This window comes from Phenylobacterium sp. (assembly GCF_016124325.1).
Lineage (GTDB): Bacteria > Pseudomonadota > Alphaproteobacteria > Caulobacterales > Caulobacteraceae > Phenylobacterium.
Window position 1 is genome coordinate 1 of sequence record NZ_WGNY01000039.1, and the last position, 52,922, is coordinate 52,922.

The window sequence follows — 52,922 nt, forward strand, 5'->3', positions numbered from 1 at the left end:
GGGAGAGGCGAGCACGTGGCGCCGTCATGCCGCCTTCTCCAGCACGGCGACATAGAAGCCGTCGGTGGCGGAGGTCCGGGGCGTCAGGCGCAGGTCGCCGGCGGGCGTGAGGAATCCGGCGAGCGCCGGTTCGGCCGTGGCCGGCCGCCTGACGAAGCCGGGTTGGCGCGCCAGGAACGCCTCGATCCGGTCCTCGTCCTCCTCGGGCAGCACCGAGCAGGTGACGTAGACGATCCGTCCGCCCGGCTTCACGAAGCCCGCACCGTCGTCCAGCACCTGGTCCTGATCGGCCTGGCGGCGCGCCAGCGCGTCGGGCGTCAGCCGCCACTTGGTGTCGGGATGGCGCCGCCACGAGCCCGTGCCCGTGCAGGGCGCGTCGATGAACACCACGTCCATGCGGCCTTCGAGGCCCTTCAGCGGATCGGGATTGAGCGGCGTGCGGACCTGCAGGTTGCGCACCCCGGCCCGGTCGGCGCGGCGAACTGTGTCGGTCAGGCGCCGCGCATCGGAATCGTAGGCGTAGATCTGGCCGGTGTTGGCCATGGCCGCGGCCAGGGCCAGGGTCTTGCCGCCGCCGCCGGCGCAGAGGTCCAGCACCTGGGCGCCCTTGATGTCGCCCGCCGAGGCGGCCGCCGCCTGGCTGCCCAGGTCCTGCACCTCGAACCAGCCCTTGGAGAACTGCGGGATCGCCTCGACCGCGCCCGAGCGGGTCGAGGGATCGGGGGCGGCGACGCGCAGGGCCAGCGGCGACAGCGGCGGCTGCTCGGGCTGGAAGGTCGCCAGCGCCTTGGCCGCCCGCCCGGGATCGGTCTTCAGGGTGTTGACCCGCAGGTCGACGGGCGCCCGTTCGGCCAGGGCCGCGCCCTCCTCGGCCCGCGCCTCGCCGAACACCCGGGCGAGCGAGGCGTCGAGCCAGTCGGGATAGTCGCCGCGCACGGCCTCCGGCGCATCGGCGAGGTCGCGCGGGGCCGCCAGGGCCAAGCGTTCGGCGTCGGTCAGCGGACCGGGGCCGTGCGGTTCGTCGCCGGCGGCCTCGGCCAGCCGGTCGATCGGCCAGCCCCAGAGGAAGGCGAGCGCGCCCAGCGCGGCGGCGCGGGGCGTCTCGTCGCCCATCCGCCAGGCCAGCGAGCGACGGCGGCGCAGGGCGTCGTGGACCAGCCCGGCCACCCAGGCCCGGTCCTTGGCGCCCGCATAGCGCGCGCCCTCGCCCCAGCTTTTCAGCGCCAGCCGCACGGGCCGGTGGCGGGCCTCCACTTCGCCCAGCACCTCGATCGCCGCCGCCAGGCGTCCGCCGTCGCGCATCGCCCTGCCCTCGGGTCCGTCCCGCCTAGACGCCGCTCGGGTAGTTCGGCGCCTCGCGGGTGATCATGACGTCGTGGACGTGGCTCTCGCGCAGGCCCGCGCCGGTGATGCGGATGAACCGCGCCCGTTCGCGGAACAGCTCCAGCGTCGGCGCGCCCACATAGCCCATGGCCGCGCGCAGCCCGCCCACCATCTGGTGCAGGATCGGCGCGATCGGTCCCTTGTAGGGCACCTGACCCTCGATGCCCTCGGGCACCAGCTTGAGCGAGTCCGTCACCTCTTTCTGGAAGTAACGGTCGGCCGAGCCGCGGGCCATGGCGCCCATCGAGCCCATGCCGCGATAGGCCTTGTACGAGCGGCCTTGGTAGAGGAACACCTCGCCCGGCGCCTCGTCGACACCCGCGAACACCGACCCCATCATCGCCACCGAGGCGCCCATGGCGAGCGCCTTGGCGAGGTCGCCCGAGTACTTGATCCCGCCGTCGGCCACGATCGGCACATCCGAACCGGCGGCGGCCCGCACGGCGTCGGCGATGGCGGTGAGCTGGGGCACGCCCACGCCCGCCACCACCCGGGTGGTGCAGATGGAGCCGGGCCCGATGCCCACCTTCACCGCGTCGGCGCCGGCGTCGATCAGGGCGCGCGCGCCGTCGTAGGTGGCCACGTTGCCGGCGACGATCTGGACGCGGTTGGTCTCGCGCTTCACCCGGGCCACGGCCTTGGCCACGTCGGCGTTGTGGCCGTGGGCGGTGTCGATCACCACCACGTCGACGCCGGCGTCCACCAGCGCCATCGACCGCTCGTAGCCTGCGTCGCCCACCGTGGAGGCGGCGGCCACCAGAAGGCGGCCCTGGGCGTCCTTGGCGGCGTTGGGGTGGGCCTGGGACTTCTCCATGTCCTTGACGGTGATCAGGCCGACGGCGCGGTTGTCGTCGTCGACGACGATCAGCCGTTCGATCTTGTGGCGGCGCAACAGTTCGCGCGCCTCGGGCTGGCCGACGCCCTCCTTGACGGTGACGAGGCCTTCCTTGGTCATCACCGCCTTGGCCGGGATGTCGTCGCGGCTCTCGAAACGCATGTCGCGGTTGGTGAGGATGCCGCAGAGCGTGCCCGCCTGGTCCACCACCGGGAAGCCGCTGATCTTGCGCTGCGCCTTGATCTGGCGGACCTCGCCCAGCGTGGTGTCGGGGCCGATGGTCAGCGGGTTGATGACCATGCCGCTTTCATAACGCTTCACCTCGCGCACCTGGTCGGCCTGCTCCTCCACCGTGAAGTTGCGGTGCAGGACGCCGATGCCGCCCGACTGGGCCATGGCGATGGCCAGTCGGCTCTCGGTGACCGTATCCATCGCCGCCGAGACGAGCGGGATGTTGAGGCTGATTTCGCGCGTGAACCGGGTGGAGACATCCACCTGGGTCGGCATCACATCGGACGGACCCGGTTCGAGCAAAACATCGTCGAAGGTGAGCCCTTCGCGAATCTCCATGAGACTCTCCGTTTTGCGGGACGCGTATAGGGGGTCGGTGGCGTAGGCGGCAAGGGGCCTGACGGGCGCGTTCATGCGATTACCTGCTCCTGTGGGGATGGGCGGCGGACGGAAAGGCCGAACGTCATGGCGAACATGACGAGGCAGAGACCGGAGGATGTCAGCAGGGCGACGCCGGCCGAGCGCTCCAGCGCGGCGGCGTAGACGGCGGGCCCGAAGATCTGGGCGAACAGCGCGGGCCGGCCCAGGATCGCCGAGCGGTAGGCGTAATCGCGCGGGCCATAGAGGCTGAGCGGCAGCACGCCCTTGGCCACGGCGAGCATGCCGTTGCCGGCGCCCTGCCCCAGCGCCAGCGCCACGGCGGCCGGCGCGCCGAATAGCGCCAGGATCGCCGCGCCCAGCGGATGCATCAGCGTCGCCACCCGCGTGGTGGCTAGCGGCGGCAGGCCACGATGCACGGTGAACTCCAGGAATCGGACCGTGACGGCGGCGATGCCGACGAAGCCGGCGGCGGCGGCGGCCGCGCGCATGGGCAGGCCGAAGGCGGCGAGCAGGCGCGGCAGATGCGCGCTCATGCAGGTGGAGACGAACCAGGCGCAGGCGAACAGCACCGCCAGCTGGACCATCGCGCGGTCCCAGGCCACGTCGGGCTTCGACGCCGAGGCGTGCGGCCCATGGCCGGGCGTGCGCGGACAGACCCAGGCGCTGAACGGCAGCATCGCCATCTGCACGCCGGCCCAGGCGAAGCAGGCGCCGCGCCAGCCCCAGTGGTCGGCCATCCAGCCCGTCAGCGGCCAGCCGAGCGTCGAGCCCAGGCCGCCGATCAGGGCCACGCCGGTGATCGGCCGTCGCGCCGCCTCGCCATACAACGCCACCAGGATCGCGAAGGGCGTCGGCGACAGCCCGAGAGCCATGCCGAAGCCCAGGGCCGCCATCCCGATCGCAAGTCCGACCGCGTCCTGGGCGAAGCCGATGACGATCAGCGCCGCGGCGAAGGCCAGGTGGGAGGCCACGAGGACGGCCTTGCCGCCCCGGCGGTCGATCCGGCGCGCGACGGCGGGCGCGATGAAGGCCGGCACGGCCAGCTGCGCCGAAACGAGGACGAAAACGAAGCCGACGGAGACCGAAAGGTCGCGGGCGATGGCGTCGCCCAGCACACCCATCAGGTAGAAGCTGGAGGCGAAGGCCACCACCTGCCCCACGCCGAACCCGGCGGCGACGACGCCTGACGGGCGGATCGGCTTGGGCTGGGCTTCCATGACCAGCCTATGCCGCGATTGTCGCTGGGAGAAAATCGACTTATTCGAGCTTCTATGTTCGAAAAACTGACATCGACGCCGCTACCATCGCTGAACGCGCTCCGGGCGTTCGAGGCGGTGGCGCGGACCGGTCGCGTGACCCTGGCGGCCGAGGAGCTGAGCGTCACCCACTCGGCGGTCAGCCGGCAGGTGAAGGCTCTGGAGGCGGCGCTGGGCGTGCGCCTCTTCTCCGGACCGAAGAACCGCATGGAGCTGACCGACGCCGGTCGTCAGCTGCTGCCGCCGCTGACTGAAGCCTTCGACCAGATCGCTTCGGCCGTGCGCCATGTGCGCGAGGGCGGCGAGGACCTGCACGTGGCGGTGAACGCGAGCGTCTCGGTGAAGTGGCTGATCCCGCGGCTGGGCCGCTTCCAGGCGGCGCACCCTGATATCCGCCTGCACCTGTCGGAACTGGCGTCACACGCCACCTCGCATCGCGGGGCCGAGGCCGTGGTGCGGATCGTACCCCTCAGCCGCACGGCCGATCCCCACTGCACGCCCTTCATCCGCAACGCCCTGGGCGCAGTGATGTCGCCGACGCTGGCCGCGCGGGTCGGCCCGGATCCGCTGCGGGCGCCGCGCCTGGCGGCGGCCACCCACCCCGAGGCCTGGCCGATCTTCGCCGAGCATGCCGGCATCGAGCTGCCGCCCGCGGTCGAACGCCCCTTCGCCCACGTCCACTTCGCCCTCGACGCGGCCTTGGCGGGCCTGGGCGCGGCGGTGGTGTCGTGGCCGCTGTGCGCCGAGGCCGTGCTGGAGGGGCGACTGATCGCGCCGCTGGGCTTCCGCCGTTCGGAGACCGCCTTCGCCATGCTGGCCGCGCCCGGCGTCGAGAGCCGCGCGCTGGACCGCTTCCGCGACTGGCTCGTCGCCGAGGGCGCCCGGATGCCCGAGCCGCCGGACGCCTGATCTACCAGGCCATCACGGCCGTCAGGCTGAGGGCGTGGGCCTGCGCTTCGCGGGCGCCTTCGTAGCGGTAGTCCAGCCGGACCCGGCCGCGCGCGCCCACCTTGGCTTCGAACCCGGTGGCGAGTTCCAGTGCGGTGCGCCCCGGAGAACTCGACGCCACCTCGAAGGCGGCGCCCTGCAGCGCGGCGTCGAGGCGCGTGCGCGACCCGTCCAGTTCCTGCAGCACGAAGGCCGACGCATACGGCTTCAAGCTGGCCTGGCCGAGGCTGACCGGACGCTCCAATCGCAACCCGAGCCGCGCCTGCGCCGCATCGCGCTTCAGGCGGTCGAAGCTTAGCGCCACGGTCGCATCGCCCGACTCGGTGACCCGGTCGCGATCCACACGGTCCTTCGACAGGCCGGCGATCACCGTGACGGCCGCCGGCGCGAGGGCGAAGGTGCGCCCCGCTTCGACGTCCGCTGCATAGGAAGCTCCCTCGGGCTTGGCGTAGGCCGAGGCTGCGCCCAGCCGGCGCGTGGTCTTGTAGGTGTCCTTGCCGCCCTGGATCACGCCGCTGACATACCAGGGGCCCTCGCGCCAGCCGGCATAGGCCATCGCCTGGTAGCTGAACGCGCGGCCGCCGCCCGACGGCCCGGCCTTGATCTCGGCCTCGCCGTAGCTGAGCGCGCCACCCACGCGGACGTTCGCCACGCGCCGATCGGCCCCGATCATCACGCCGATGCGGTCGTCGCGGTAGCGGCCGGCCACGTCGTCGGCGCCCACCTCGCGCGTGCCGCCCGAAAGCGAGCCCCACACCTGCTGATCGACAGTGGTCTGACCCGCCCGGGCGAGAACCAGCCGCCGCTCGCCGCGGTTGCCACGCAGCACCGCCTCGGCCGTGTCGGCGTGCGCCTCGCCGGCGGCCAGCTGCAGGACCCCGCCGATCTGGGCTTCGTTCAGCCCGATGAGGCCGTCGGAAAATCCGGTCGACCCGGCGTCGCGCAGCGCGTCCACCGCTCCGCCCACGGCGACGGCGTTGGCGACGCCGCCGGCAGCGGCCGCATAGCTCTCGGGCGTCACCGCCAGGATGATCGCGTCGGGGCGATAGATCACCTCGAAGCGACTGTTGGCCGCCATCCCGGCGGTGGGCTGCACGAGGCGCTCGAAGCGCCCGGCGACGCCGCCCTCGGCCGTGACCACCTGGAAGGTTTCCCCGATGTGCGGGACATAGGTGTTGGTCGCATCGCCCGTGATGCCGCGCGTGATCGGCGAGATCGCCCCCGCGGCGTTGAACACGCCGTTCGCGCCGGTCAGCACCAGGGTGTCGAAGTGGCCCGCGCCGATGCCGGCCGTCGGCCCGTCGATGTCGATCGACAGCACGCCGCTGCTCGCCAGGGTCACGCCGCCGTCGATCACCAGACGGCCCGGCGAGTTGCCCGGCGCCAGCACGCCGGCGACCATCACGTCGCCGTGGATCAGGCCCGAGCCCGCGCCGGTCCCGGCGCTGTCGATGGTGACGTTGCCCGTGAAGACGCTGTTGAATTTCAGCGTACCTTCCTCGACGCACGCCCCGATGGCGTTGGCGCCCGGCGCGAGCAGGTTGAGCGACCCGGATCCCGCCTTGATCAGGCAGTTGTCGCCGCTGATCGTCCCGTTCACGACGACGTTGTTCGCCCCCGTGTCGATGACCGCATCGGCGCCGGCGAAATCGACGGACTGGTCGATCGCCAGGTCGTTGGCCGTCGTCAGCCGCGTACCGCCGCCGAGGACGATCCGACCGTCGGAGGCGCCCAGCGATCCTGTCGACGTCGCCACCACGGTCCCGGCGTCGATCTGGAGGGTCCTCAGCGTGCTCGAACCTTCGAGCGTAAGCGTGCCCGAGCCCGCCTTGACGATGCCGCCGTCACCGGTCAGCGCCCCGTTGAGGCGCAGGCTGTCGCCCGCGACGTCCACGGTCGCCAGGCCCGAGCCCACATTGATGCGGTTCCCCAAGACCATGCCGGCGTCGACGATCAGACCCGTGCCGTCCGCGAAGTCGAGCGTTCCGCCGCCCGACCCGAGCGACTGTACGGAGGCGATCCGCAACCCGCCGCCGCTGATCCGCACATCGCCTGTGTACGAGTTCTCGCCCGACAGGGTGAGGACGCCGGCGCCCGCTTTCTCGAGACCGCCAGCGCCGTCAATGGCGCCGCTGATGACCAGGTCGTGGTCGCGGGTGTCAAAGGTGGCGGTCCCTCCGGAGAGCGTGACGGCCCGCAGGATCGAGGTGTCGGACGTGGCGCGGATGACCCCGCCATCGTCGACGATCAGGCCTGCGCCGCTGGCGCCGAGGGCGCTGTCGGCGCCGATCGCCAGCACGCCCTGGTTCACCGTCACCCCCAGGAAGCTGTTGGCGCCCGAGAGCTCGAGCACGCCCTCCCCGGTCTTGACGAGGCGGCCGGCGCCCGAGACGACGCCCGAGAGCACCAGGTTGTGCCCGCCCGTGTCGATCGACCCGCCCTTCGCGGTGATGGTGAAGTCGAGGTTCACCGAGGCGTCTTCCGTGGATTTCAAGGCGCCGCCGTCGAAGACCGGGTTGAGCGAGCCGCCCATCAGGTCGGCTGTCGAGAACTGGCCGCCCTCCTCGATGTTGCGCGGGGGCTCGGGGTCGGCTCCGCCGCCGCCGCCGCCACCCCCGCTTGCGACGATCGCCGCGGCGATGTCGGTGCCGAAGATGTACGCGTAGCTGAGGGTGATCGACTCGCCGTTCAGCAGATCGCCGATCGTGAAGGCCATGCCGATCGTATAGTCGCCGTTTCCGAGGAACGTGCCGGCCAGATAGCCTGCGGGCGCGGCTGTGAATCCGGGCGCGCCGGTGAGGTGCGTCGTCGCGTCGGTGGAATAGAGGCCGATCACGTACTTCGAGACGGTCGCCTCGGCATAGATGAGGTCGTCGCCCGAGATCGAGCCCGAGCCCTGGAAGTTATTGGTGGCGCTGGTGTCGCCCGGCGCCGCTACCGCATCCGGATCGGTGAAGCGGACGAAGTTCAGGCCGGTGATGTCGGTCAGCGCGGTGATCGTCGTGACGATCTGGAGCTGCTGGCCGTCAGTGTTGAACCTGTAGTCGTGGGTCACGCCGAGGGTCGCACCGTAGGTCCCGGTCCACACGGCGCGCTGGTCGAATGTCTCGCCGCCGAAGGCGACGCCGCTGTAGTCGCTCAGTGCGCCCGTCACCTGGGCGCTGCCGAGACTGGCGTTGTTGTTGGTGGCGGTGAAGGCGCCGCCCGACGTCGTGCCCTGCAGCACGAAGCCTTCCATGGGCGAGCCCGGCGTCAGGTAGTCGTAGCTGGGATTGAACGTGCCCGAGCCCGCACCGTCATAGAGGATGCCGGGCTGGGTGGTGCCGCCCGTGCCCAGCGTGCCCTGCTGGTTCAGGCCGAGCTTCAGGTAGTCGCCCTGCAGCACCAGGCTCTGCGCCCGGGCCTCGGGCGCCAGGGCCATGGCGATGGCGGTGGTGGCGAACGCCCCGACGATCCAGCGCCGGACTGGCGCCTCCGGATTCGGGGTGGGACGGATGGCGGCGGCGCCGACGCGAAACATGAGGAAGGGCTCCCGGAACAGGTAGCCCTGCCGCTATTCGGCGGCGCTCAAAGGAACATTAAGTCGAACGGCGACACCCCGTTTTGAGCATGCGGCAAACACGCACAGCGTCAGCGGCCGCGGAACCCTGTCGCCACGAGGAAGACCTCGGAACTGTCCTGCCGGCTGGCCTTGGGCTTCAGGTTGCGCACGTCCTTGAAGTGCCGCTTGAGCCCGGCGATGAGCTGGTCGCTGCCGCGGCCCTGGAAGGCCTTGGCGACGAAGGCGCCGCCGGGCTTCAGCACGTCCAGGGCGAAGTCGATCGCCGCCTCGATCAGGCCCACGATGCGCAGGTGGTCGGTTTCGCGGTGACCGATGGTGTTGGGGGCCATGTCCGACAGCACCACGTCGGGCGCTCCGCCCAGCAGCTCGATCAGGCGCGGCGCGCAGGCCGGGTCGGTGAAGTCCATCTGGAGGATGTGGGCGGGCGGCAACGGCTCGACGGCCAGCAGGTCGACGCCCACGATGTCGGTCACGCCGCGCTCGATGGCCACCTGGGTCCAGCCACCCGGCGCGAGGCCCAGGTCGACGACGCGGACGCCCGGCCGGAACAGGTGAAGGCGATCGTCTATCTCACTGATCTTGAAGGCCGCGCGGCTGCGATAGCCCATCGTGCGCGCCTTGGCCGCGAAGGGATCGTTGACCTGCCGCTCCAGCCAGGCCTGCTGGCTGGGCGTGCGCTGCTTGGCGGTCTTGAGGCGCGCCGGCTTGCCGCGGCCGCCCTCCTGGCCGCCGGTCGGCGGGCGCACCATGCGTTTGCGGGGTGGTTCGGTCATGAGGCGTGGGCCCGGGCGCGGCGGCGCTTGCGGCGCCTGCGGCCCGAGCGCTCGTTCATCAGGGAGAGGAGGATGCCTTCGCGCAGGCCGCGGTCGGCCACCCGAACCCGCTGGCAGGGCCACAGTTCCTGCACCGCCTGGAGGATCGCGGCCCCGGCCAGGACCAGGTCGGCGCGGTCGGGGCCGATGCACGGCTGCGCGGCGCGCTCGGCGGCCGTGAGGCCGAGCAGGCGTTCGGCGGCGGCCTCGCATTCGGCGCGGGTCATCCAGATGCCGTCGACGCGGTTACGGTCGTAGCGCGGCAGGCGCAGGTGCAGGCCCGCGAGGCTGGTGATCGCCCCCGAGGTGCCCACGAGATGGGCCTCGTTGGCCTCGAACAGCGGCTTCATGGGGTCGGCGCGACGGAAGGCGGCGATCTCGTCCTTCACGTGGTCGACCATCCGCCGGAACCAGGCGTCGGTGACCGCTTCGCCCTCGGGGAACCGTTCGGCCAGGGTGACCACGCCGATCGGCACCGACAGCCACGCCCGCACGGGCGGCGGCGTGTCCGGTGCCCCGGCCTTGAGGTCGACCCACGACAACTCGGTGGAGCCGCCGCCGACGTCGACGACCAGCGCCGCCTGGTGGCGATAGTCCAGCAGGTTGAGGCAGCCGGTGACCGACAGCTTGGCCTCTTCCTGCGGGGTGATGACCTGCAGCCGCACGCCGGTCTCGTTGGCGACCCGGTTGACGAAGGCCTGGCCGTTGTCGGCGATGCGGCAGGCCTGGGTGGCGATGGCGCGGAACTTCACCACCCGGCGGCGGCGCACCTTCTCGGCGCTGACCTTCAGCGCGGCCAGGGCGCGGTCCATGGCGGCGTCGGAGAGCCGGCCCGTCTGCGACAGGCCCTCGCCCAGGCGCACGATCCGCGAATAGGCCTCGACGACGCGGAAGCCCGAGGCCGTGGGCGTGGCGATCAGAAGCCGGCAGTTGTTGGTGCCGAGGTCCAGCGCCGCGAAACATCGCGGATCGCCCGTCCCCCGTTCCCGGCCGCGATTCGCAGGCGCGGGCGCGCGCAGCGCCTCACTCATGGACCGTCTTCCGTCCTGACGCAGGCGCGATTCCCGACGATCGCGCCTCATTTCGCGGCGAACTTAGCAAGCTGGACAGGTTGCAGGAAGGCGACGGTTGAATGACGGCTGTACAACGCTACGTTCACCTTCCAGTCAGGAGGTTCGCTGTAGTGTACGGGGTTATGGATACGCGACTCGCCAAATTCGCGATCGGTCAGGTTGTGCGCCACCGGATTTACCCGTTCCGAGGGGTCATCTTCGACGTCGACCCGGTGTTCTCGAACACTGAGGAATACTGGCTCTCCATCCCGGAACACATCCGGCCGCACAAGAACCAGCCGTTCTACCACCTGCTCGCCGAGAACGACGACAGCGCCTACGTGGCCTATGTCTCCGAGCAGAACCTGGAGCCGGACGAGACCGGCCAGCCGGTGGGCCACCCCCAGGCGTCGCTGATCTTCGACACCTTCAACGAGGGCCAGTACCGCCTGCGCCCCGGCATCGGGCACTAGAGCGCCGCGCCGAGCGCGCACGATTTCACCGCGAAATGCGGAAAATTGGGCCAAGATCGAACGGAACTTCCGCTCGTCCGGGTCCATTCTCCCCGCATGAGCGCTGATCACGCCAACACGTCCCTTCCGCCTGGCGCCCGGCCCGACTGGACCATCGACCAGGGCTGGGACCGCTACACCGCCGCCGAGCACGAGGTCTGGATCACCCTCTACGAACGCCAGGCCGCCCTGCTGCCGGGCCGCGCCTGCGACGCGTTCCTCAAAGGCCTCGACGCACTCGACCTGCACCGCACCGGCATCCCGGACTTCGCGCGCATCAACGAGGAGCTTCGCCGGCTCACCGGCTGGACGGTGGTGGCCGTGCCCGGCCTGGTCCCGGACGAGGTTTTCTTCGAGCATCTGGCCAACCGCCGCTTCCCGGCCGGACAGTTCGTCCGCAAGCCGGACGAGCTCGACTACCTGCAGGAACCCGACATCTTCCACGACGTGTTCGGCCACGTGCCGATGCTGACCGACCCGGTCTTCGCCGACTATATGCAGGCCTATGGCGAGGGCGGGCTGCGGGCGCTGGGCCGCGGACAGCTGCACAACCTGGCCCGACTCTACTGGTACACGGTGGAGTTCGGCCTGTTGGAGACGCCCCAGGGCCTGCGGATCTACGGCGCGGGCATTGTCTCCAGCCGTTCGGAATCGATCTTCGCCCTCGACGACCCCTCCCCCAACCGCCTGGGTTTCGACCTGGAGCGGGTGATGCGCACGCCCTACCGGATCGACGACTTCCAGCAGGTCTATTTCGTCGTCCCGTCGCTGCAGGCCCTTCTGGACGCCACCCTGGCCGACTTCGACGCGCTCTATCGGCGCCTGCAGGCGGCAAGCGACATCCCCATCGACGCCGTGCTCGCTGAAGACAAGGTGTTCACGCGCGGCGACCAGACCTACGTCCTGCGAGGGGGGCGGAGCGCCGCCTAGTAGTCCTTGCGCCAGCGCACGGCGATCTTGTTGCCGGCCTGGCCTGCGAAGCGCGAGATGATCGACAGGCGCCGGCGCACCCGCCATTCGACCTGGGCCGAAGGCCCTTCCCGCCCGCCGCCGGTGAGTTCCAGATAGAGATCGTCGCTCAGGTATTTGCCGCCAGAGACGGTGACGCCCGACTGCTCGTCGCCGCCGAAGGCCAGCCGGTCGAGGCCGGCGAAGCTGCGCAGGTTGCCGAGGATGTCCAGGCCGCCGCCGCCGGCCAGGGACGACAGCGCCGACGCCAGCTGCGCCGCCTCCACGCCCGAGAGCTGCGAGGCCGAGCGCTCGAACAGCACCTTCGAGAGGATCTCGTCGTTCGGCAGGCTCGGCGACGACGCCAGGGTGATCTCGGGGCGCTCGGCGGTGCCGCGGATCTGGATCGTCACGGTCAGCGTGGGGTCCTCCCGCGTGGCGTCGAGGTGGATGCGGATGTCGCCCGGGTGGGTCGAGAGCCGGACGTAGCCGCTGTCGTCGAACTCGAAGCGCTTGCCCGCGAAGTCGTAGTCGCCCCGGATCACCCGGGCCGTGCCGGTCAGGTCGGGGTTGGCCGTGGTCCCGCCGACGTGGGCGTCCAGCGAGAACTCCACGTCGAGGCCGCGCCCGCGCAGGAAGACGCGCCGCGGCGCGTGCAGCTTGACGTCGAGCGCCCAGCCCTCGCCGGTCTTGTCCTTGGGCGGCAGGGCGGCGGGCAGGCTGGCCGGACGGTTCACCTCGACCACGTCCATCGCCACCACGCCCGACGGCGTCGGCGGATCGGCGGCCACGTCGGCGCGCTCGATCGTCAGTTCGCCGGCCAGCTTCACCTGCCCCTTGGCGTCGCGGTTGATCGTGGCCTGGCCCGAGGCCGTGGCCGTCGCGGTCTCGTTGTCGATGAGGCGGAAGCTCTTGAGGTCCAGCCGGAAGCTCGACAGGCCGTTGCGCTGCAGGCTGATCGTGCCGGCGCCCGAAAGCTGCCCGCCTGCGCCGTCCTGGCCCTGCACCTGCGAGACGGTGACGGCGTCCTCCGAGAAATTGGCCTTCAGCGTCAGGTCGCGCAGCGACAGGCCCGTCGCGCCGTCTTCGAAGCGGCCGCGCTCCACCGAGAATTGCCCGGAGGCGCGCGGATCGGCCAGCGTCCCCGCCAGCGTTCCCTGGGTTTGCACGAGGCCGGCCAGCGAACGTTCGCCGCCGACCAGGAGCTCGAACAGCGGCTGGATTTCGCCCTCCGCGAAGAAGCGGCCGCTCATGGGCCGCTGGCGAGCGATGGCGATGCGGAACGGCGCGGCCGACGCCTCCGTAGGCAGCACGAGGTTGGCGTTGGCCTTGAGGCCCCGGTCGTTGGTGGTCTGGACATCGAGCGTGAGCGCGTTGTCCGAGAGCCGCGCCTTGAGCTCGCCATCGACCCCCTGCGAGGCGGGCGAGCCGCCGGCGCGCGCGTCGGCCACCTGCAGGCTCATGGCGCCATCCAGCCGTTCGCCCTGGCCGTGAAGGTCGAGGACGCCGTCGAAGCTGCCGGCGAAGTCGCGGTTGAGGATGTTCAGGCCCAGCTTCTCGGCGCGGGCCTTCACATCGGCGGAGCCGCCCTGGAACACGCCGTCGAGCGCGATCCGGCCGCCGTCCTGGCTGACGAGGCGCAGGCGCGCGCTCCGGGACGCGCCGCCGAACCGGAAGCGGGCCGGCTCCGTGGTCTTCATGCTGCGGCGTCCGACCTTGCCGGCGCCGTCCAGGGTGAGGGCATAGCCGTCCTCGGCCTGTGCGAAGGTCCCACGCCCGTCGACGCTCCAGGCGCCTTCCGGCGACGCGCCCTGCGCCGAAACCGCATAGGGCAGCTCCGACATGGGCCCCTCGGCCGCGACGGTGGCCGAGGCGACGGAAACCGTCGCGCCGGGCAGCCGCACGTTCTGGGCGCGCAGGTCGATGTCGCCGCGCGCGCCGCCGGGAGCTTCGACGATCTTCGCGGTCCCTTCCACGTGGCCGGCGTCGAGCCACGCGCCCGGATCGACCGACAGCCGCAGGTCGGCCGCCGACGGCGATCGGCGGCGCAGCGCAACGGAGCCCTGGGCCTTCAGCCCGCCGGCGTCCACCGACAGGCCCGTCAGGTCCACGCCGCCGCGCGGGAAACGGAAGTCCGAGCGGCCCGTCGCGGGGCCGTAGGCGCTGGCCGCGGTCAGCGCGACCGTCCCGCTGGAGCCGTCGGCCTGCTGCTGGAAGGTCAGCACCAGATGTCCGTTGCGCAGCGGCAGGCGCGGGACGTCGATCTCGTCGAAGTCGGCCACGAGGTCCACCCGCGGCGCGGTCAACGTCCCGCCGATGTCTCCCGTCCCCTTGGCCTTGCCGGAGATTTCGACCGGACCCGCGCGCAGCGGGCCCGAGGCCTGCCAGTCCGTCTTGAACGCCAGGGTTCGGTCGCGCTGGAGAACCCCCGAAGCGTTCGCGCTCAGGGCCGCGCCTTCCAATGTCGCCTTGTCGACAGAAAGGCGTCCATCCTGCCAGCCGCCGGCGACGCGCAGGCGCGCCTGCGGTCCCAGCAGGCGATCCAGCTCCGCAAGACCCAGGGCGAGCCGCTCGCCTCGCGCGTCCAGGTCCACCGCCCAGGCGGCGCCCTTGCGCGGCTGGCGCGCCTGGAAGTCCGCGACGGCCGCGCCGGCCGCGCCAGGGCGCGCCGCGCCGAGATTGGAGATCCGCGCCTCTCCCTTCACACGCGAGGCGCCCAGCAGACCGCGTTCGCCGCTCAGCGCGACGTTCAGGCCCGACCCCTTCAGCTCGACGTTGCGCACGACGAGTTGGCCATCGGCGCGGCGCTGGGCGTCGAGCACCGCCGAGGGCGCCCCGCCGAGCAAGGCCGCAACGATACCCGCCCCCTGCCCGCCGGCGCCGGAAAGCCGGGCCTGGAGGTCGAACCCGTCCTTGCCCCGCGCGAGCGCGATAGGTCCGGCGATACGGCTGAGGCGGTAGTCGCCGAGCTTGATATCCTGCGCCACGCCGTCGCCCTTGAAGGCCCAGGCGCCCGAATTTCCGGTCAGCGCGCCCTGGACGCGCGCCGCCCCGAGGCCCTCGACGCCGGCCAGCCGGCCCAGCGAGGCGGCCTGCGCCTCGATCCGCAGGCCTTCCTTCGAGAGCTTGCGCTTGCCCAGGTCGCCCACCCCCTGGGCGCGTATCGAAAGGGCGTCCGACCGGGCGCTAAGGTCGAGCTGATACGCCCCCTCGCCCACCTTGTTTCCGGTCAGCCGGAGGCTGACCTCCTGGCCGAACCGATCGGCGTAGGGCGCGGTGAGCGACGAGGCCGTCAGCACGACGCGCGCCGAAGCCTGGCCGCCGGTCCGGCTCCACGCCCCCTCCGCTTCCAGGGGCGTCAGCGCGCCGGACGTCGCGCGGGCGGTGAAGCGTCCCTCGGCGTTGCGACCGTCCGCGCGGACGAACAGCTTGAAGGGCTGCTTGGCCGGCAGGCCCAGCGACCCCGCGATGGCGCCGCCCTTGGCCTCGACGGCGTCGGCCGAGATGCGCAGTGGCCGGCGGCCGCCCATCGCGAAGTCGAGGTCCACCCGGTCGCCCCGGTTGAGCTCGCTCTCGGCGTGGACCTGCGCGCTGCGCCGGCCGCGCCGGCCGAGATTGAGCTCCAGGCCCACGTCGTAGACGCCACGCTCGACGCTGAATTCAGGCTCCAGGATCAGCCGCGCCTGCCCGCGCGCGATGTGGATCGAGAGCGGCAGCCCGTGGTCCTCGCCGCCGGGCCCCAGCACCGGGCGCCGCAGCACCCGGATCGACCGCGCCTCCGCCAGATCGGCCACGAAGCGGCGGCGGATCAGATAGGGATAGTTCCACGCCAGGTGGACCTCGTGCGCCTCGAGCCAGACGCCCTTGTCGTCGCGGATCGTCAGCTTGCGGACCCGGAAGTCGCGCCAGAGATCCCCCGACAGCCCCTCCACGCCGAGATGGCCGAAGCGACCCAGCTTGAGCCCGTTGGCCTCGGCCTCGATCATCTGTCGCACCTGCGGGATAAGCACCGCATAGCGGACGCCGGCCGCCAGCCCGACCAGCAGCAGAACGACGGCCGCCGCCACATTGGCCGCGATCCACAGGATCCGCCGACGGCGGACTGTCCCCTTCGGCGGGTCGGTCGTTTCGTCCGTCCCGGTCAAAAGCTCTGCCCGATGCTGAGGTAGATCTGGATCGGAGATTCACCCCGGCGGCGCACGACCGGCGTGGCGATGTCGATGCGGATCGGGGCGAAGCCGAGATTGTAGCGCACGCCGATCCCCGCCCCGGCCGCCAGGTCGCCCAGGTCGATCACATTGCTGGAGCCGACCGCGCCCGCGTCGACGAACAGCGCCAGCCCCCAGGTCCGGGTGAGGTCGCGGCGCACCTCAAGCGAGCCCTCCATCAGCGATACGCCGCCGCGCGGGGTTCCATCGGCCAATCGCGGACCGACGCCCTGGTATGGGAAGCCGCGCACCGAGCCGCCGCCGCCGGCGTAGAAGCGCTGCGAGGCCGGGATCTGAGCCACCGTCCCGTTGATGATCCGGCCCAGGCGCAGGCGCCCGGCGACCACCGTCGCGGCCTGCTTGTCGAGGGGCTGGTAGTAGGTGCCCTGCGCCACCGCCCGCAGGTACGGCAGGTTGGTGTCGCCCACGATCAGCGTGGGTTCCAGGCGCGCGCTCAACCGCCAGCCCGTCGTGGGGTTCAAGGGATCGTTGGAGCGGTCCAGCAGGACGTCGCCAAGGGTCGCGAACGTCACGAGATTGCGCCCCCGCGTCATGAGGGTCCCAGCGCTCAGTTCGTCGGTCCGGGTCAGGTCGGTCGAGGCGCCCACCGTGACGTACGACGTCTTGCCCCATCGGCGCGTGACGTCGGCGCTGACGCCCACCCCTCTCTCGTTGTAGGCGTCGGTCTTGACCCGATAGACGTCCGCGGTGGTCTTGAGCGTCTGCTGGGCGCGCCGCCAGTGCGGCAGGGACAGGTCGACCCCGACCCGGCTGTCGCGATCCGAGAGCTGGCCGTAGAGCGCCAGCGTATCGGCCCGATGGAGGCGGTTGTAGTGCGTCCAGCGGACGTTCACCCCGGCGCCGTCGCTGGTGGAATAGCTGGCGCCGGCCTCGATCGCCCGCGGCTTGCGTTCCGAAAGGCTGACGACCACCGGCCTGTGCCCCTCGGCCGTGGTCTTGTCCTTGGGCGCGAGGGCCACCGTCACGGAATCGTAGACGCCCGTGTCCAGCAGGCGGCGCTCCAGTTCGGCCACCTTGTCTGGGTCGTAGCGATCGCCGTCGCCCCAGGGCGCGAGCTTGCGCAGCCAGGCCGGGCTCGTACGCCCCCCCTCGGTGACGTCCAGTCCGTCGAGCCGGACCAGCGCGCCGGCGGCGATCCGGTAGGTCGGGCGGACGCTGTCGTCGGCGTGGTCGACCACCACCTCGCGGGGCTCGGCCTCGACGTCGGCGTAGCCCCGCTTCTGGACGGCGGCGACGACCCGCCCCTCGGCGGCGATGACGTCGGCGGCGCGGCCGGGCTGGTCGGCCTTCAGCCCCAGGGCTTTGCCCGCCGCGGTCTGGACGTCGGCTTCGGGCGGTTCGCCCTGCCAGGCGATCTTCGGGTCTGCGATGTAGAAGCGCGGGCCGGGAATGATCTGGACGATCGCCTGCGGCGGATCGGCTTCGCTCACCTCGGGGGAGACCTGATAGGCGTAGTATCCCTCCGAGCGCAGCACGGCGATCGCGTCCTCGGCCGCCGCCCGCGCGCGCCGCCGCGCCTCGAAGCGGTTCTCGATCGGCCGGTCGCTGTCGCCGATCACGCGCTGGATCGCATCGCGGAGATCGCCGTCCATCTCGCCCTGGACGGCCGCGCGGGGGTCGCCCGCCCGCGCCGCGCCGGGCGCGACAAGGGCCGCCGAGGCGGCGACAGCACAAAGCAGTCGACCCAAGCTCGATTCCTCGCTCGCCCCTCAGTCGGGGGTGTAACCCGCGCCGCCGCCCAATGTCACGGGCCGCTCCCCCACACCGGCGCCCAATTGCTGGGCAGCTACCCGTCGTGGGGCGCCCTGACGCCGAATTTCGAGGTTCGGCTTCCGGACGGGCCGTAAGCGTCCTACAGCTTCAGGCTTCGATCACAGGTGGAAGGGCGTGGATTCGATCGTGAGCGCCAGACGGGACGAGCCCAATGCGGCGGTGACGGCGGCGCCCGAGCGGCCCTACGATGAGATGCTCGCCCCGGGCGGCAAGGTGCACAAGCACTACGCAGCGCTGGACGCGCGCCTCGCGACGCTCACCCCCGACGAACTTGCCGAACGCCAGCGGACGCAGGAGCGCTTCTTCCTGCTGCAGGGCATCACCTTCACCGTCTACGGCGCGGAAAGTTCGACCGAGCGGATCATCCCCACCGACATCCTGCCGCGGATCATTCCCGGAGCCGAATGGGCGCGCATCGAGGCCGGCCTGACCCAGCGCCTGCAGGCGCTCAACATGTTCCTGGCCGACATCTACTCCGAACAGCAGATCCTGATGGACGGGGTCGTCCCCCGCGAGCTGGTGCTGCGCGCGCCCTCCTACCGGCGCGAGATGCAGAACCTCTACGTGCCGCACAAGGCCTACGCCAACGTCTGCGGCTCGGACCTGATCCGCCAGCCCGACGGCGGGTTCGCCGTGCTGGAGGACAATCTGCGCGTCCCCTCCGGCGTGTCCTACATGCTGGCCAACCGCGAGGCCTCCAAGCGGGTGTTCCCGGGCACCTTCCGCGCCTCGGGCGTGCGCTCGATCGACCGCTATCCCGACCTGCTGCTGACGACGCTGAAGAGCATGGCGGCCGACTGGCGGCCCAATCCGCAGGTCGCCGTCCTCACCCCCGGCGTCTACAACTCGGCCTACTACGAGCACGCCTACCTGGCGCGGCTGATGGGCGTGCCGCTGGTCGAGGGCCGCGACCTCGTCGTCCACGACAACATGGTCTACATGCGCACCACCACCGGCCTTCGGCGGATCGACGTGATCTACCGGCGCGTGGACGACGACTTCATCGACCCCCTCACCTTCCGCCGCGATTCCGCGCTGGGGGCCGCCGGGCTCTTCAACGCCTATCGCGCCGGCAATGTGATGATCTGCAACGCGCCGGGCACCGGCGTCGCCGACGACAAGGCGGTCTACGCCTATGTGCCCGAGATCATCCGCTACTACCTGGGCGAGGATCCGATCCTGCCCAACATCGAGACCTACCTCTGCCGCGAGCCGGCCCAGCTCAGCCACGTGATGGCCAACCTGGACAAGCTGGTGGTCAAGGCGGTGGGCGCCTCGGGCGGCTACGGCATGCTGGTGGGACCCCATTCCACCAAGGCCCAGCAGGCGGCCTTCGCCGATGCCCTCGCGGCCAATCCCGACAACTACATCGCCCAGCCGACGATCCAGCTTTCGACCGCGCCCTGCCTTATCGACCACGCGGTGGAGCCGCGGCACGTGGACCTGCGCCCGTTCGTGCTGTCGGGCGAGAAGATCGTCGTGACGCCCGGCGCGCTCACCCGCGTGGCCTTGCGCAAGGGCTCCCTGGTGGTGAACTCCAGCCAGGGCGGCGGGTCGAAGGACACCTGGGTGCTGTCGGAATCCAAGGGTGACCGGAAATGATGCTCGCCAAGATGCTTGAAGAAGGAGCGCGAGCATGATGCTCGCGCGCGTGGCCGACAGCCTCTACTGGATCGGGCGTTACGTGGAGCGGGCTGAGCACATGTGCCGCCTCTCCGACGTGATGCTCAACGCCACGCTCGACCGCACGGAGGCCGCAACCCAGGTGGCCCGGGTCGCGCTGGCCGCCGTCGGCGATCCCGACCCCTCCAAGGCCCAGGATCCCTACAACGCCGCCCGTGCGCTCGCCCTCGACCGCGATGACCACGGCTCGATCTTCTCGTCGATCGCCCGCGCCCGCGAGAACGCCCGCCAGGTGCGCGACCAGATCACCACCGAGACCTGGGAGCGGCTGAACCTCATCTATCTGCGGATGAGCGACCCGAACGTGTCGCGCGCCTTCGAGGACGGCTCGCAGCTGTTCCTGCACGACATCATCGCCGACCTGCACCTGTTCAAGGGCGCGGGCGAGGCCACCATGAGCCACGGCGAGGGCTGGAGCTTCCTCCTGCTCGGCGTCTATCTCGAGCGGGCCCAACTCATCGGCTCGCTGCTGGAGGTGGCGTTCGGCGAAGGGCGCCGGCGCAAGCCCATCGGCGACCACTTCGCCCTGACCGCCGTGCTGCGGATGGGCTGCGCGCTCGAACCCTACCTGCGGACCTACACGGCCGAGATGCATCCTCGCTACGCCCTGCAGTTCCTCATGCTGGACGACGACTTCCCGCGCTCGATGCGCTTCTGCACCCAGCAGATCGAGACTCACCTGCGGGCCATCGTCCGCCACGCCGGCGTCGCCGGCCGGGTGGGCCCCGACCGGCTGGCGGGCCGCTTGCGGGCGCGTCTCCAGTACGCCGACATCGAGGAACTGGAGAGCCAGGGCGCGAGCGCCTTCCTGAAAACCGTGCTGTCGGAATGCGCCGACATCCACCGCAGCCTCTACGACGCCTTCGTCGCCTACCCGCTCGAAGAGCGCCTTCCGGCCTAGAGAGGACCGATCCGCCCGTGCTGCTCGAGATCCGCCACGTCACCCAGTACCAATATGCGGTCCCCGTGCGCGAAAGCGTCATGGAGGTGTGGATGCAGCCACAGAAGGGCGTGCGGCAGCGGCTCGTCAGCTTCGACCTCGAGATCGACCCCGCCGCGCAGCTGTTCTCCTACGCCGACAGCTTCGGCAACGCCGTCTACCACTTCGACGTGCCCCAGCCGCACGACCGGCTGATCATCACCGCCCGCGCCGCCGTCGAGAGCCAGCCGCCGCCGCCCCTGCTCGACCGCCTGGACATGGGGGAATGGGACCGCCTGCGCTCGGAGTTCCTGCGGGGCGAGAACTTCGACTTCCTCAATCCGCACGGCTTCGCACGCGATTCGGAGGCCCTCCACCACTACACCGCCGAGCACGAGATCGACGCCCTGCGCAGCCGCGATCCGCTCACTGCGCTGAAGACGCTGAACACCAAGATCTACGAGTCCTTCGGCTACGAAGCCGGGGTCACCCGCGCCGACAGCCCCATCGACGACGTGCTGAAGGCCCGCAAGGGCGTCTGCCAGGACTTCGCCCACGTGATGATCGCCATCTGCCGCTCTTGGGGCATCCCCGCGCGCTATGTCTCGGGCTATCTCTTCACCGACAAGAAGCACGGCGACCGGTCCGACCCGGACGCCACCCATGCCTGGGTCGAGGTGTTCCTGCCCAGCCTGCGCTGGATCGGCTTCGACCCCACCAACAACACCGAGGCCACCGAACGGCACATCGCCTGCGCGGTCGGCCGCGACTATTCCGACGTGCCGCCGTCGCGCGGCGTCTACAAGGGCGAGGCCGAGAGCCAGCTCGCGGTCGGCGTTTCGGTGCGCAAGGCGCGCGCGGCGCTCAGCGAACCCGAATTCCTGCGCGTGTCAGGACCCTCGGCGCGGATCAGCCCGGGCGCGCGGCGCGTCCAATCCGCCGGCGCCGTCTACGAGCAGCAGCGCCTGCACCAGATGCAGCAGCAGCAACAGTAGCGAGGGCGCTGCAGCGGGAGAGCGCTCTTGCGATGGCGCTCTGACCCATCGTCCGGAATGGGGCCGAAAGCCGGCGCGCCGACGGGCCGTCGTAGCCCGCTGCAGCGGCTCGGGTATATCGTGCTATGATCTAACAGCAAGAGAAGTCGGTTGTAGGATTTGATTCCTACCACCATGGCGACCGGGCGAGGGGGGCGCGGCCGTTGGAAGACTTGATCCGGCGACGCATCGCGGCTCAGCCGAAAGGCCTGTTCGCCCAGTCGATGATCGCCCTGCTCTGCGTGGCGGGCGGCACGCTTGCCCGATTGGTCATCGCGATCTGGGTGCCCCAGGGCATCCCCTACATCACGCACTTCCCGGCGCTCTTCATCGCCGCGGTGCTCGGCGGCCTGCCCGCGGGGATCATCTGCCTCCTCGCCGCCACGGCGTCGGGCATGCTGTTCTTCATCGAGCCGATGGCCCTGCCCCCGCCCACCAGCGCCTGGACCAGCATGGCCGCGTTCCTCGCCTCGGGCGGCGCCATCGTCTGGCTCTGTGACCTCCTGGCCAAGTCGCTGCGCGACCTCGACACGGCCAACGGGCAGGAACGCCTGCTGGTGATGGAGCTGCAGCACCGGGTGAAGAACACACTCGCCATCGTACAAGCGATCTCCGCCCAGACTCTGCGCACCGCGCCCGACCTGGCCGCCTTCCGCGCGGCCTTCACCGACCGGCTGATCGCGCTGAGCCGCGCCCACAACCTGCTGAGCGAGTCGGGCTGGGCAGAGGTCACCCTCGACGCCCTGGCCGAACGGGTGCTTGAGCCGTTCGTCGCGTCCGGCGGCGGCCGCGTCCAGGCCGGCGGCGACGACCTGCGGCTTCCCTCGGAACTGGTCGTGGACATCGCACTGTGCCTGCACGAACTGGGCTCCAACGCCACCAAGCACGGCGCGCTCTCGACGCCGTCGGGCAAGGTCACCGTCAACTGGCGGCGGGTTCCGAACGGCCGCGCCGAACTCGTCTGGTTCGAGACCGGCGGGCCGACGGTGGAGCCGCCCACTCAGACCGGCTTCGGCTCCCGCATCCTCGAACGCGGCCTGACGCGCGGCGCGCATCCGGACGTGACGACCGAATATCGACCCCAGGGCCTCTACTGGCGCGCGGAGTTCGACGCGCCCTAGGATCGTGGTTCAATCAACCGCCCCACCGTCATCGCCCGGCTTGTCCGGGCGATCCATGAACACGGACACCGGGCGATTTGGCGGCGGCAGCGCATCATCCTGGCCTGCGCGCACGGTGTCCAGGGGTGGCCCGGGCAAGCCGGGCCATGACAATCCGTAATATTTTCAATCTATTGATCGGATCTTCAAGCCTAGGCGAACGCCGCTGCGATGGTCCGCACCGCCTCCTCGGCCTCGGCCCGGTCGGGCGCCTCGTTGGTGTCGTTGTAGCCGTAGGAGTCGTCGGCGCCGTACTTCTGCACGATCATCCCGTCGCGGCGCGAGACCGTGCCGACGCCATGGTACGAGACCCCGTAGGTCACCTCGGGCTGCGGGATCAGCCAGGCGAGCTGGCCGCGCACCGGGACGATCGACTCATCCTTCCACAGCGCCCGCGCGCCGTATCCCGGGCAGTTGATGATCACCTTCTGCGGCAGGTCGGCCAGTTCGGCCGGTGAGTGGAATTCGCGGGTCTCCCGCTTGCCGCCGGCCATCAGGAAATCGGCCATCAGCATGTGGCCGTACTCCATGATGTTGAACATCGGGATGGTGGCCTTGCGCGCGTAGCGCGGCTTGAAGGGCAGCGCGCCCGGCTCGATGCTCACCGACCGTGGGGTCAGGTCGCGGATGCGGTCGTTGAGCCGCACGAAGCCCAGCGGATCGGCCTCCGGCCCGTGCGGCGGCTCGTCGGAGAGCGCATAGCGGTCGGTCCACTCGACCGGCGCGTCGGCGAAACCCAGGTAGCGCTGGTGGATGCGGAACGAATTGCGCGCCATCTGCTCCCAGAAGGCCGGGAAGCCGGGGCCTGTCCCGCTCTCCAGCGCGATGCGCGAGTCCGGCGACCAGACCCCGGTCGCGCGCGACGAACGCACGTCGGGCATCCATTCCTTCGCGTAGACGGTCACCTTGGCGCCGGCGCGTTGGGCCAAGGTGGCCGCCGTGAGACCCAGGGCCCCGCCGCCAACCACCGCGATGTCGCGTTCGCCCCGCTCCAGCGCCGTCTTCACCGCGATCAGCCCCGAGCCCCACGAAAGCGACCAGCCGCTGCCGCCATGGCCGTAGTTGTGGACCACCAGCTTGTCGCCAACCATCTCGGTGTCCAGCCGGGGCCCGGCGGCCCGGAACGGCCGCAGGCAGACGGTGATGTCGATGATGCGGTCGATCTCGGCCTGGATCGGCGCCAGCGGGGGCGGCCGCAGGAAGCCCGGCCGCGACGGCGCGGCCTCGACCGTGGCGCAGCCGCCCACCAGCCCCATGCCGCCCAGGGCGGCCGTTCGTTGAAGGAATGCCCGGCGGTCGGCCCGCCCTACGCTCGACATCGACATGCGCTCTCCCAGCTTGCGCGCCGATGCTTTCCCGGCGGGCGCGGGCCGCGCAAGCGGCAAGGCCCGGGCGCCGCGCCTAAAGCTTGGGGCGGTCGGCCAGTTCGGCGCCGGTGATCTGGTAGTGCACAAGTTCGGCGATATTGGTGGCGTGGTCGCCGATGCGCTCGAGGTTCTTGGCGATGAACAGCAGGTGCGTCGAGTCGTTGACCGAGCCCGGATCGCTCGCCATCTGCCCCACGATCTCGCGCAGCACGCTGTCGTGCTGTTCGTCGATCTCGGTGTCGTTCAGCCACACCTTGTAGGCCGCCTGGGCGTCGTCGCTCCGATAGGCGTCCACCACCGCCGCGAGTCGCTCCACGGCCAGCTGGCCCAACTCGGCGATGGGGCCGCTCTGGCTCTCGGCGGCCGGATGGTCCATGCGGCCCACACGCTTGCCGATGTTCTTGGCGAGGTCGCCGCAGCGTTCGAGCTGCATGGCGATCTTCATGGCCGCGATCGGCCGGCGCAGGTCGTCCGCCACCGGCGAATGCAGTGCGATGAAGCGGACCGCGCGCTTCTCGATCTCGGCGTCCTGCAGGTCGAGCGCGTCGTCGCCGCGCACCACCTTGGCCGCAGCGGCGAGGTCGTGGCGAAGGAATACGTCCAGCGAGGCCTTCACCTGCGCCACCGCCAGATCGCCCATCGCCGCCAGGTCGTGGGCCAGCGCGTCGAGGTCCTCGTCGACCGCCTTGAGGGTATGGGGCATGCGGACTCCTAGCCGAACCGGCCGGTGATGTAGTCACGCGCCCGGCTGGTGACCGGGCTGGTGAAGAGCTGCTCGGTCTCGCCGAACTCGATCAGCCGGCCCAGGTACATGAACCCGGTATGATCCGACAGGCGCGCGGCCTGGCCCATGTTGTGGGTCACGATCACGATCGTGTAGTCGCGCTTGAGCTCGGAGATCGTCTCCTCCAGCCGCGCCGTCGAAATCGGGTCCAGCGCCGAGGCCGGCTCGTCGAGCAGCAGCACCTCGGGCCGCACGGCGATGCCACGGGCCACGCACAGGCGCTGCTGCTGACCGCCCGAGAGGCTCAGGCCGGATTCCCGCAGCTTGTCCTTCACCTCGTCCCAGAGCGCGGCGCGGCGGAGCGATTCCTCGACGCGGTTCGTGAGGTCGGCGCGCGAAAGCTTCTCGTAGAGGCGGACCCCGTAGGCCACGTTGTCGAAGATCGACATCGGGAACGGCGTCGGCTTCTGGAACACCATGCCCACGCGCGCGCGCAAGGCCGCCACGTCGACCCGCGGCCCCAGGACGTCCTCGCCGTCCAGCAGCACCTGGCCCTTGGCGCGCTGGCCCGGATAGAGGCTGTAGATGCGGTTGAGCGTGCGCAACAGGGTGGACTTGCCGCAGCCCGACGGGCCGATCAGGGCGGTCACGGCGTTGGCGGCGAACGAGACGTTGACCCCGAACAGCGCCTGTTTCGACCCGTAGAAGAAGTCGAGATCCCGGATGGCGAGCTTCACCACCTCGGGCGGGAGGTCGAGGACCGCCGTCTCGGGCTGGGTTTCAAGCTGGGCGTTCATGAGGGGCGGGACTCCCGGGCGAACAGTCGGGCCACGATCGTGACCGTCAGCACCGTGGCGGCGATGAGGAGAGCGCCGGCCCAGGCCAACCTGCGCCAGTCATCGTAAGCGCTCAGGGCGAAGTTGAATATCACCACCGGCAGGTTGGCCGTTGGCCGGGTCAGGTCGAGGTTGAGGAACTGGTTATTCAGCGCCGTGAACAGCAGCGGCGCGGTCTCGCCGCTGATGCGCGCGAAGGCCAGCAGCGCGCCGGTCAGCATGCCCGCGCGAGCCGCCTTCCAGACCACGTGGAGGATGGTGCGCCACACCGGAGCGCCCAGCGCCACCGAGGCCTCTCGCAGAGCCGCCGGCTGGAGGCGCAGGACGTCCTCAGTGGTGCGGGTGATCACCGGGGCCGCGATCAGCGCCAGCGCCGCCGCCCCGGCGAAGCCGGAGAAGCCCTTCAGCGGCGCGACCAGGATCTCGTAGACGAACAGGCCCACCAGGATCGACGGCGCCGAAAGCAGCACGTCGTTCAGGAAGCGCACCACCTTGCCGTAGCGGCTGTCCCGCGCGTACTCGGCCAGCCAGGTTCCGGCCAGCACGCCCACGACGACGGCGCCCAGCATGGCGACGGCGCACATCATCACCGAGCCCAGGATCGCGTTGAGCAGGCCGCCCGTCGAGCCGGGCGCCGGCGTCGACTTGGTGAAGACGTCGAGGTTCAGGCCGCCCAGGCCCTGCCGGAGCAGCGACCACAGGATGGCGGCCAGGGCCAGGATGGCGAGCCCGGTGGCCAGCCAGCAGAAACCCAGGAAGCCGTACTCCGCCAGGCGGCGCGACAGCCGCGGTGCGCCGGGAGCGATCATGCGTGCGCCTGCCTTCCGATCAGCAGCCGGGCGAGCGCCAGGACCACGAAGGTGATGACGAAGAGCACGAGGCCCAGGGCGATGAGCGAGGCGGTGTGCAGCTCGCCCGTCGCCTCGGCGAATTCGTTGGCGATGGTCGAGGCGATCGTCGAGCCCGAGGCGAACAGCGAGCTCGGGAACCCGTGGGCGTTTCCGATGATGAAGGTGACCGCCATGGTCTCGCCCAGCGCGCGGCCCAGGCCCAGCATGATCGCGCCGATCGCGCCGGTCCGCACATAAGGCAGGCTGACCTTTCGGATCACCTCGAAGGTGGTCGACCCCAGGCCATAGGCGCTCTCGCGCACCTGCGGCGGAATGGTGAGCAGCAGTTCGCGCAGCGTCGCGGCGATGAAGGGCAGGATCATGATCGCCAGGATCACCGAGGCCGAGAAGATCCCGGCCCCGTTGGGCACGCCGGCGGTGACCTTCTCCCAGAGGCTGCCCGGCGCCGCCGCGGTCATCAGCGGGATCTGGACGTGCTTGGCGAACCAGGGGGCGAAGACGAACAGGCCCCACATGCCGTAGACGATCGACGGGATGCCGGCGAGCAGCTCCACCGCCGTGCCGATCGGCCGCCGCAGCGGCGTCGGGCAAAGCTCCACGAGGAAGATCGCCACGCCCAGCGCCAGCGGCAGCGCCAGGGCCAGCGCGAGCGCCGAGGTCACCAGCGTGCCGACCATGGCGCCGGCGGAGCCGTAGACCTCGGTGACCGGATTCCATTCGGCGCTGACGAAGAACCGGACGCCGAAGGTGGACAGCGCGGGCCACCCGCCGATGACGAGTGAGACCACGAGCCCGCCCAGGGCGGCCAGCAGGAACGTCGCCGCGCCGAAGCACAGGGCCTCGAAGGCCCTGTCCAAGGCGGCGCCCCGGGCCGACCTGGGCGGCGCCGGCGCCGGAGCGTCGGCGGCCAGGGTCATTGAGCGGCCGGCGTGTAGACCGGCTTGCCGTCGGGGCCGACGATCGCCGACCAGCTCGCCCGCACGCGGTCCTTCAGCGAGGCCGGGAGCGGCACGTAGTCCAGTTCGATCGCCGCGGGGTCGCCGGTGGCGTAGGCGTGGTCGAAGAAGCCCAGCACCGTCTTGGCCGTGGCCGCGTCGGCCTGCTGCTTGTGCATCAGGATGAAGGTGGCGCCGGTGATCGGCCAGGCGTTGTCGCCCGGCTGGTTGAGCAGCAGCAGGTAGAAGCCCGGAGCCTTGTCCCAGTCGGCGCCGGCGGCGGCGGCGGCGAAGGTCTCGGCCGTCGGGGCCACAAAGGCGCCGGAGGCGTTCTTCAGCGACACGGCCGACATGGCGTTCTGCTTGGCGTAGGCGTACTCGACATAGCCGATGGAGCCCGGGGTCTGCTTCACGTAGCCCGCCACGCCGTCGTTGCCCTTGCCGCCCTGCCCGGTCGGCCAGGCGACGGAGTCGCTGGCGCCGACGCTCGACCACTGCGGCGCGGCGGCGGCCAGATAGCTGGTGAACAGGGAGCTGGTGCCCGAGCCGTCCGAACGGTGGACCACGGTGATCGGCAGGTTCGGCAGCTTCACGTCGGGGTTCAGCGCCTTGATCGCCGGGTCGGACCACTTGGTGACCTTGCCCAGGAAGATGTCGGCCAGCAGCGTCCCGGTCATCTTGATCTGACCCGTGGCCACGCCTTCCAGATTGACCACCGGAACCACGCCGCCCATGACGGTCGGAAACTGCACCAGACCCGCCTCGTCCAGTTCCTCGGGCTTCAGCGGCTTGTCGCTGGCGCCGAAGGCCACGGTCTTGGCCTTGATCTGCTTGATGCCCCCACCCGAGCCGATGGCCTGGTAGTTGAGCGCCACGCCGGTCTCGGCCTTCTGGGCCTCGGCCCACTTGGCGTAGAGCGGAGCGGGGAAGGTCGCGCCTGCGCCCGAGATCTGGGCGGCCGGGGCGGACTTCGCCCCCTCGCCCGCCGTGTCGGACTTGCTGCAGGCGGCGAGCGCGAGGCAGGCGACGACGCCCACCATGAGCCTACGGATCATTGCGATCTCCTTGTTGGTGATCTTGCGTCTAGGAGTGTCGTGCGACAGTTCGGCGACGGTTGCGTGAAGGTTCGATGACAGCCTTCATGGAACGCCTGCCGACCGTCACCAGCGGAACTGACCGAACAGCCCGACTTCGTCGTACGTCCCGCCGGCGACGCCGCCGATCGCGCCGTTCGAGGTCGAGATCAGGCCGTTGTCGACCTTGTCGCGTTTGTAGACAAGCGCGAGGTCCACGATCTTCGCCGGCTCGTAGTTCAGGCCGAGGTTGAAGTAGCTGTCCTTGCGCCCCGGAACGGTGTCGCGGGCCGTGCGCACCCGGTCGTAGCGCCCGAAGGCGGCGACCTGCGGCGTGATGTTGAACGATCCGAACAGCGAATAGCCATCGGACTTGTCGCCCGCCACGGTCGTCACGTTGTTCCAGTTGCGGGCGGCGAAGTACTCCGCGCCGACCCGGAAGCGGTCGGTCCGGTAGGCGGCGATGGCGTCGAGCCGTTCGGCGCGGTGGTAGGTGACGACGCCCTGCTTGTCCTTGCCCAGCTTGCCGGTGTAGCCGCCGACGCCGAACGTGAAGTGGTCGACGGTGGTGCTCAGCCGCCCTTCGAAGTCGACGCTCTTCGAGCGCGTCGGGCTCTTGTAGCCGGCGCCGTTGATGGCCGAGACGGCGTAGTCGACCATCCCCAGCTTGCCGAAGGCGTGCACGCCCCAGTCGGCGGAGGTCCCGAACTTGTCGCGATCGGCCACGGTGTTCTCGACGAATCGGTAGCCGTAGACGTCCTCGGCGAACGGCACCCACGGCAGGTCGGCCGAGCCCAGCCGGACCGTGAGCGCATCGGCCACCTTGGCCTGGAGATAGGCCTTCTTGATGTAGACCTGCGTCAGCCCCTCGGCGTCGTTGTACTGCACGTCGGTGGTGACGTTCGCCGAGAAGGTGTCGTCGAACCTGTGGTCGACGCCCACGTAGAAGCGCTTGATGTCGAAGCCCGTCCCGCTGGGGGCGACGTTGGCGCCGTCGCGCTCGACGTCGACGTGGCTCAGGTCGAAGTACATCCGCCCGCTGACCTTGGTGGCGCTGGTCCAGTCGGGCTTCGGCGCCTGTTCGGCCACGGCGGTCTTCACCTGGGCCGGGATGGTCTCGATCTGCGCCGCCGCCTTCGCCTGGGCCACCTTGGCCGCGGCGTCCGCTTCGGCGGCCTGGCGCTCCAGGGCCTGCTGCCGCTGTTCCTGGGCCGCGAGCCGCTCGGTGAGCGCCTGCACCTGGGCCTTCAGGGTCTCGATCTCGGCGGCCTGGCGCTCGGCTTCGGCGGCGGACTCGCGCGGCGCCGGGGACGCCGCCTCGGCGCAATGCCCACTCGCCAGCACGACGCTCGCCGCGGCGCCGGCGAGCAGCGACAGTCTCAGTTTCATGTCGAATCCTCCGCGCGTCGCGCTCAGCGGCGCGAACGGTGGCGGTCTTAAGAATCTTCGGTGACAGTCCCGCGCATGTTTGATGACAGTTACATGTCAGTCCGCCCCCGGTCCGGTCTGGACCGGCGCGAGCCGCGCTTTCCCGCATGACGCGGAAGCGTCACGGGCCCGACATCTGCGTCCAGTAGAAACGACGGCAGTAACCCCTCGCGTATCTCTCCACGTCGGCCGACCCGATGGCCGTTTCAGCCGCGACCGCCCCCACGGTCGCGGCTGCTTTTTTGGAAGATCGCGGTGGCGTCCGGGGCCGTTGGCCGAGGACATGAGCGCGCCGGCGCCGCGCTAGGAGCTGTCCTCCCCCTCCCCGGCCGGCAGGTCGCGGATGCGGCGCTTGATCCCGAAGGGGCTGGGCTCGGCCAGCCGCGGACGCTCGGCGAGCCGGCGCACGCGGCCCTCGGCCAGTTCGGCGAGGATGGCCTCGGCGCGGTCGGTGGCGGCCTCGGACATGATCGCGAGGGGAACACGCCGGTGCGTCAGGTTCGAACGTCGCGGGGGGATGGAACCCCGAAAAACACGAAAGGCCACGAAAGGGGGGGAACCACGGATTGCACGGATGACACGGATTGGGGCCTGCGCTGCCCCTCCCCCAGCGATGTCATCCCGGTTTCGGCCCCCGGGTCCGGCCGGACGGCCGGCCCGAGGACAGGCTCCGCTCGAAGACCGGGACCCCAAAGCGTGGCGTCGGACGAGGATGCGGGGCGTCGCCGCCATGGCGACCTACGGAGTCAGACGCTCTGAGGTCCCGGTCTTCCGCGCAGCGCGCGGAAACCGGGATGACATGGTGGAGCGGGCGGCGCCCGCATCCGTGAAATCGGTGAAATCCGTGGTCTGAACGATCGCCGCTACGCAGCGCGGAAACCGGGACGCCATCGTGGAGCAGGCGGCGCCGGCATCCGTGAAATCGGTGAAATCCGTGGTTCGGCGGATCGCCGCCGCAGGGCCCGCGGCCGGCCTACCGGACGGTGTCGGCGACGCGCTGGCGGCGGTTGAGGCTGCGGATGCAGGCGCGCAGCAGGGCGGCGCGCTCGGGCGCGATGCCGTGACAGGCCAGCTCGCGGCGGGCGCCTTCCAGCGCCTCGCCGTGGTGACGGACCCCGAGGCTCCACACTTCGGCGCGGACTTCGGCGGGGCTGGGCGAACGGCGCCGCGCGGCCCAGGCGGCGAAGGACATGGCGCTCATCGGCCGCTCCTCCCGCCGCCGGTGCTGCGGCTGTCGTTGAGCGGCGGCGCGGCGCCGCGCGGCGTCGAGGGCCCGCTGGAGCGCGGGTCGGTGAGGTCGCGGCGCAGCGGCTGGGGATTGGCGGGAACGTAGGCTGTCATACGGGGGGACCCTTTCGGGGTTCAGAGGACGGTCGCCGAAACGCCGTCCATGAGGCGGTTGAGATGGTCGGCCAGGGCCTCGGCCTCGGTCGCCGAGACGCCGGGGCGCAGGTGGACCGCCACCAGGGCGGCCGTGGGGCACGACGGGCCCACGCCCTGGGGCTCGAACACGAGGTGGGGCGGACGCCCGGCCGGCGTCTGGACCGTGCAATGGTGGTGCGGGCCGGCGCGCGGCGGAACCGCGTGAAGCGTGGCGCCTCCGCGACCGGCGGCGGCGCGGGATTGGGACATGTTGTAGCCGTGACGCGCCGCGCCGGGAGCCGATCGACCGCTTGATTTCGCGGCACGCTTCCGACGGCGCGTGTCCAACATAGGGCGCCGGGGCCCCAAAAGCCAGGACGGCGGCCCCGGGGACCAGACCCCGAGGGGCGCGAAGGGCGCGAAAGGACCCGTGGGAGCCCTCCATGTCGTCCCGCCTTGGCCGCATGGCGGCGCCGGCAGCCGACCTAGAGCGCGTTAGGCGAGAGTGTGAGCGGTTTCGCCGCTCGAACGCGCTCCATACTTTTGAATCTCGAGCACGATTCAGCGGTCAGGTGATTCCACCTGACCCCATCGTGCCCTAGGCGGCGAGGGCCGGCTTTCCGGCGGGCAGCGACGCCGGCAGCGCCTTTCGGACCTCGAGCCAGGAGACGATCTCGAGCGCCCCGTCGAACCGCTCGACCACGGCGGTGCAGCTCTCGACCCAGTCGCCGTCGTTGACGTAGGCCACGCCGCCGATGTCGCGCATCTCGGCCTTGTGGATATGGCCGCAGATCACGCCCTGGACGCCGCGCCGGCGCGCTTCCTCGGCCATGGCGGCCTCGAACTTGTCGATGAAGGCGACGGCGTCCTTCACCTTGTGCTTCAGGAACGCCGACAGGCTCCAGTAGCCCAGGCCCAGCATCCGCCGCGCGTGGTTGAACTGGGTGTTGAGGGCCAGCAGCGCGCGGTAGCTCCAGTCGCCCAGGAACGCCAGCCACTTGGCGTGCTGCACCACGCCGTCGAACTCGTCGCCATGGGTCACGAGATAGCGCTTGCCGTCGGCGGCCTCATGGATCGCGTCGCGCGCCACCACCACCCCGCCGAAGTGGACGCCGCAGAAATCGCGGATGCGGTCGTCGTGGTTGCCGGGGATGTAGACGACGCGGACCCCCTTGCGCGCCATGCGCAGGATCTTCTGGACCACGTCGTTGTGCGCCTGGGGCCAGAACCAGCCGCTCTTCATCTTCCAGCCGTCGACGATATCGCCCACGAGGTAGAGCGTCTCGCAGTCCAGCTCGCGGATGAACTCCAGGAGCAGGTCGGCCTGGCAGCCGCGCGTGCCCAGGTGGATGTCCGAGATGAACGCCGCCCGGCAGCGGATCGCGGGCGCAGTCTCCAGCATCGCAGCCCCCAACGGCATGGTCGTAAGTCCGGCTAGAGCGAGTCCGTGACAGGCGCGTGACGCCGCGCCTCAGCCGTCCAGGTCGAGGGCGTAGCCCGCCGAGCGGACGGTCCGGATCAGGTCGGGCGCGCCGGGCTGGCGCAGCGCCTTGCGCAGGCGCCCGACGTGGACGTCGACGGTGCGCACCTCGACGTAGGTGTTGGCGCCCCACACCGCGTCCAGCAGCCGCTCGCGGCTGAACACGCGGCCGGGCCGCTGCATGAGGAAGTCGAGCAGGCGGTACTCGGTGGGCCCGAGGTGGACATCCTTGCCGCCGCGGGTCACGCGGTGACGGCCGCGGTCCAGCACGAGGTCGGCGTATTCGAGGCGCTCTTCCACCAGCTCGGGCCGCGTGCGGCGCAGCAGCGCACGGATGCGGGCCACCAGTTCGCTCATCGAGAACGGCTTGACCACGTAGTCGTCGGCGCCGGTGTCGAGGCCGCGGATCTTGTCGCCTTCCTCGCCGCGGGCGGTGAGCATCAGGATCGGGGTGCGGCGCGTCTCGACGCCCGCGCGGAGCTGGCGGCAGACCTCCACGCCCGACACCTTGGGCAGCATCCAGTCGAGGATCACCAGGTCGGGCGCCTCCTCGGCCACCTTCAGCAGCGCCTCCTCGCCGTCGGCGGCGCGCTCGACCCGGAAGCCTTCCTTGACGAGGTTGTAGTCGAGGAGGGTCGCCAAGGCGTCCTCATCCTCGACCACGAGAACGTACGGGGTCACGGCTGGTTGGTCTCCGTTTCGACGTCCGGAAGGCTCAGCTTGGGCCGCTCGCCCGTGAGTTCCTGCCCGGTCATCTGGAAGTGCAGGATCTCGGCGATGTTGGTGGCGTGGTCGCCAATGCGCTCGAGGTTCTTGGCGATGAACAGCAGGTGCGCCCCGGCGGCCACGGCGTTGGGGCTGTTGGACATCAGCGAGAGCAGCTCGCGGAACAGGCTCTCGTAGTGCTCGTCGACCTCGCCGTCGCGCCGCCAGACGTCGAGCGCCGGCTCGACGTCGCCGGCCGCGTAGGCGTCCAGCACCTCGCGCAGCCGCGACGACACCAGACGGCCCATGCGCTCGATCGCGCCGGTGAGCGGCAGCAGCGGCTCGCTCGCCGACAGCACCAGGCTGCGCTTGGCGATGTTGCGCGCCAGGTCGCCGCAGCGTTCGAGGTTCATGGCCAGCTTCAGCGTCGAGATCGACCGACGCAGGTCGGCCTCGCCCGGATGATGCTCGCTGATCAGGGCGATGGCCCGCCGCTCAACCTCGCTCTGCAAGGTGTCGAGCCGCAGGTCGCGGACGATGAGGGCCTGGGCCAACGGCACGTCGCGACGAACGACGGCGTCCACGGCGTCCATGACCTGGGCTTCGGCCAGCCCACCCATCCGAATGACTTCGGCGACGAGCTGCCTCAGCTCCGCCTGCATGGAACGTGTCACTTATGCCCTCTCGATGCGCGCGGAAACTAATGCGGAGAGGTGACACATTTGCGACAGTCAGGCGGGTGGCGGCAACGCGGGCAGATAGACGCTGAACGTGCTGCCCTCCCCCTCGGCGCTCTCCACCACGAACCCGCCCCGGTGGCGGTTGACGACGTGCTTGACGATCGCCAGCCCCAGGCCGGTGCCGCCGCTGCGCTGGCCCTCGACCCGGTAGAATCGTTCGGACAGCCGCGGCAGGTGCTGGCGGGCGATGCCGGGCCCCTCGTCCGTCACCCGCAGCACCACATAGGCGCTGGCCTCGGCGCTGTCGGGCGACAGCAGCGAAAGCCCGACGCCCGGCCGGCTTGGCGCCCGCGCGGCCTCCAGCGACGGCGCCGGCTGCAGCAGGATCCGCACGACGCCGCCCCGCGGCGTGTACTTCACCGCGTTGTCCACCAGGTTCTGGATCACCTGCACCAGCTGGTCGCGATCTCCGACCACCGAGGTCGCGCCGGGTTCGACATTGGTCGCGATCGAGACGCCGCGCTCCTCCGTCAACGGGCGCATGGCGTCGGAGACGTCCTGGACGGTGCGCGCCAGGTCCACCTTTCCGGACGGCGCGATGTGCTCGTTCAGCTCGATGCGGCTGAGCGAGAGCAGGTCGTCGACCAGCCGGGCCATGCGCGTGGCCTGCTGGGCCATGATGCCCAGGAACTTGTCGCGGGCGCCGGGGTCGTCCTTGGCGTGGGTGCGCAGGGTCTCGACGAAGCCGGCGAGCGAAGCCAGCGGCGTCCGCAGCTCGTGGCTGGCGTTGGCGAGGAAGTCGGCGCGCATGCGCTCGGTGCGCCGCGCGTCGGTCTCGTCGCGCAGCACGACGACGAGCTGGCGCGCGCCGTCGCCGTCCAGCCCGAGCGGCCGGGCGAACGCGCGCCAGAAGCGCGGCTGCACCCCGATGGTCTCGAAGGCCACCTCGGCCGGCGCCGAGGTCGCCAGCGCCCCCTCGATCGCCTCCAGCACCTCGGGGCGGCGCAGCGCCGCGCCCAGCGGCGCGCCGGCCAGTTCGATGCGGAACACCTCGCGGGCGGCCTGGTTGCCGTAGGCGATCTCGGGCGTCTCGCCCTCCCCGCCCCGCACCAGGATCACCGGTTCGGGCAGGAGTTCGAGGATCAGTTGCGCCGCGGGCCCGGCGCCGTGCTTGGCGAGGACCTCCGACATCGGCCTATCCCACCGGCACGCCGAGCTGGCGGGCGGCCTCGCGCAGCGCCTGCTGGTCGCCGGGCGAACCGGCGAAGGCGCGGTTGGCGTCGCGGTAGGCGGCCGCGGCCTGGTCGGCCTGGCCCAGCACCATCCGCGCGCGAATCAGCCGCTCCCAGCCGTCGCGGTCGCGGGGGTTCTGCTTCAGGCGTTCGGCGAGGCCGTTGACCATGCCCTCGATCATCGCCTGGCGGTCGCCGGGGTTCATCTGCTGGGCGGCGGCCACCTGGTCGGCGTTGGGTCCGCGCGGGGCCTGGGATGGCGACGCCTGGGCCACAGCCGCCGGCGGCAGCCTGCCCGTCAGGTCGACATTGCGCTCCCGGGCCACGCGCTCGACGAACTCGCGCACCTGGCCCGCCCACTCCGCGTCGGGCGGCGCGGACTTGATCAGCGCGATCCAGTCGTTCATCGCCGCGTCGTGCTCGCCGCGCTGGTCCTTGGCCACCGCCAGGTAGTAGCTGGCCCGCGGATCGGCGGGATCGGCCGCCACCGCGCGCTTGAAGATGTCCTCGGCCTTGGGCGTCACCTGGCCGTCGGCGGCCAGCACGGTGGCCTCGCCCTGCGCCGAGAGGTAGTCGGCGTTCTTCGGATCGAGCGCGGCGGCCTTGCCATAGGCCTCGGCGGCGTCGGCGTTGCGGCCGGTCTGCAGGTACGACCAGCCCAGCATCCGCCAGCCTTCGGCGTTGTTGGGCTGCTGCCGCATCTGGGCTTCGAGCTGGGCGATCATCGCCGACACGTCGGCCTGCGGATGGCCCCCGGCGGCCGCCGATTCCGCCGCGGACGCCGCCGCCGGGGTGGTCGGGCTGGCCTTCACGTCGGGACGGCCGATCTTCAGGTAGAGCCCCGTGCCGGCCAGGGCCACGATGGCCGCCACGCCCAGCGCGGTATAGACCAGGGTCCGGTCGCTCAGCGGGCGCGAGGCCGCCTCGGGCCGCCGGCCCTCGGCCAGGACCCGGCGCTTCAGGTCGCTCTTCAGGGCCTCGGCCTCGGGCTCCTCCAGCACGCCGGTGGCGGCCTGGGCCTCGATCTCGCCGAGCTGGTCCTTGAGCACGCCCAGGGTCTCGTTCTGCGCCCGTCCCGCCGCGGCGGCGTCGCGCCGGCGCACGAGCGGAATGGCGAGCCCCACGGCGGCCAGCGTCGTCATGAGGGTCAGGATCATCCAGAGCATTCAGCTCGCCTCGTCGGTCTTCATGAGCTCGGCGAATTCGGCCTCTTCGGCGGCGCTCAGCGCCGACGCCCGGCGCGGCGAGCGACCCCGGACATAGACGAACGCGGCGGCTCCGCCCACCAGCAACAGCGCCAGCGGCCCGAACCACAGGAACATGGTGTCGGCGCGCAGCGGCGGGCGCAGCTCCACGAAGCTGCCGTAGCGCGCCACCAGATACGCCACCGCCTCGTCGTCGGTGTCGCCCGCCGCGATCCGCTCGCGCAGGATCACCCGCAGGTCGTGGGCCAGGGCGGCGTCGGAATCGTCGATGGTCTGGTTCTGGCAGACCACGCAGCGCAGCTCGCGGCTGAGCTTGGCGGCGCGCGCCTCCAGCTTGGGGTCGGCGAGCTGCTCGTCGGGGTTCACGGCGCGCGCGGGTCCGGCCAGGACCATCAGCGCCAGGGCGATGCCGGCGATCCGCCTCATGATTCGGCCTGCAGCTTCTTCATGAGCGGTCCGATCTTGCGGTCCCAATCCTCGGGCGTGATCGCCCCCACGTGCCGATAGCGGACAACGCCGCGCTTATCGACGACGAACGTCTCGGGCACCGCCGAAACCCCCATGTCGATCCCCGTGCGCCCGCTGCGGTCGTCGCCCACATGGATGTAGGGATCGCCGCGCATCTCCAGCCACTGGTAGCCGGGGCCGGTCTCGTTCTCCTTCCAGTCGACGCCATGGATCGGCACGCCCTCGGCGCGCAGGCGCATCAGCATCGGATGCTCCACGCGGCAGGCCACGCACCACGAGGCGTAGAAGTTGACCAGGGCCGGCTCGCCCTTCAGGTCGGCCGTCGCGAAGCCGGGGCCGTCCGGCCGCACGGGCGGCAGGTCGAACTGCGGCACCGGCTTGCCGATCATCATCGAGGGCAACAGCGTCGGATCGCGGTGCAGCCCCGCGAAGAAGACGCCGATCAGCACGACGAAGCCCACGATCGGGGCCAGGAACAGGATACGCTTCATTATTCAGCGGCCACCGGCTGGACCTTGATCGCGGGCTTCACCGCCGCGCCGAGGCGCAGGCGGCGATCGCTGAGCGAGACGAAGCCGCCCAGCGCCATGGTGAAGCCGCCCAGCCAGATCCAGATGATCAGCGGGTGGTTCCACATGCGCACCACGAGGCCGGAGGGCGATTCCTCGCCGACCGAGACGTAGAGGTTGCCCAGCGGCCCGACGCGGATGCCCGCCTCGGTCGTCTGCGACTGGGCCGTCGGGTAGAAGCGCCGCTCGCTCTCCAGGATGTAGGGCGCGCCCTGCCCCTCGACCCGGAAGCGCGCCTGGCGCGCCTGGTAGTTGGGCCCCTGGACGTTATCCAGCGCCTCCAGCGTCAGCGTGCGCCCGGCGAAGGCGACCGTGTCGCCCGGATGCATGCTCAGCACCTTGTCGCTTTCCCAGGCGGTGACGCCGGTGATTCCCAGGGTCAGCAGCCCGAGGCCCGCGTGCGCGAGCGTGAGGCCCACGATGGCCCGCGGCGTCGTGCGGATCGCCCGGCCCAGATAGGCGCGCTGCGCCCACCAGCGGCGCCCGAGGATCGCCGCGGAGCCGGCCAGCAGCCAGGCCGCGACCGCCAGGCCGCCCGCCGTGACCGCGCCCTTCACGCCGCCGAGCGCCAGCGCCGCCAGCAGCGCCACGCCCGCGATCGCCGCCGGAATCCGCAGCCGCATCAGCACGGCGCGAAGGTTGTCGCGCTTCCAGTTCAGCATCGGCCCGAACACCACCAGCGCCAGCAGCGGGATCGCGATCGGAGCGAAGACGCGGGCGTAGTACGGCGGGCCGACCGATATCTTGTCGCCGTTGGCCATCTCGATGAACACCGGGCTGAACGTCCCGGCGAAGACCGTGGCGCAGAGCACCGCCAGCAGCACGTTGTTGAGCACGATGCCGCCCTCTCGCGAGATTCCCTGGAACAGGGCGCCCGCATGCAGCGCCGGCGCGCGCCAGGCGTAGAGCGCCAGCGACAGGCCGGTCGTGGCCCCGATGATTCCCAGGATGTAGACGCCGCGGCGCGGGTCCACGGCGAAGGCGTGGACGCTGGTCAGGATGCCCGAGCGCACGAGGAAGGTGCCCACCAGGCTGAGCGAGAAGGTGAGGATGGCCAGCAGGATCGTCCAGCTCACCAATGCCCCGCGGCGCTCCAGCACCAGCGCCGAGTGCAGCAGGGCGGTGCCCAGCAGCCACGGCATCAGCGAGGCGTTCTCGACCGGGTCCCAGAACCACCAGCCGCCCCAGCCGAGTTCGTAATAGGCCCAGGCGCTGCCCAGGGTGATTCCACAGGTCAGCGGGATCCAGGCGGCCAGGACCCAGGGGCGCACCCAGCGCGCCCAGGCCGCGTCCACCCGGCCCTCGATCAGCGCCGCGACCGCGAAACAGAAGGCGATCGAGAAGCCGACGTAGCCCAGGTAGAGCAGCGGCGGGTGGAACACGAGGCCCGGATCCTGCAGCAGCGGGTTCAGCTCCATGCCGTCCGGCGGCGCCGGGTCGAGGCGCAGGAACGGGTTCGAGGTGAAGATCAGGAAGCCCAGGAACGCCGTGGCGATGACGCCCTGCACCCCCAGCACCCGGGCCCTCAGCGTCTCGCGCAGCGTGCCGTTGAAGAACGCCACGCCCCCGCCGTAGATCGCCAGGATCAGCACCCACAGCAGCATGGAGCCCTCGTGGCTGCCCCAGGTGGCGGCGAAGCGGTAGGGCAACGGCTGGGTGGTGTGGCTGTGCTGGGCGACCAGCGCCACCGAGAAATCACAGGTCACATAGGCATAAGCCAGGCAACCGAACGCCAGGATCACGAACGCCGCCTGCAGCAGCGTGGCCCGTCGACCCAGCGCCATCAGGGCGGCATCGCCCCTGTGCGCGCCCAACAGCGGCGCGACCGACTGGACGAGCGCCAGCAGCAGCGCGAGGATCAACGCGAATTGGCCGACTTCCGCCGACATGGACTTTTTGCTCCCTTCGACCCGCGGCGCGTGGTAGCGCGTTCAGCGAAGATCGGGAATGCTACAGTGCCAGACAGGAGCGTGAAGACTTAGTCGGTGCGGCCAATGGCCGGGGGTACTGGGGGCGTTGGGGTATGGCGGAAACCTACAAGATCGCGATCGTCGGATCGGGTCCTGCCGGGATGAGCGCGGCGGCGCACGCGGCGAAGAAGGGCGTCTCGCACGTCCTTCTGGAGAAGACCGACCACCTGTCCGACACCATCTTCCGCTACCAGAAGGGCAAGCACGTGATGGCGACGCCCAACGTGCTGGTCCTGCGCGCCGACTGCGAGTTCGACGCCGGCAAGCGCGAGAAAATCCTCGAGCAGTGGGACGCTGACGTCAAAGCCGCGGGCGTGAACGTCCGCTTCAAGGCCGAGGTCAAGGCGATCACCGGCGAGCAAGGCGCCTTCACCCTGGACCTGGGCAAGGGCGGCACGATCCAGGCCGAGAACGTGATCCTGGCCATCGGCACCCAGGGCAACCCCAACCTGATGCGCTGCGAGGGCGCCAGCCTGCCGCACGTGCAGTACCAGCTCGACGATCCGGGCGAGTACACCGACGAGCACATCTTCGTCATCGGGTCCGGCGACGCGGGAATCGAGAACGCCCTGGGCCTCGCCGCCGACGCGGGCCAAGGCAACACGGTCACCATCCTGAACCGCTCGGCCGACTTCGCCCGCGCCAAGAAGGCGAACGTCGACAACCTCATGGCCGCCCGCGACGCCGGACGCATGACGGTGATGACCGAGACCACCCCCAGCCTCGTCGAAGAGGGCTGGGTCACCGTCGATACGCCCCAGGGCTCGTCCCGCTATCGCTGCGACCGGATCATCGCGCGGATGGGCGCCTCGCCGCCGCGCAAGTTCGTGGAGAGCTGCGGCGTCACCTTCGCCAGCGAGCAGCCGTCGGCCTTCCCGACCCTGTCGCCGACGTTCGAGACCACCAAACCGGGCATCTATGTGATCGGGGCGCTCGCCGGCTATCCCCTGATCAAGCACTGCATGAACCAGGGCTTCGACGTCGTTGAATTCATTCTGGGCGTCACCGACCTGGAACCGGCCGACGAACCGCTCCTGAAGGAGAAGCTCAAGGGCCTGCCGGGCAATCGCAGCGTGTCGGAATGGCTGGAGTTCCTCCGCAGCAACGTGGAGATCCTGAACGGCCTGTCGCCGCTGCAGATGCGGGAGTTCCTCCTCGACTCCGAGGTGCGCGCTTACCGGGCCGGCGAACCCTGCTTCATCCGCAACGAACAGGGTTCGTCGCTGTTCGGCATCGCCTCCGGCTCGGTGAAGGTGGAGGTCGACCCCGCCAATCCGAACATCACCGTGCCGATCGGCCAGGGCTCGATCTTCGGCGAGGTGGGCCTGATCTCCGGCCGCCGCCGTGGCGCGACCATCCGCGCGGCCGAGCCCACCATCTGCATCGAAATCCCGCGCATGGCGGCCCTGAAGCTGATGGCCCAGGTGCCCGAGGCCCGCGACACCGTGAACCGCATCACCACCGAGCGGCAGGTGCTGCAGATCTTCAAGTCGGGCCTGACGCCGGAAGACATCCGCGACGTGCTGGCGGGCTCGGAGGTGATGGACGTCAAGCCCGGCCAGCCGATCATCAGCGAAGGCGACCTGTCGGACGACCTCTACATCATCCGCTCGGGCTCAATGATCGTGGAGAAGGACATCGGCGGGAAGCCGGTGTTCATGAACTACGTGCCCGCCGGCTCGTACTCGGGCGAGATGGCGATGATCGAGCGGTCCCCTCGGGTCGCCACCGTCAAGGCCGCCATCCGCTCGCAGGTGGTCAAGCTGCCGGCCGAGCCGTTCCGCGCCCTGCTCGCCCGCAAGCCCGAGCTGGCCGCGCGGATGCAGGCCGAGATGAAGGCGCGGCGCGAGATCAACGCCTTCATCGAGGAGCAGAAGGAGCAGTTCGGCGGCGCCGTCGACATGTACTCCTCGGTCGCCAACTTCCTCATCAAGCAGGGCATCGGCGAAGCCACCGACGTGCTGCTCATCGACGAGAGCCTGTGCGTCGGCTGCGACAACTGCGAGCGCGCCTGCGCCGACAGCCACGATGGCCTCTCGCGGCTGAACCGCGAAGCCGGAACCACCTTCGCCAACATCCACGTGCCGACGTCGTGCCGCCACTGCGAGCATCCGCACTGCATGAGCGACTGCCCGCCCAACGCCATCCGGCGCGGGCCCGACGGCGAGGTGTTCATCTCCGACACCTGCATCGGATGCGGCAACTGCCAGCGGGCGTGCCCGTACGGCGTGATCCAGATGGACAAGCCGCCGCCCAAGAAGCCCGGCCTGCTGTCATGGATGCTGTTCGGCGTCGGCCCGGGTCCCGGCCAGCCCGACTATGAATGGCGCAAGAAGGCCGCCAAGGCCGGCGGGGCCGAGAGCCCGAAGCTCGCCATCAAATGCGACATGTGCTCCGGCAAGTCCGGCGGGCCGGCCTGCGTGCGGGCCTGCCCCACCGGCGCCGCGATCCGCGTCTCGCCCGACGCCTTCCTGTCGGTGGCCCGCGTCGACAAGGTGGTGGCCCGGCCGTGACCCAGATCGGAGCGCACACCGAACGGGTCCGGCAGCGGACCCACGAAGGCTTTCTTCGCCACCACGGGTTCCGCTACGCCCAGATCGCCACCGGGCTGTGCGTCGCGGCCGTGGGCGTCTACTTCGTGACGGCGGCGCGGCTGCACGAGCCGCCCAGCGGCGGAAGCTGGCTGGGCTACACCCTGGGAACCATCAGCGCCGGCCTGATCGTCTGGCTGGCCTTCCTGGGCGTGCGCAAGCGCGTGATCACCGAGGGCCACTATTCGCTCAAGGCCTGGGTTTCGGCCCACGTCTACCTGGGCCTGTCGCTGGTGGTGCTGGCGACGCTGCACACCGGCTTCCAGTTCGGCTGGAACATCCACACCCTGGCCTACGCCCTGATGATGCTGGTGATCGCCTCGGGCGCGCTCGGCATCTGGGCCTACGCCACCCTCCCCCAGCGGCTGCACGCCAACCGCGGCGAGATCACGCGGCGCCAGATGCTGGACGCGCTGGAGCGGCTGGACGCCCAGCTCCGCGACGTGGCCCAGCCCCTCGACCGCGCGGGCGCGGCGGTGGTCCGCCTCTCGGTCGAGGACACCGAGCTGGGCGGCGGCTTCCTGCGCCGGCTGACCAACAACCACGGCGACGACGCCAACCAGCGGGCGCTCAAGGCGCTGCGCAACCTGCCGCCGCCGGCCGGAGAACGGCAGGCCGAGGCCCTGGCGAAGATCGAGGAGCTGCTGCGCCAGAAGGCCGACGTCCTCTCGCTGGCGCGCCGGCAGATGCAGATCACAGCCATGCTCGAGGGCTGGCTGTTCATCCACATCCCCGCGACCTTCGCCCTGCTGGCGGCGCTGACCGCGCACATCGTCAGCGTCTTCGCATACTGGTGATATGGCCCAGGACTTCCATCTCAAGCTGATCACCCAGCGCGCCAGCGGCGGCGATCCGATCGTGCGCGAACGCACGGTCCCCGGGCCCGAGGCCACGATCGGCCGGGCCGCCGACAGCGACATCGTCCTCGCCGACCTGGCCATCGACCTGAAGCACGCGAAGATGCGCTTCAGCGGGCCCGGACGGGTCAGCCTGGAGTCGGTGAGCGGCCTGCCCTTCACGGTCGGCGGCCGCGTCGTCCAGCGGGCCGACCTGAACGCCGCGAGCCATCCGGTGGCCTATTTCGGCAGCTACGCGCTCGCCTTCGAGCCGGCCGAGGACGAGGGCGTCACCGTCACGGTCACCCGCGACGACCAGGAACACCACGCCTCCCCCAGCGTCTTCTCGCTGCAGGCCAGGTTCCTGGGCCGCCGCAACATGGCCTGGGCGCTCGGGGCCGGAATTTTCCTGGTCTGCCTGCTGGTCCCGCTCGTCTTCGCCGGCGTGCTGTCGCACCTGCAGATCCATCCCGACCAGCAATGGTCGAGCGGGCCGCTCTCCAAGGCCCACGCCTTCCTGGAGACCGACTGCAAGGCCTGCCACGTCAACACCTTCGTCGCCGTGCGCGACAACGCCTGCCTGTCGTGCCACCAGGCCGGCCCGGACAAGGGCGCCGAGGCCAAGGTGCTCGCCAAGGCGAAGGACGAAGGCAGTCCGTTCGAGCCGATCCTGGTCTCCGAACACGCCGAGCACGCCAAGCTGGAGAAGGCCGCGCCGCTGCCGCCGGGGCTCGCCTCCAAGGCCAGCGTGATCATCCAGCGCGCCTTCAACCACCCGACCGACCGCTGCGCGAGCTGCCACATCGAGCACACCAAGGCCAAGGCGCCGGCCGACGCCGACCCGCACGCGCCGGTCACCGACAAGCCCGACCTGACCGTCACCCAGACCTGCGAGAGCTGCCACACGGGCATGAAGTCGCGCCTGCCCAAGACCGAGCTGATCGACACGCCGGACTGGGGCCATCACCCGGCCTTCCGTCCGCTGGTGATGACGGCGGCGGGGCCGACGCCGACGTTCACGCGGATCGCGCTGACCTCGGCGCCGCAGGAGCGCAACGGCCTCACCTTCCCGCACAAGCTGCACCTCGAACCGCGCGGCGGCGTGGCGCGGCAGGCCATCGACCTGGGCAAGGCCAATGGCTACGGCGCGGCCCTGGAATGCCAGGACTGCCACCGCGCCCAGCCGGGCGGCAAAGGCTTCGAGCCCATCGAGATGGAGCGCGACTGCGGCGCCTGCCACAGCCTCGCCTACGCCCGCGGTCCGGACGGCAAGCTGAAGTACCTGCCGCACGGCGAACTGCAGAAGGTGGTCGACACCCTGGCCGGGCGCACGCTGCAGGGCTCGCCGCCCAGCGGCCGCCAGCGCCCCGGCGAGATCCGGCCCCAGGCGTTCTCGGCCAGCGGCGCCAGCGCCTATCGCGCCACCTTCTCCAAGGGCGGCGCCTGCTTCGACTGCCACACCATCACCTGGGCGGGCGACACCGTGCGCATGGCGCCGGTGAAGCTGACGGCACGCTACCTGCCGCGCGGCGACTTCGACCACTCGATCCCCGAGCACGGGGCGATCGGCAAGACCGGCAAGGCGGGCTCGTTCAAGTGCGCCGACTGCCACGCCGCGGCCAAGTCGGAGAAGGCCTCCGACATGCTGGTGCCCGACCTGCCCAAGTGCGCCGCCTGCCACGGCAAGACGACCGAGCAGATCGCCGCGGCCGGCAAGTCGGACTGCGCCGAGTGCCACAGCTTCCACGCCCCCGGCGAGGCCACGCCCCCGCCCGGCCATCCGCCGCTGGAAACCCTGCGCTGGACCAAGGACGTGGCGAGCCTCGGCGAAGGCGGCTGACCGTCATGGCCGGGCCTGTCCCGGCCACCCAGACACGCGAACCTTCGCCCAAAGAACCAGACGCGCGAGCCTTCGCCCAAAGAAGAAGCGGCCGCCCCGCTTGCGCGATGACGGCCGCTTTCGGTGTCTCGGGTTGGCCGGGACAGGTCCGGCCATCGCGATTAATCGCCGATCACACCACCCCGTAGGCCAGCATCGCGTCGGCCACCTTCTTGAAGCCCGCGATGTTCGCGCCGCGGACGTAGTCGGTGACCTTCGAGCCCGGACGGCCGCCGTATTCGACGCAACGGTCGTGGATGCCCTGCATGATGTCGACCAGGAGGCGCTGGAGCTCCTCCTCCTTCCAGGAGATGCGGGCCGAGTTCTGGCTCATCTCCAGGCCCGAGACCGCCACGCCGCCGGCGTTGGCCGCCTTGCCGGGCGCGTAGAGGATGCCCGCGGCCTTGAACTTGTGCACGCCGTCCAGGTTGGTCGGCATGTTGGCGCCTTCCGACACCGCGATGCAGCCGTTGGCCAGCAGCTTGTCGGCGTCGGGGCCCAGCAGCTCGTTCTGGGTGGCGCACGGCAGGGCCAGGTCGCAGGGCACGCCCCACGGGGTCTGGCCGGCGTGGAACTCGGCGCCCTTGAACTCCTTGGCGTAGTCGCTGATCCGGCCGCGGCGCTTGGTCTTGTGGGCCTTCACCCAGTTGACCTTTTCCTCGCTGATTCCCTCGGGGTCGTAGACGAAGCCCTCGGAGTCGGAGAGCGTCAGCACCTTGCCGCCCAGCTGGTTGATCTTCTCGGCGGCGTGGGTGGCCACGTTGCCCGAGCCCGAGATCACCACCTTCTTGCCCTCGATGCTGTTCTTCTGCGTCTCGAGCATGTTCTTCATGAAGTAGACGGCGCCGTAGCCCGTCGCCTCGGTGCGAATCAGGCTGCCGCCGTACTCCAGGCCCTTGCCGGTCAGGACCCCGGTGAACTCGTTGGTGATGCGCTTGTACTGGCCGAACATGTAGCCGATCTCGCGCGCGCCCACGCCGATGTCGCCGGCCGGCACGTCCACGTCGGCGCCGACGTGGCGATAGAGCTCGGTCATCAGGCTCTGGCAGAAGCGCATGACCTCGTTGTCGGACTTGCCCTTCGGGTTGAAGTTCGCGCCGCCCTTGCCGCCGCCCATGGGCAGGCCGGTCAGGGCGTTCTTGAAGGTCTGTTCGAAGGCCAGGAACTTCAGCACGCTCTCGGTCACGCTCGGGTGGAAGCGGATGCCGCCCTTGTAGGGCCCGATGGCGTTGTTGTTCTGCACCCGCCAGCCGCGCTGGACGCGGATGTTGCCGTTGTCGTCTTCCCAGCACACCCGGAAGCTGATCACCCGGTCGGGCTCGGCGATCCGGCGGAGGATCTGGTACTTGTGGTATTCTTCCTTGTCCTGGATGAAGTCGAAGATGTCCTCGGCGACTTCCTGGACCGCCTGGACGAACTCCGGCTGACCCGGATTGCGACGCTTCACCCCTTCGATGAAGGTCGGGAGATCTACGTGATCGCTAACTGCCATTTCTTCCCCCTGTGACCGCCGCGCCCTCTGCGCCGGCCCTCAAGCAACCCTAGCTACGAATTGGCCGGCGACATAGGCGCATCAGCCAACGAATTTTGCGGGCTCCGACGCGCCCCCTTCACAAGACCGGCTATTTTGCCGACAACTCGGAAAGCTGGATGGGGGAAGTGAAATGGCCAAGGCGTCTGATCTGTTCGTGCAGTGCCTGGAAGAGGAAGGCGTCGAGTACGTCTTCGGGGTTCCAGGCGAGGAGAATCTCGACTTCCTCGACAGCCTGAGCCGCTCGAAGAAGATCAAGCTGATCCTCACGCGCCACGAACAGGGCGCGGGATTCATGGCCGCCACCTTCGGCCGCCACACCGGCAAGGCCGGGGTCTGCGTCGCCACCCTGGGCCCGGGCGCCACCAATTTCGTGACCGCCGCCGCCTACGCCACCCTGGGCGGCATGCCGATGATGATGGTCACCGGCCAGAAGCCCATCAAGAAGTCCAAGCAGGGCCGCTTCCAGATCCTCGACGTCGTCGACATGATGAAGCCGCTCACCAAATACACCCACCAGCTCGCCTCGGCCGACAACATCCCCTCGCGCATCCGCGAGGCGTTCCGCCTCTCCCAGGAGGAGAAGCCCGGCGCCGTGCACCTGGAGTTCCCGGAGGACGTGGCCGACGAGGAGACCGACTCCACGCCGATCCCGAAGAGCAACGCGCGCCGTCCCGTGGCCGACGAGAAGTCGATCCGCGCGGCGACCAAGCGCATCGAGCAGGCCAAGTCGCCGATCCTGGTCATCGGCGCCGGCGCCAACCGCACCATGACCAGCCGGATGCTCACCCAGTTCATCGAGAAGACCGGCATCCCGTTCGTCTCGACCCAGCTCGGCAAGGGCGTGGTCGACGAGACGAGCGCGAAGTTCATGGGCTGCGCGGCCCTCTCCGCCGGCGACTTCGTGCACCGGGCGATCGGCGCCGCCGACCTGATCATCAACGTCGGCCACGACGTGATCGAGAAGCCGCCGTTCTTCATGCAGCGCGGCGGCGCGGAGGTGATCCACATCAACTTCCGCTCGGCCGAAGTCGACCCCGTCTACTTCCCGCAGTACGAGGTGATCGGCGACATCGGCAACGCCATCTGGCAGATCAAGGAAGACATCCTGCCCCAGGCGGGCTGGGACTTCGCTGCGATGTACAAGGCCCGCGCCGCCGAGGTGGAGCACACGGCCAAGTCCGACGGCGACACCCGCTTCCCGATCTATCCGCAGCACCTGGTCAAGCAGGTCCGCGACGCCATGCCGACCGATGGCGTCATCTGCCTGGACAACGGCGTCTACAAGATCTGGTTCGCGCGCAACTATCCGGCGCGCATGCCCAACACCGTGCTGCTCGACAACGCGCTCGCCACCATGGGCGCCGGCCTGCCCTCGGCGATGGCCTCGGCCATGGTCTACCCGGAGCGCAAGGTCCTGGCGATCTGCGGCGACGGCGGCTTCATGATGAACAGCCAGGAGCTGGAGACGGCCGTCCGCCTGAAGCTGAACGTCACCGTCCTGATCCTCAACGACGGCAGCTACGGCATGATCCGCTGGAAGCAGGCCAACATGGGCTTCAAGGACTGGGGCCTGACCTACGGCAACCCGGACTTCGTCGAATACGCCAAGAGCTACGGCGCCAACGGCGTGCGGATCGACAGCGCCGCGTCGCTGCCGACGGTGCTGCGCAGCTGCCTCGACACCCCCGGGGTGCACCTCATCGATTGCCCGGTGGACTATTCCGACAACGACCTGATCCTGAACCGTCAGATCAAGGAACTGAGCGCGGCGATCTGAGCCTCGAAGCCCTGAAAGGATACGGGACATGACCGCCCTCAAGGACTCCTACCCGCTCTACCTCGCCAACGAGGCCCGGACCCCGAACCTCGACCTGGAGGTGACGGACAAGTACACGGGCAAGGTGGCGACGCGGGTGGCCCTGGCCGACGCCAAGACCATCGACGCCGGCATCGCCGCCACCGTCGAGGCGGCCGAGCCAATGGCCCGCATGCCGGCCTATGCCCGCCAGGAGGTGCTGGCGCACTGCGTCAAGCGCTTCCAGGAGCGGTTCGACGAACTGGCCAACGCGCTGTGCGTCGAGGCCGGCAAGCCGATCCGCGACGCCCGCGGCGAGGTCACGCGCCTGATCGACACCTTCCGCATCGCCGCCGAGGAATCGGTGCGGATGACCGGCGAGGTCCAGCCGCTCGACATCAGCCCCCGCGCCAAGGGCTACCAGGGCATGTGGAAGCGGGTGCCGATCGGCCCCTGCTCGTTCGTCAGCCCGTTCAACTTCCCGCTGAACCTGGCGGCCCACAAGATCGCCCCGGCGCTGGCCGTCGGCTGCCCGTTCGTGATGAAGCCCGCCTCGCGCACGCCGCTGGGCGCCATCATCATCGGCGAGGTCCTGGCCGAGACCGACCTGCCGAAGGGCGCCTTCTCGATCCTGCCCGCGCACCGCGACGGCGCCGACCTCTTCACCACCGACGAGCGGCTCAAGCTGCTGTCGTTCACCGGCTCGCCCGGCGTGGGCTGGGACCTCAAGGCCAAGGCCGGCAAGAAGAAGGTGGTGCTGGAGCTGGGCGGCAACGCCGCGGTCGTCGTGGACGCCGACACCGACCTGGACGACGCCGTCGAGCGGATCATCTTCGGCGCGTTCTACCAGTCGGGCCAGTCGTGCATCGGCGTGCAGCGCATCATCATCCACGCCGACATCTACGACGAACTGAAGGACCGCCTGGTCGCCAAGACCAGGACCCTCATCGCCGGCGACCCGCACGAGGAATCCACCTTCGTCGGCCCGATGATCGACGAGAAGGAGGCCCGCCGCCTGGACAGCTGGATCCAGCAGGCGGTCGAAGGCGGCGCCACGCTGCTCTGCGGGGGCAAGCGCGAGGGCGCCATGCTGGAAGCCACGCTTCTGGAAGGCGTTGACCGCAAGGCCGCGCTCTACGCCGAGGAGGCGTTCGGGCCGGTGGCGATCCTGTCGAAGTTCACCGATTTCAACGCAGCTCTCGACGAAGTGAACGACTCGAAGTTCGGTCTGCAGACGGGCGTCTTCACGCGCGACCTTTATCGGATGCTGGAGGCGTGGGATCGGCTGGACGTCGGCGGTGTCGTCATCGGCGACGTGCCCAGCTACCGCGTCGACAATATGCCGTATGGTGGCGTGAAGGACTCAGGGCTCGGGCGTGAAGGTGTGCGCTTCGCGATGGAGGACATGACCGAAATCCGGAATCTGGTCATCCGTCGCCGCTGAGCTTGCGTATCTCTACGGGACAGTGCGCGCTGCTTGGGGAGGCGGCTTGGTGTTGACGATCGCTCAGATCACCGACCTCCACGTCACGACCGACAAGGACCCGCTGAATCAGCGGCGTAATGAGGCGCGCCTGCGTCAGGTGATGACGGCGATCCACGAGTTGCGCCCGCGCCCGGCGGCCATCATCGCCAGCGGCGACCTCGTCGACCGGGGCGAGCACGACGAGTACCTCGAGCTCAAGCGGCTGATGGCCGACAGCGAGATCCCCATCTACTACGCGCTCGGCAACCACGACGGCCGCGAGGCCTTCCTCAGCGTGTTCGACGGGCCCGGCGCCCAGACCGACCCGAACGGCTATGTCCAGTACGCGGTCGACTTCGGCCGCATGCGCATGGTGGTCTGCGACACCCTGGGCGGCCCGAATCACGGCGAGTACGACGAGGCGCGCGCCGCCTGGCTGGAGGCCACGCTCGACGCCGCGCCCGACCGGCCGACCGCCGTCATCCTGCATCACCCGCCGATCCTCAGCGGCATCCGATGGATGGACCCCGAACCCGATTCGCCCTGGATCCGACGCCTGGCCGAGGCGCTGCGGGGCCGCGACCAGTTGAAGGTGCTGATGTGCGGCCACATCCACCGCGCCTTCAACGGCCTCTTCGCCGGCCACATGGTCTCGGCCGCGCCGGCGACGTCCATCCAGCTCACGCTGGACCTGACCGAGGTCGACATGCACGTGCCCGACGGCCGCGAGATCCTGGTGGAGGAGCCGCCCGGCTTCGTGCTCCTGATGTCCGAACGCGACGAACTGACCACCCACGTGTGCCTGGCCGGCGACTACGCGCCCGCCGTCACCTACAATTTCCCCTTCCGAACGCTCGCCTGACCGATGGCCGCCAAGGGATCGCGCCGAGGCCTGATGGGCGGCCTGCTCGCCGCGGTGGAGCGGCTGCGCGCCATCGGCGGCAAGCAGCTCGCCGACGTGGTGATCACGCTGGTCGTGGCGGTCGCCGCCGCCGCCGCCGCGCTCTACCTGAACACCACCGTCCCGGTGCGCCTGATCGAACGCCAGACCGAGGACTTCCGCGTCGCGCGCGGCGCGCCGCCGGCGCGCGGCGATCTGGTGGTCGTCAAGATCGACGACGACGCCATCAACGCCATGCGCGAGTCCTCGCCCTGCCACTGCCTGGCGCCGATCAACAAGGCCTGGCTGGGCGACCTGCTGGCGGCGCTCGACGCCAAGGGACCCAAGGCCATCGTCGTCGACTACCTGCTCGACATCTGGTCGTCCGACGAGGAGTTCAACGACTTCCAGGCGCGGATCGCCAGCACGACCCACCCGATCATCGTCGGCGTGGACCCCAACCTGAAGGCGGGCGTCGACTTCCCGGTCGCCCCCAAGCTGCTCTACGCCGACGCGCGCGCGCTGATGCACAACGACGTCGACGACATCATCCGCAAGTACGATCCCAAGCCCAGCCAGTACTGGTCGCTGTCGGGCCGCGCGGCGCTCGCGCTCGGCGACAAGAGCCCGCCGGACAAGCCCTTCACCATCCGCTACCGCGAACCCGATCCGAAGCTCACCGCCGAGAACCTCGGCGCCATCACGCCGTCCTACTCCGCCGCCTTCGCGCCCTTCCTTCCGGCCGAGTTCTTCAAGGACAAGGTGATCTTCATCGGCAGCGTCACGCGGTCGGCGCACGCCGATTCCGACACGCTGAAGGAAGACATGCACATGACGCCCCTGCGGTTCCTGCCGGGCCATGTGCAGGGCACGCCGGGCGTGGAGGTGCACGTTCACGCCCTGGCCCAGATGCTGGAGCACGATCGGATCAAGGCGCCGGGCACGATCTGGAGCGCGGCGATCGTGCTGCTGGCCGCGCTGATCGGCGCGCTGATCGGCCGCTCCACCCAGGCGCTGTGGATCTCCCTGGGCACGGTGCTCGCGCTGATCGTGCTGTTCGGCGTGGGCGCGTTCTACGCCTACCAGCAGCTGGCCCTCATGCTGCCGATGATGGCCCCGGTGATCGGCTTCGCGTTCGGCTTCTTCGTCCTCAGCCGGCTGTCGGCGGCCGAGCTGCAGACCCAGCGCGCCTTCTATTCCTCGACCCTGGAACGCTACCTGGCGCCCCAGGTGATCGACCGCATGGTCGAGGGCGGCGAGGCCGTGACCATCGGCGCCGAGGAGCGCGAGATCACGGTGATGATCTCCGACCTGGAGAACTTCTCCAACCTCGTGGCCAGCCTCGACCTCGAGACCTTCGAGGGCGTCATCAACGAGTACTTCGACGGCGTCATCGACATCCTGTGGAAGCACGAGGCGATGATCGACAAGATGACCGGCGACGGCATCATCGCGATCTTCGGCGCGCCCGTGCCGTCCACCGACCACGCCGACCGCGCCATCGCCTGCGCCCGCGAGATCGACGTCTACGCCAAGGAGATCCGCCGGCGGATGATCGAGCGCGGCATTCGCTTCGGCTACACGCGCATGGGCATCTCGTCCGGCGTGGGCCTGGTCGGCAACTTCGGCGGCGAGCGCCGGTTCAACTACACCGCCTATGGCGAAGTCGTCGTGATCGCCGCGCGCCTGGAGGCCGCCAACAAGACCTTCGGCACCCGCATCCTGTTCTCCGGCGACACCCTGCGGCTGGCCCGCCAGGAGGTGCCCATCGAACCGGTCGGCGAGATCGACCTCAAGGGCGTGCCGGTCCCCATCCCCGCCTACACTTCCCCCACCGACGACGGCCCTCGCGAGTAGCGCGCCCTACCTCCCCCGCCGCAGGCGGCGGGAGCTGGGAACCTTGACATTCCACGCCAGATGTTCTATATTTGTTCTCCTTGGAACAGTCCCCCGACATCACCGCCGACCTCGACGGCCTGAGCCGCCTGTCCGAGCGCCTGCTCGGGTTGGCCATGCGCTATGCCGACCGCATCGAGGCCCTGGCCGAGGATGAGGACGAGCGCGCCGTGGCTCTCGCCCGGCCCCTGGAGGGCCTGGCCCGCTCCTACCGCCAGACGCTGGCCATGAAGGCCCGCCTGCGCCGCGAGGTCGGCGACCTGGAACGCGCCGAACGCACCCGCGAGATCCTCGCCAACCGCCCCGCCCCCGACTTCGGCGTGCTCAGCCGCATGGCCGAGGTCGAGGAAGCCGTCAGCGCGCTCATCTGGTCCGAGCACGAACGCCCCGAGGCCGAACGGCTCGAAGACGAACTGGTCGACGCCCTGCACGAGGCCTTCGAC

General features: G+C 70.2%; 43 protein-coding genes. 15 read left to right on the forward strand and 28 right to left on the reverse strand.

What is annotated here, in order from left to right:
* Positions 1-24: 24 nt before the first annotated feature.
* The 3 genes from GC203_RS20195 to GC203_RS20205 form a co-directional block, all read right to left on the reverse strand.
* A complete protein-coding gene (locus tag GC203_RS20195; RefSeq protein ID WP_293458336.1) occupies positions 25-1,302 on the reverse strand; it encodes an RsmB/NOP family class I SAM-dependent RNA methyltransferase in 1,278 nt (425 codons plus the stop codon).
* A 25-nt stretch (positions 1,303-1,327) separates the two neighbouring features.
* The gene (gene guaB / locus GC203_RS20200; RefSeq protein WP_293458338.1) at positions 1,328-2,788 is read right to left on the reverse strand and encodes an IMP dehydrogenase; all 1,461 of its coding nucleotides are present in this window, start codon (positions 2,786-2,788) and stop codon (positions 1,328-1,330) included.
* 71 nt (positions 2,789-2,859) lie between these two features.
* Positions 2,860-4,047 carry an MFS transporter gene (locus GC203_RS20205; protein ID WP_293458340.1) on the reverse strand — a complete coding sequence of 396 codons (1,188 nt, stop codon included), beginning with the start codon at positions 4,045-4,047 and terminating at the stop codon, positions 2,860-2,862.
* A 54-nt stretch (positions 4,048-4,101) separates the two neighbouring features.
* Between GC203_RS20205 and GC203_RS20210 the strand changes: the two genes are divergently transcribed.
* The gene (locus GC203_RS20210) at positions 4,102-4,995 is read left to right on the forward strand and encodes a LysR family transcriptional regulator (protein WP_293458341.1); all 894 of its coding nucleotides are present in this window, start codon (positions 4,102-4,104) and stop codon (positions 4,993-4,995) included.
* 1 nt (position 4,996) lies between these two features.
* Here the strand turns inward: GC203_RS20210 and GC203_RS20215 are convergent, their stop codons facing one another.
* The 3 genes from GC203_RS20215 to GC203_RS20225 form a co-directional block, all read right to left on the reverse strand.
* On the reverse strand, positions 4,997-8,554 hold the full coding sequence (locus GC203_RS20215) for an autotransporter domain-containing protein (RefSeq protein WP_293458342.1): 3,558 nt from the start codon (positions 8,552-8,554) through the stop codon (positions 4,997-4,999).
* Between the two features lie 110 nt (positions 8,555-8,664).
* Positions 8,665-9,369: an RlmE family RNA methyltransferase gene (locus GC203_RS20220; RefSeq protein ID WP_293458343.1), complete on the reverse strand. Its 705-nt coding sequence runs from the start codon at positions 9,367-9,369 to the stop codon at positions 8,665-8,667.
* Positions 9,366-10,439: a Ppx/GppA phosphatase family protein gene (locus GC203_RS20225; RefSeq protein WP_293458344.1), complete on the reverse strand. Its 1,074-nt coding sequence runs from the start codon at positions 10,437-10,439 to the stop codon at positions 9,366-9,368. Before GC203_RS20225 ends, GC203_RS20220 begins: the two co-directional genes overlap by 4 nt.
* A gap of 164 nt (positions 10,440-10,603) precedes the next feature.
* On the opposite strand from GC203_RS20225, the gene hspQ reads away from it, so the two are divergent.
* Together hspQ and phhA are read left to right on the forward strand one after the other, a co-directional pair.
* Complete coding sequence (hspQ, locus tag GC203_RS20230; RefSeq protein ID WP_293458345.1) at positions 10,604-10,933, forward strand: heat shock protein HspQ; 330 nt, start codon at positions 10,604-10,606, stop codon at positions 10,931-10,933.
* A gap of 96 nt (positions 10,934-11,029) precedes the next feature.
* Positions 11,030-11,902, forward strand: coding sequence for a phenylalanine 4-monooxygenase (gene phhA, locus GC203_RS20235; protein WP_293458346.1), 873 nt, complete (start codon positions 11,030-11,032; stop codon positions 11,900-11,902).
* On the opposite strand, the gene GC203_RS20240 is transcribed toward phhA, so the two are convergent.
* On the reverse strand, positions 11,899-16,065 hold the full coding sequence (locus tag GC203_RS20240; RefSeq protein WP_293458347.1) for a translocation/assembly module TamB domain-containing protein: 4,167 nt from the start codon (positions 16,063-16,065) through the stop codon (positions 11,899-11,901). The two genes, phhA and GC203_RS20240, sit on opposite strands and share 4 nt — an antisense overlap.
* Entirely contained in the window at positions 16,062-17,837 is a 1,776-nt protein-coding gene (locus GC203_RS20245; RefSeq protein ID WP_293458349.1) for an autotransporter assembly complex family protein, read from the reverse strand. The genes GC203_RS20240 and GC203_RS20245 overlap by 4 nt, the downstream gene beginning before the upstream one ends.
* A gap of 277 nt (positions 17,838-18,114) precedes the next feature.
* Here GC203_RS20245 and GC203_RS20250 point away from each other — a divergent pair, with 277 nt between their 5' ends.
* From GC203_RS20250 to GC203_RS20265, 4 genes are all read left to right on the forward strand, one after another.
* Entirely contained in the window at positions 18,115-19,524 is a 1,410-nt protein-coding gene (locus GC203_RS20250) for a circularly permuted type 2 ATP-grasp protein (protein ID WP_366502134.1), read from the forward strand.
* Between the two features lie 34 nt (positions 19,525-19,558).
* Positions 19,559-20,506 (forward strand): alpha-E domain-containing protein, encoded by a 948-nt coding sequence (locus GC203_RS20255; protein ID WP_293458350.1) that lies wholly within the window; start codon positions 19,559-19,561, stop codon positions 20,504-20,506.
* 17 nt (positions 20,507-20,523) lie between these two features.
* The gene (locus GC203_RS20260; protein WP_293458351.1) at positions 20,524-21,519 is read left to right on the forward strand and encodes a transglutaminase family protein; all 996 of its coding nucleotides are present in this window, start codon (positions 20,524-20,526) and stop codon (positions 21,517-21,519) included.
* A 203-nt stretch (positions 21,520-21,722) separates the two neighbouring features.
* On the forward strand, positions 21,723-22,679 hold the full coding sequence (locus tag GC203_RS20265; RefSeq protein ID WP_293458352.1) for an HWE histidine kinase domain-containing protein: 957 nt from the start codon (positions 21,723-21,725) through the stop codon (positions 22,677-22,679).
* A 191-nt stretch (positions 22,680-22,870) separates the two neighbouring features.
* Here the strand turns inward: GC203_RS20265 and GC203_RS20270 are convergent, their stop codons facing one another.
* The 19 genes from GC203_RS20270 to GC203_RS20360 form a co-directional block, all read right to left on the reverse strand.
* A complete protein-coding gene (locus GC203_RS20270; protein WP_293458353.1) occupies positions 22,871-24,043 on the reverse strand; it encodes an FAD-dependent oxidoreductase in 1,173 nt (390 codons plus the stop codon).
* 76 nt (positions 24,044-24,119) lie between these two features.
* The gene (gene phoU / locus GC203_RS20275) at positions 24,120-24,788 is read right to left on the reverse strand and encodes a phosphate signaling complex protein PhoU (protein WP_293458354.1); all 669 of its coding nucleotides are present in this window, start codon (positions 24,786-24,788) and stop codon (positions 24,120-24,122) included.
* Positions 24,789-24,796: 8 nt separating this feature from the next.
* A complete protein-coding gene (gene pstB, locus GC203_RS20280; protein WP_293458355.1) occupies positions 24,797-25,606 on the reverse strand; it encodes a phosphate ABC transporter ATP-binding protein PstB in 810 nt (269 codons plus the stop codon).
* Positions 25,603-26,454 (reverse strand): phosphate ABC transporter permease PstA, encoded by an 852-nt coding sequence (pstA, locus tag GC203_RS20285; protein WP_293458356.1) that lies wholly within the window; start codon positions 26,452-26,454, stop codon positions 25,603-25,605. Before pstA ends, pstB begins: the two co-directional genes overlap by 4 nt.
* Positions 26,451-27,413, reverse strand: a complete 963-nt coding sequence (gene pstC / locus GC203_RS20290; RefSeq protein WP_293458357.1) for a phosphate ABC transporter permease subunit PstC — start codon at positions 27,411-27,413, stop codon at positions 26,451-26,453. The genes pstA and pstC overlap by 4 nt, the downstream gene beginning before the upstream one ends.
* Entirely contained in the window at positions 27,410-28,486 is a 1,077-nt protein-coding gene (gene pstS / locus GC203_RS20295; RefSeq protein ID WP_293458358.1) for a phosphate ABC transporter substrate-binding protein PstS, read from the reverse strand. Before pstS ends, pstC begins: the two co-directional genes overlap by 4 nt.
* A gap of 105 nt (positions 28,487-28,591) precedes the next feature.
* The gene (locus GC203_RS20300) at positions 28,592-29,893 is read right to left on the reverse strand and encodes a hypothetical protein (protein WP_293458359.1); all 1,302 of its coding nucleotides are present in this window, start codon (positions 29,891-29,893) and stop codon (positions 28,592-28,594) included.
* Positions 29,894-30,235: 342 nt separating this feature from the next.
* Complete coding sequence (locus GC203_RS20305; protein WP_293458361.1) at positions 30,236-30,400, reverse strand: hypothetical protein; 165 nt, start codon at positions 30,398-30,400, stop codon at positions 30,236-30,238.
* 505 nt (positions 30,401-30,905) lie between these two features.
* Positions 30,906-31,133: a hypothetical protein gene (locus tag GC203_RS20310; protein ID WP_293458363.1), complete on the reverse strand. Its 228-nt coding sequence runs from the start codon at positions 31,131-31,133 to the stop codon at positions 30,906-30,908.
* The gene (locus tag GC203_RS20315) at positions 31,130-31,273 is read right to left on the reverse strand and encodes a hypothetical protein (RefSeq protein ID WP_293458364.1); all 144 of its coding nucleotides are present in this window, start codon (positions 31,271-31,273) and stop codon (positions 31,130-31,132) included. Before GC203_RS20315 ends, GC203_RS20310 begins: the two co-directional genes overlap by 4 nt.
* Before the next feature lie 21 nt (positions 31,274-31,294).
* On the reverse strand, positions 31,295-31,564 hold the full coding sequence (locus GC203_RS20320) for a hypothetical protein (protein ID WP_293458365.1): 270 nt from the start codon (positions 31,562-31,564) through the stop codon (positions 31,295-31,297).
* Between the two features lie 328 nt (positions 31,565-31,892).
* A complete protein-coding gene (locus tag GC203_RS20325) occupies positions 31,893-32,696 on the reverse strand; it encodes a UDP-2,3-diacylglucosamine diphosphatase (protein ID WP_293458383.1) in 804 nt (267 codons plus the stop codon).
* 69 nt (positions 32,697-32,765) lie between these two features.
* On the reverse strand, positions 32,766-33,455 hold the full coding sequence (gene phoB, locus GC203_RS20330; protein WP_293458366.1) for a phosphate regulon transcriptional regulator PhoB: 690 nt from the start codon (positions 33,453-33,455) through the stop codon (positions 32,766-32,768).
* On the reverse strand, positions 33,452-34,141 hold the full coding sequence (gene phoU, locus GC203_RS20335; protein WP_293458384.1) for a phosphate signaling complex protein PhoU: 690 nt from the start codon (positions 34,139-34,141) through the stop codon (positions 33,452-33,454). Before phoU (GC203_RS20335) ends, phoB begins: the two co-directional genes overlap by 4 nt.
* Positions 34,142-34,210: 69 nt before the next feature.
* Positions 34,211-35,350, reverse strand: a complete 1,140-nt coding sequence (locus GC203_RS20340; protein ID WP_293458367.1) for an ATP-binding protein — start codon at positions 35,348-35,350, stop codon at positions 34,211-34,213.
* Between the two features lie 4 nt (positions 35,351-35,354).
* Positions 35,355-36,557, reverse strand: a complete 1,203-nt coding sequence (gene ccmI, locus GC203_RS20345) for a c-type cytochrome biogenesis protein CcmI (RefSeq protein WP_293458368.1) — start codon at positions 36,555-36,557, stop codon at positions 35,355-35,357.
* On the reverse strand, positions 36,558-37,022 hold the full coding sequence (locus GC203_RS20350) for a cytochrome c-type biogenesis protein (RefSeq protein WP_293458369.1): 465 nt from the start codon (positions 37,020-37,022) through the stop codon (positions 36,558-36,560).
* Positions 37,019-37,555, reverse strand: coding sequence for a DsbE family thiol:disulfide interchange protein (locus GC203_RS20355; protein WP_293458370.1), 537 nt, complete (start codon positions 37,553-37,555; stop codon positions 37,019-37,021). The genes GC203_RS20350 and GC203_RS20355 overlap by 4 nt, the downstream gene beginning before the upstream one ends.
* Positions 37,555-39,522: a heme lyase CcmF/NrfE family subunit gene (locus GC203_RS20360; RefSeq protein ID WP_293458371.1), complete on the reverse strand. Its 1,968-nt coding sequence runs from the start codon at positions 39,520-39,522 to the stop codon at positions 37,555-37,557. Before GC203_RS20360 ends, GC203_RS20355 begins: the two co-directional genes overlap by 1 nt.
* A 134-nt stretch (positions 39,523-39,656) precedes the next feature.
* Here GC203_RS20360 and GC203_RS20365 point away from each other — a divergent pair, with 134 nt between their 5' ends.
* Genes GC203_RS20365 through GC203_RS20375 form a run of 3 tightly spaced genes read left to right on the forward strand, consistent with a single transcriptional unit; the run spans position 39,657 to position 44,870 of the window.
* Positions 39,657-42,116: a cyclic nucleotide-binding domain-containing protein gene (locus GC203_RS20365; protein WP_293458372.1), complete on the forward strand. Its 2,460-nt coding sequence runs from the start codon at positions 39,657-39,659 to the stop codon at positions 42,114-42,116.
* A complete protein-coding gene (locus GC203_RS20370; protein ID WP_293458373.1) occupies positions 42,113-42,991 on the forward strand; it encodes a hypothetical protein in 879 nt (292 codons plus the stop codon). Before GC203_RS20365 ends, GC203_RS20370 begins: the two co-directional genes overlap by 4 nt.
* A gap of 1 nt (position 42,992) precedes the next feature.
* Entirely contained in the window at positions 42,993-44,870 is a 1,878-nt protein-coding gene (locus GC203_RS20375; RefSeq protein WP_293458375.1) for a cytochrome c3 family protein, read from the forward strand.
* A gap of 172 nt (positions 44,871-45,042) precedes the next feature.
* On the opposite strand, the gene gdhA is transcribed toward GC203_RS20375, so the two are convergent.
* Entirely contained in the window at positions 45,043-46,401 is a 1,359-nt protein-coding gene (gene gdhA / locus GC203_RS20380; protein WP_293458377.1) for an NADP-specific glutamate dehydrogenase, read from the reverse strand.
* A 172-nt stretch (positions 46,402-46,573) separates the two neighbouring features.
* Here gdhA and GC203_RS20385 point away from each other — a divergent pair, with 172 nt between their 5' ends.
* The 5 genes from GC203_RS20385 to GC203_RS20405 all read left to right on the forward strand — a co-directional run.
* The gene (locus GC203_RS20385) at positions 46,574-48,220 is read left to right on the forward strand and encodes an acetolactate synthase large subunit (protein ID WP_293458378.1); all 1,647 of its coding nucleotides are present in this window, start codon (positions 46,574-46,576) and stop codon (positions 48,218-48,220) included.
* A 28-nt stretch (positions 48,221-48,248) separates the two neighbouring features.
* Positions 48,249-49,682, forward strand: a complete 1,434-nt coding sequence (locus tag GC203_RS20390) for an aldehyde dehydrogenase family protein (RefSeq protein ID WP_293458379.1) — start codon at positions 48,249-48,251, stop codon at positions 49,680-49,682.
* 49 nt (positions 49,683-49,731) lie between these two features.
* On the forward strand, positions 49,732-50,565 hold the full coding sequence (locus GC203_RS20395; protein ID WP_293458380.1) for a phosphodiesterase: 834 nt from the start codon (positions 49,732-49,734) through the stop codon (positions 50,563-50,565).
* A 3-nt stretch (positions 50,566-50,568) separates the two neighbouring features.
* Complete coding sequence (locus tag GC203_RS20400) at positions 50,569-52,440, forward strand: adenylate/guanylate cyclase domain-containing protein (RefSeq protein WP_293458381.1); 1,872 nt, start codon at positions 50,569-50,571, stop codon at positions 52,438-52,440.
* A gap of 80 nt (positions 52,441-52,520) precedes the next feature.
* The coding region (locus tag GC203_RS20405; RefSeq protein WP_293458382.1) for a hypothetical protein at positions 52,521-52,922 on the forward strand (402 nt) is incomplete at its 3' end.

What these genes read in the sequence shown, in the direction of transcription:
- GC203_RS20305 (WP_293458361.1), bottom strand. Translation starts at nt 30,400, where the DNA reads ATGTCCGAGGCCGCCACCGACCGCGCCGAGGCCATCCTCGCCGAACTG.
- GC203_RS20300 (WP_293458359.1), bottom strand. Translation starts at nt 29,893, where the DNA reads ATGAAACTGAGACTGTCGCTGCTCGCCGGCGCCGCGGCGAGCGTCGTG.
- GC203_RS20355 (WP_293458370.1), bottom strand. Translation starts at nt 37,555, where the DNA reads ATGAAGCGTATCCTGTTCCTGGCCCCGATCGTGGGCTTCGTCGTGCTG.
- GC203_RS20385 (WP_293458378.1), top strand. Translation starts at nt 46,574, where the DNA reads ATGGCCAAGGCGTCTGATCTGTTCGTGCAGTGCCTGGAAGAGGAAGGC.
- phhA (WP_293458346.1), top strand. Translation starts at nt 11,030, where the DNA reads ATGAGCGCTGATCACGCCAACACGTCCCTTCCGCCTGGCGCCCGGCCC.
- GC203_RS20325 (WP_293458383.1), bottom strand. Translation starts at nt 32,696, where the DNA reads ATGCTGGAGACTGCGCCCGCGATCCGCTGCCGGGCGGCGTTCATCTCG.
- gdhA (WP_293458377.1), bottom strand. Translation starts at nt 46,401, where the DNA reads ATGGCAGTTAGCGATCACGTAGATCTCCCGACCTTCATCGAAGGGGTG.
- GC203_RS20360 (WP_293458371.1), bottom strand. Translation starts at nt 39,522, where the DNA reads ATGTCGGCGGAAGTCGGCCAATTCGCGTTGATCCTCGCGCTGCTGCTG.
- GC203_RS20310 (WP_293458363.1), bottom strand. Translation starts at nt 31,133, where the DNA reads ATGAGCGCCATGTCCTTCGCCGCCTGGGCCGCGCGGCGCCGTTCGCCC.
- GC203_RS20350 (WP_293458369.1), bottom strand. Translation starts at nt 37,022, where the DNA reads ATGAGGCGGATCGCCGGCATCGCCCTGGCGCTGATGGTCCTGGCCGGA.
- GC203_RS20390 (WP_293458379.1), top strand. Translation starts at nt 48,249, where the DNA reads ATGACCGCCCTCAAGGACTCCTACCCGCTCTACCTCGCCAACGAGGCC.
- GC203_RS20215 (WP_293458342.1), bottom strand. Translation starts at nt 8,554, where the DNA reads ATGTTTCGCGTCGGCGCCGCCGCCATCCGTCCCACCCCGAATCCGGAG.
- hspQ (WP_293458345.1), top strand. Translation starts at nt 10,604, where the DNA reads ATGGATACGCGACTCGCCAAATTCGCGATCGGTCAGGTTGTGCGCCAC.
- pstA (WP_293458356.1), bottom strand. Translation starts at nt 26,454, where the DNA reads ATGATCGCTCCCGGCGCACCGCGGCTGTCGCGCCGCCTGGCGGAGTAC.
- GC203_RS20270 (WP_293458353.1), bottom strand. Translation starts at nt 24,043, where the DNA reads ATGTCGATGTCGAGCGTAGGGCGGGCCGACCGCCGGGCATTCCTTCAA.
- GC203_RS20320 (WP_293458365.1), bottom strand. Translation starts at nt 31,564, where the DNA reads ATGTCCCAATCCCGCGCCGCCGCCGGTCGCGGAGGCGCCACGCTTCAC.
- GC203_RS20250 (WP_366502134.1), top strand. Translation starts at nt 18,115, where the DNA reads ATGCTCGCCCCGGGCGGCAAGGTGCACAAGCACTACGCAGCGCTGGAC.
- GC203_RS20315 (WP_293458364.1), bottom strand. Translation starts at nt 31,273, where the DNA reads ATGACAGCCTACGTTCCCGCCAATCCCCAGCCGCTGCGCCGCGACCTC.
- pstS (WP_293458358.1), bottom strand. Translation starts at nt 28,486, where the DNA reads ATGATCCGTAGGCTCATGGTGGGCGTCGTCGCCTGCCTCGCGCTCGCC.
- ccmI (WP_293458368.1), bottom strand. Translation starts at nt 36,557, where the DNA reads ATGCTCTGGATGATCCTGACCCTCATGACGACGCTGGCCGCCGTGGGG.
- GC203_RS20195 (WP_293458336.1), bottom strand. Translation starts at nt 1,302, where the DNA reads ATGCGCGACGGCGGACGCCTGGCGGCGGCGATCGAGGTGCTGGGCGAA.
- GC203_RS20400 (WP_293458381.1), top strand. Translation starts at nt 50,569, where the DNA reads ATGGCCGCCAAGGGATCGCGCCGAGGCCTGATGGGCGGCCTGCTCGCC.
- pstB (WP_293458355.1), bottom strand. Translation starts at nt 25,606, where the DNA reads ATGAACGCCCAGCTTGAAACCCAGCCCGAGACGGCGGTCCTCGACCTC.
- GC203_RS20340 (WP_293458367.1), bottom strand. Translation starts at nt 35,350, where the DNA reads ATGTCGGAGGTCCTCGCCAAGCACGGCGCCGGGCCCGCGGCGCAACTG.
- pstC (WP_293458357.1), bottom strand. Translation starts at nt 27,413, where the DNA reads ATGACCCTGGCCGCCGACGCTCCGGCGCCGGCGCCGCCCAGGTCGGCC.
- GC203_RS20220 (WP_293458343.1), bottom strand. Translation starts at nt 9,369, where the DNA reads ATGACCGAACCACCCCGCAAACGCATGGTGCGCCCGCCGACCGGCGGC.
- GC203_RS20255 (WP_293458350.1), top strand. Translation starts at nt 19,559, where the DNA reads ATGATGCTCGCGCGCGTGGCCGACAGCCTCTACTGGATCGGGCGTTAC.
- phoU (WP_293458384.1), bottom strand. Translation starts at nt 34,141, where the DNA reads ATGCAGGCGGAGCTGAGGCAGCTCGTCGCCGAAGTCATTCGGATGGGT.
- guaB (WP_293458338.1), bottom strand. Translation starts at nt 2,788, where the DNA reads ATGGAGATTCGCGAAGGGCTCACCTTCGACGATGTTTTGCTCGAACCG.
- GC203_RS20210 (WP_293458341.1), top strand. Translation starts at nt 4,102, where the DNA reads ATGTTCGAAAAACTGACATCGACGCCGCTACCATCGCTGAACGCGCTC.
- GC203_RS20375 (WP_293458375.1), top strand. Translation starts at nt 42,993, where the DNA reads ATGGCCCAGGACTTCCATCTCAAGCTGATCACCCAGCGCGCCAGCGGC.
- phoU (WP_293458354.1), bottom strand. Translation starts at nt 24,788, where the DNA reads ATGCCCCATACCCTCAAGGCGGTCGACGAGGACCTCGACGCGCTGGCC.
- GC203_RS20205 (WP_293458340.1), bottom strand. Translation starts at nt 4,047, where the DNA reads ATGGAAGCCCAGCCCAAGCCGATCCGCCCGTCAGGCGTCGTCGCCGCC.
- GC203_RS20225 (WP_293458344.1), bottom strand. Translation starts at nt 10,439, where the DNA reads ATGAGTGAGGCGCTGCGCGCGCCCGCGCCTGCGAATCGCGGCCGGGAA.
- GC203_RS20365 (WP_293458372.1), top strand. Translation starts at nt 39,657, where the DNA reads ATGGCGGAAACCTACAAGATCGCGATCGTCGGATCGGGTCCTGCCGGG.